The following is a 57532-nucleotide window of genomic DNA, read 5'->3' as shown; positions in this document are numbered from 1 at the left end:
ATTAAAGAGAAAAAAGAGATTATGGTTTTAAAACAAGATTTAAATAAGTTTTATACATTAAAAGAAGAAGAGTACAAAAAAAGAAAACAAGAGCTAGAAGCATTAATGGCTAAAATAAAATCTGAAAAACAAAAAATACAAAATATATATGATAGAAATCAAACAATTTTAAAAGATATACAAGGAGAAGTTGTTAGTAAAACTTCAAAAATATATAATGCAATGAAACCAAAAATTGCCGGTCAAATTTTTAACAAAATGATAGATGATGGAAAAATTGAAGATGTTTTTGATATAATCTTGAAATTAAAAGAGAAAAAAGTAACTCAAATCATGAGATTTTTAAGTATAAGAAATGCCTCTAAGCTTACTGAAAAGCTTAAAAATTTTAGAGTTAAAGATGAAAGCAAGAAAGGATAACAATGGCTGAAGAAGTAGTTGTAGAACAACCTGCAAAGAGTGGGGGAAAAGGTTTAATGATGGTGCTTATTGCACTAATCTTATTTTTATTACTAGCAGTAGTTGGTGGTGGATTTTTTCTCTATTCTCAAGGGGTTTTTAGTCCTCAAGAAAATAGCAATCAAGCAGAAACAGCAAAAAAAGAAGAGAGTAATTCAAGTGATAGATTTAAAGCTGCAGTTAATGATTTAGTATTAAATATTACTAATGCAAAAGGTAGAGAAAAGTTGATGAAGCTATCTTTTACATTAAAAAGTAGTGATCCAGCTATTGAAGCAATTGTAGAAGCTTATAAAGCAGAAATTATTGATGTTGTTATATCTCAAATAAGTGCAAGAAGTTCAGAAGAACTTTTAACTGTAGGTGGGAAAGCCTTATTAAAAGATGAGATGATTGATGAAATTAATAAAGTTTTAAATGATGCAACTACTGGAAACTCTGATATTCAAAAGAGTAGTATTAAAGATATTTTGTTTACAACTTTTGTAATAAAGTAGGATAAATGATAGTTACAGTAAAAAATAGTGGACCTAAAAATTATGTAATGAAAATAATTTCAGTTCTTGCATTAGTTACTATGTTTACTGCATACTATTTTCATATGAGTGATGAGTTTTCTTCAAGCCAAGATAGAGATAAAATATCTCCACAAAATATTGAAGAGATGAAAAGAGAAGACTCTAAAAAAGTAGAGAGACTGATATTCAAAGAAGTTGAAACAGCAGTCGATTTGATTGGTCAAGAGTATATACAAGATGTTAAAATTGTAAAAAACAAGATATTATTAGTATGTGATACAAGTGCAAATCTAGATGCCCTAAAGGTTAGATATGGAACTTTAGCATTAATAAAGAATGATTTAAACAATATTAAAATAGTAATAGATATAAAATATATAATAGAGAGTAAATATAATGAAAACTAAATATTTTGCAGTTGTTTTATTTGCTTTTTTTTTAAACTCTTGTTCAGGCACTACTCCTGAGATTGAATTTGAAAAACCTCCTATACAAGTAGTAAAACCACAGCCTGTTGTTCAATATAATAAAGGTTCTTTATATTCTCGAAAAGGACCTTCTTTATTTGCAGATAAAAAAGACCTACAAGTTGGTGATATAATTCAAGTAGTTATTGATGAAGCTCTATCCTCAAACACTAGTAATAAAAGAGAACTTACAAACACAAGCTCAGAATCTTTAGGTGGAGGACTTATAACTCCTTCAGCAAACAATTTGCTACCTTTAAATGATAGAGTTCAAAAAGTAGCAGACAAAATTAATAGCTATGGCGGTGTTGAATTTAACTCAAGTAGTGATAGCTCTTTCAAAGGAGATGTCAAAGCTGCAGCGGATGAATCTTTTTCTACGACACTTTCTGTTATAATAGAAGAAACATATCAAAATGGAAACTATTACATTAAAGGTTCTAAAGAGATGTTGATTGATGAACAGAAGCAAGAGATAATAATTTCGGGGGTTATTCGGCCTTATGATATAAGTCCAGACAACTCTATAAAATCATCTCAAGTTGCAAATTTGAAAGTTTTGTATAAAAAAGATGGTGAAGAACAGGACGTTATGCATCAACCTTGGGGAACAAAACTACTAAAAATGCTTTGGCCCTTCTAATTTAATCTAACATTAAGAATTGTAATGTAATAATTAGGGATATTATCCCAAAGGAAGGTTCAAATGCTTAATTCGTTAAATGTTGCACAAACTGGTCTATCTGCAGCTAGAATTGCTGTTGAGAATACAATGAATAATGTCTCTAACATGAATACTGAGGGATATAAAAAAAGAGTTGTAGAAACAAGTGAAATGAATATCTCTGATGACCGTCTTTGGGGAAGAGGTGTTTCAGTTGATGATACAATCAGAATCACTAGTCAATACTTATATGACAACATCATTAAACAAAACAGTAAAGAAAACTATCAATCCGAACTATCTTTTATGCTAGAAAATGTTGAATCAATTTTCCAAGAAACAGATGAGGCTGGTTTATCTTTTGATTTAGATAGATATTTTCAGACAATTGAGAGTCTAAGAGCAAACCCTAATAATGAAGTTTATAAAAATGAATTGAAAATTAGTGGACAATTAATTGTTGATGATTTAAATCGTCTTTATGAAGGAATTGAAGATCAAGAAAAAGTTTTTCAACAAGCCTTGGAAACAAATATTGATGATGTAAATCGAATGCTTAATGATATTGGAAAAATCAATAAAAAAATAAATGAGCAAGGATTTGCTTCTAATGACTTATTGGACAAAAGAGATTTACTAGAAAAACAATTATCTGATTATGTTGATGTAAGTGTTGATAGAGGAACTGATTTATATGAGTTGAAAATCGGTGGTGAAATTATCATTTCAAATGCAACTGTTGGTGAACTCTCTTTAGGGCAAGAGTATACGGCTCAAATAGATAGATATGTTACTGAAACTGGAAGTAAAAGTAATATATTAAAAGATACAGATACTTTTGATGAAGAAGATGTAATTACTTTTGAATTAGATAATACAACATCTGTTAGTGTTGAATACGGTGAAACAATGGTATTTGACTTAGATGGCGATGGAGTTGATGAAACTGTAAAAGTAGATAAAGATAACTATGTAAGAGCCTTAATCGAAAAAATAAATAGTAATGCAGATATGGCTACAAAAGTAAAAGCCTATAATGGAAACTATGGAATTGATGAAAAAGGAAATAAATTTACAGTTGATAGTCAGGATATGTTTTTACTTATTGAAGCAAAAGTTCCAGGAACAGATGGGAAATTTGATAGTAGAGTTACATTTACTGAAGAAGCATACTCTATTAACGAAGCTACATACTCAGTAAGCCCTTCAATAAACAGCAATGAAGTAACTATTCAAAGTAAATTTGCAGATGATGGCTTAAGTGTGACACATGCTGTAGATTTAGGAGCTGCAAGTGCAGGTGAGACTTTTGATATAGATTTATCTGATAACTATGGAACTTCAGGAACTGTTACTTTAACCAATGGTGTAACATATAATGCAACAACAAATCAATTAACAGTGCCTTCAGGGGTTGAATCTTTTACTATAACTGTTGATTCAGTTGAACAAGCGACTGGAACTTTACCATATGGAACAGGGACAGCTGAGTCTTCTCTTGCACTATTTGGTAAAACTCAAGAGTATACACTCTCATTGACAGGAACTAGTAATACAATTACTTCGGTTCTAAGTGTTGTAAATGATGGGAAAGATGTAACACAAGATTATGAGATATCTACATCTACTACAAACACAAACAATATAGTAAGTGCAATACCTAGTGTAAATGAGATTACCGGTGATTCACAAGCAAGTGGGACATTGCAAGTTGAGTCAATAAAAAGTTTAGCAGCTGTTGATGGAAGTTCAATTACCCATACAGTTGATTTAAAAGCTTCAGGCAGTACTGAACAAGTAATGAAAATATCATTTACTGATGATACGGGGGATTATTTTGATCAGGCTCCTGTATTTAGTCCTAATAATATAACCTATGATATTGAAACTGGACAAATTACAATTCCAGCAGGAACTAAAAGTTTTAGTTTTACAACTCCTACTAATGAGTTAGCTGATGTAAATACAGACCATACATATAGTTTTTCCATTACAGATAATGCAGCTGCAAGTGGTTCTCAAGCTGTTACTATGACATCAACATTGCTTATAAATAATAAAGAGGGAGTTACATCTCGTTCTATTTATAAAGAAGCAGATAGAAGTTTGGCTTCAAGTAATGCAATTACTATAAATACACGTGATGAGGCTTTAAATATTACAAATGGTAAGTTAAAAGCTATAGTAGAAAATTTAGTCACAGATTCTGGAAATAATATATTTGATGAGTATAAAAAATCTTTAGATGATTTTGCTAAAACATTTGTTGATATGACTTCTAGTTATATTAAAAATGATGATGGGACTTATATTAACGGTGAAATTGCAACAGATAATAACATTGAAATAGCAGATGATATTGATTTGTTTAGTGGTTCAAGCGTGAGAACAATGCAGTTTAATAAAGTAGCTGTTGGAAGATTAGAACAAAAAGATTATGATTACTTGGCAACACACCAATGGAAAGAGGATATTTCATTTTTAGGATTTGGACAAGATTCAAATAATGATATGGTAGCAAACGATAAAGATACAGCATCTCTTTCTCAATTTTTACAAGGTATAAGAACAAATATATCAAGGGATAAAGAGAGTAGTGATTTTATTCTTGAAACACAAACTGCGGTTGTTGAATCATTGAAGAACTCATATGATTTGAAAACAAAAGTTGATAATGATGAAGAGATGATAAATCTAATGAAATTTCAAGCAGCGTATTCTGCAAATGCAAAAATGATAACAACAGTTGATCAAATGTTGCAGACGCTACTTGGACTTAAAAGTTAAGGAGTAAATTATGGCTGAAGGTGTATTAGGATTAGGAACAGGGCAAGCTTCTACTTTAAATCAAGAATTAATTGATAAGTTAAAATCTGCCGAAAGAAAAGGTTCTATTGAACCAATTGAAACAAGTCTTTCAAATTGGGAATTAGAGAGTGTAAAAGTAGCAGAAATAAAACTTCAAACGCAAGATTTACTTAATTCCATAAAACCATTTGACCTATTTGTATCAGGTGGAGTAAATGCTTTTGAAACTAAAAGTGCAACAACAACTGGTGAGTCTGTAAATTTTGATGCAGTTGATGCTGGAGGTTTGAATACAGGTACAACAACTGTAGATGTATCACAATTAGCACAAAGAGATGTATATCAATCTTCTTCATTTGCTGATAAAGATGCTATTGTATCTTCAACTTCAGGATCAATGCTAGTTATCAATGGTGTAGAGTTTTCAACACTTAACAAAACTTATGAAAAGTTAGCAGAAGAGATTAATATAAACTCTAATTTTAATGCATCAGTTGAATCAGTAGGAACAGATTCTTTTAGATTAGTAATAAAAAGTGAGAAGTCAGGAACTGACAATGCTTTAAGTATAACAGAAACTGGAATTGACTTAGGGCTTAATGAATTCTTATCTGATACTACAATTGCTTCTGGAACAGTTCCTGCAGCTGGACTAACATTATCTTTAAATGGTACAGATTTTACAACTGATGGAGTTGATAACTATAGTCAATTCATCGCAAGTATAGATGCAGATCCTGATTTTGATGCCTCTATTGGAGTTGATGGAACTGTATCTATTAGAAGAAGTGATGGAAGCCCACTTGAGGTTACAAATGATGATTTGGGATTAAATTTAACTAATAACAACCATACTTTAACTGCACAAAATTTACAAGCAAAAATTGATGGGGTTGATTATGATGTCTCCTCAAATCTTGTAACAGTAGATGGTGGATTAAAAATTACAGCAGTAAAAATAGGAGAATCTTCAATTTCAATTGAAAAAGATACTACAAGTATTTCAACACTTTTTAAAGATTTTATTGATAAATATAATACTTTAGTTGATTCTATTGATACTGAACTTTACTCAGCTGATTCTAATATAGATGATAGAAGTACTTTAAGAACTATTCTTTCACAAGTTAAAGATCAGATTTTTGGAAATTATGGGGCAGATTCTGATTTAAATTTATTTAACTACGGATTGTCACTTGATAAAACCGGTACCTTGTCATTAAATGATACAGAATTTAATACAGCAATTAGTGATGATTTTGACAATCTAAAGAATCTTTTTATTGGAACAGCAGAAAATGAAGGGTTTGGTACACAATTAAAGACTTTACTTGATGATATGGATGGATTTGATGGGATAATTACTTCTTATGAAAATAATATGGATTCTAGAAAGACAGCCCTTGAAAGTGATTTAGAAAAAGCAACGGAAGATTTAGATTCAAAATATGCACAGTTAGCACAGCAATTTGCAGACTATGGAACAATTATTAGTAGATTTAATTCGCAATTTGCAGGTTTAGAGATGATGATAAATCAATCTGTTTCTAATTAGTTTAAGGTTTAATATAATATACTCTGAGTCAAGAAAAAGATGGAGATGATGGTGGGATTAGATGTTTATAATCAACAAAATGCAGTAAGTAACGACCCATATGTATTAATCCTTAAATTATATGAGGGTTTACTTAGATATCTTTCTTTTGCTGAAGAGGCAATGGAAAATGGCGACGTTGAAGAAAAATTTATATATATAAATAAATCAATTGCAATTTTTGATGAATTAAGAAATGTATTAGACTTTGATGGTGGAGATATTGCACACTATCTTGATGGTTTATACCTATATCAAATAGAGACTCTTTTTACTGCTGGTATTAATGACAATGTTAATTTAATACACCAAGTTAAAAAAGTATCTCAGGGTCTTATAGAAGCATGGAAAGACGAGACTGGTCTTTAGAAGCACTAAAGAGATTAACTTATGTTGATTCTTTAGAAGATGAACTAAGAGCAGAGGGGTTAAAGTCTTGGGCTTTAACTTATTTAGAAACTACAGAAATAACTGACTTTGACCTAACACATGAAGAACTTTTAAAATTAAGAGAACTATTTTTTAAAAATGCAAACTTTTTATTTAATTATAGAGAAGATATTTTAACAGAGTTAAAAACAATCTCTAACGTAAAAAAGTTTTTAGATAAATAGATCTTTTGGCTCAATCTTTATTTCAAAAATATAAGCTCTTATATTTTTTGGAATTTTATTGATTCTACAACTCTCTTTAAAAACCTTATCCATAACATGAGCTGATTTTGGTGCTATATAAATAAATTTATCTGTAATTGAAATATTTATTTTATCTGAGATGCTTATCTCTTTTTGTTTAAGTATTTCATCCCTTTGAGCTTTTGATATTAAAATACCTCTTTTTTTTAAAGATTTATCTATTATTTTAATATTTAAATTTTTATCATTTTGATTAGTAAAGATTTCTAAAGACTCTTTTTTATAAATAGGTTTTCCTTTTAAACTCAGAGATTGGATATCACTTTCTAAATATTTAAAGCTATTTTTAATTCCATTTTTATAAGTTTTTATTAAATCATTACTAAAGTTTTTTCTAAAATAGTTTCGTTTATATTTTTCATCGCTATTGGAACTATCAATAAAGTATTTTAATTTGTTTTTTTCTAAAAAATTTTGAAGTTCATCTTTTGATACTTCAAGAAGAGGTCTATATATAGTATATGTTTCTTTGCTTGTCTTATCTTCTAATCCAATTAATTCAACTAAGCCAGCACCTTTTGTTAGTTGCATTAAAAACCACTCTAGTTTATCATTTAGTTGATGTGCAGTAATGAGTGATTGGTAGTTTTCGTTTTTTATAATATCTTCAAAAAACTCATATCTTATATCCCTTGCGTGCTTTTCAAAATTTGATGTATTTGCAAGTTTTATCTCTTTAGTGAAACATTTTTTATCATATTTAGAAGCTAACTCTTTTGCATATGCAACTTCATCTTTTGATTGTGCTCTTAAATTATAATCAACAATTGCAATATCAAAAGGAATATTTTTTTCAAGAAGTAAAAAAAATAGCGCAGTTGAATCAATACCAGCAGAAAATGCTAAAAGATTTTTTTGAGTATTGATATTAAATTCAATCATTAAAGCTCTTTAATTGCCGTTCCAATGAGTTTATCTCCAACTAATTCAGTGATTCTTACTTGATAAGTCTTTCCAACAGTTAATTCTGTGTTTATCTCTTTATCATTGATATAAATTTCTCCGTCAATCTCAGGTGCCCAAATAGTCTTTCTAGCACTTAGTAAATATTCATGCTCATCACTTTGTCCATCAATATAAACATCTACTATTTTTCCAACTTCATTTTCTAGGGATTCTAAAGTTTTTCTTTGGATTATTTCACCTAAAATATCAGCTCTAGCATCAATTGTCTTTTGCTCTATCTTATTTGTATTATCATAGGCAGTTGTTCCCTCTTCATCAGAATATGAAAATACATTTGCTCTATCAAATCCATACTCTTCAACATAAGAGCATAGTTCGTTAAAGTCATTTTCTGTTTCACCTGGATGTCCTACGATAAATGTAGTTCTTACAAAGGATTTAGGAGTATCTCTCATGGCTCTCATAAGCTCATTGAGTTTTTCTATACCTTTACCTCTTTTCATGATTTTAAGCATGTTAGAGCTTACGTGTTGTAGTGGCATATCAAAATAGTTTTCAAATACTTTTGAGTTTTCGATTTTTTTTATAAGTGACAGAGTTGTAGTTGATGGATAAAGATATAATATTCTAGCACTTTTGATTCCATCTATTTTTTCAACTTCACTAATTAATTGTTCTAATCCATTATTAATATCTAAATCCCTTAAAAATGATGAACTATCTTGTGAAACAAAAGAAAAATCATAAAAACCTTGTGCCACCAAGTTTTTAACTTCTTTTACTAAAGACTCTAAAGTTCTTGAGTGAAGTTTTCCTTTAAAAGATGGAATAGCACAAAAAGAACAAACTTGATTACACCCTTCTGATAGTTTTATATAAGCATGATAATTTGAACCAGTGATTACTCTATCATTTGTCTCATTTAATAAAAATACTTCATCTGAAAAACCACTTCTTTTTTCATTTACAAGTGTATCTATCTTATCATAATCTCCAACTCCTGTAAAAATATCAATCTCAGGTAACTCTTTTTGAAGTTGTTCTTTATATCTTTCACTTAAACACCCAGCCATTACTAAAACTGAATCTTTTTTTCTAAGATCATGCAGGTTTAAAATTGTATTAATACTCTCTTCTTTTGCACTATCAATAAACCCGCAAGTATTTACAATAATTACATCAGAAGTCTCTACCTCATTTGATATTTTATAATCTCTTAATTTCCCAAGCATAATTTCTGAGTCAACAAGGTTTTTTGTACAACCAAGACTAACTAGATGCAATGATTTCTCAGGATTTTGTGTTGAAAATTTCATATATAACCTATTAATTTTTTTGGAATTTTAGCATAATAGTTTGAATTTATCAAAAATAGAATAATTCTATTTTATTTTATATAATTTATTATTATAATTAATTATATAAAATTTGACAAAAATGATTTAAAAATATATAATAACATATAATAAAAACTTATTTTAAATAGGAATAAAAATGAACAAATTTGATAAAATAAAACTTTTTTGTAGAAAGTTTAGAATAGCTATAGGGATTATCTTAATATTGGTTGGGATTTTTACAGGTATTGCGTGGTTTTATTTAGGTGTTATACCTTTGATTGCAGGACTTACTAACTTTTGTCCTTTATGTAAGATTACAAAAAAGTGTACGATATAGACTTCTTTTTAAAGTCTATATCCAAATATTATCTATAAGTCTTGTAGTACCTACTTTACAAGCAATTAGTATAATTGTATTTTTTGCCTCTATTGTTTGAATCTCTTCAAAATTTCTATTTACTACGGCAATATATTCAACATCAAGATTTGACATAACTTCATGCATTTTATCTTTTATGATTTTGCTATCTCTTTGCCCTTTTGTAATTGATACTATTGTTACATTTAAAGATTTTGAAATGGCTAATGCTTCTTTTCTTTCATCTGGTGTTAAATAAACATTTCTAGAGCTCATAGCAAGTCCATCTTGCTCTCTTATAATTTCACATTCAACTATGTTTATAGGTAAAAAAAGATTTTTGACCATTTGAGATATTAGTGAGAGTTGTTGAGCATCTTTTTTACCAAAATAAGCATTTGTTGGTTGAACTAAATTAAACAGTTTTAATACAACTTGTAAAACTCCATCAAAATGTCCAGGTCTCTTTTCACCTTCTAGAATAAAGCTAGGTATTTTTGGAGCTTTTATTAAAACTTCATCATTGCTTTGATACATCATAGCAACTTCTGGCATAAAAAGGTAATCAACTTTGCAAAGCTCACAGATTTTTTTATCAGCAGCATCACGTCTTGGATATTTATCCAAGTCTTCGTTTATAGAAAATTGAGTTGGATTAACAAAAATTGAAACAACAACAATATCATTGTCTGCCCGTGCATTTTTTATTAGGGAGATATGCCCTTCATGTAACGCACCCATAGTTGGAACAAATCCTATTGTTCCATTTAACTCTTTTCTTATAGTTTGTAACTCTTCTATCGTATTAATTATTTGCAATAAAACTCCTTAAAATTAGTTCCTATTTTTAATGACTTCTTTTATGGATGGAAATAAATTCCATCTAAAGAAGCAAACCCTAAAAAGAGTAACGAGTTACTCTTTTTATTTTTCATTGTAATTTGGATTTAGTTTTAATAAAACCAAATCAGCTAATATATTTCCAAGCAGAGTTAAAAATGCACCAATAATTAATATCCCCATAATAACTGGATAATCATGTGCTAGGGCACTATGGAAAAAAAGTAAGCCCATTCCATCTATTGAAAATATAGTTTCAAGTATAACAGATCCTCCAATTATACCTGGAAGTGACAATCCAAGTATGGTTATAACTGGAGGATAGAGATTTGGCAAAATATAGTATTTTAATATTTGATTTTTATTTAGTCCTCTAGCTTTTGCAAAAAAGATATAATCACTTTTTAATATCTCTATTGTAAGTGACCTTATATATAACGTTAAACTTCCAATTCCTCCAAAAACAATTATAAAAATTGGTAAAATCAAATGCCATGCAAAATCCAAATAATAATTTAAACTTCCATCATCTTTTACACTATGTAATCCTGCTATTGGTAAAACTTCTAAATTCATAGCAAATATTAAAACTGCTAGTAGTGCCAAATAAAACGAAGGCATAGAAAAACTTAAAAGAGAGAGTTGCCCTGTAAACTTATCAAAAAAAGATGATTTTTTTAGAGCTGATTTAATCCCTAAATATAATGAAATGATAAATATAAGAACCATAGAAATTATATTTATGGTTAGTGTTATTGGTATTCTATCTAGGATTTCATTTTTTACCATCTCTCCTGAACTAAAGGAAATCCCAAAATCAAGTTGAACTATTGCAAAAATCCATGAAAAGAATTGTACATAAAGAGGTTTGTCCAAACCATAGATAGATTTTAAGTGCTCTATTGATTCTTGGGTAATATTTGGATTTAGTTCTCCACTTGCAAAAAATGAGTTGGGAGCCAGATTAATTGCTAAAAATGATATCAAGCTAATAATAAAAAGCATAATGATAAGGTATAATAATTTTTTAAATAGAATATTCATGGGTGTATTATACATCTACATAGGTTAAAAATGATTGGTATTGATGTCGTAAGTATAAATAGAATTGAAAAGATGTATAAAAAGTTTGGAATAAAAGCTTATCAAAAATATTTAAATGAAGATGAAATAAAGTTAATCAAAAAAATAGAAACAGCAGCAGGCTTTTGGGCAGCAAAAGAGGCAGCAAGTAAAGCTTTGGGTTGTGGCATTGGAGAAGAGTGTGGTTTTCATGATATTTTACTTTCAAAGTCTGCTAAAAATGCACCTCTTATAACTTTCTCACAAGAAGTAATAGAGCACTTTTCTATAAAAAAAGCTCATGTATCAATAACACATGACAATGGCTTTGCAATAGCTGTTGTTGCTTTAGAGAAGTAATTACTTTATATGAAAAAAAAAGTTTATTTAAATATAAAGTTTTTATTATTTTCTTCTCTTCTTTTAGTTTTAGCTGGATGTACTAGCATAATAGGACCAAATGATTCTAATATTGAATCAAATAGCTGTGACTATAAAAAAATAGATGAAAAAATAAAAGATGACAATGATACTATTCTTTGGGCTATAAAAGGTGGCTCAAAAGCTAGGAATTGCCTAGATTATCAAAAAAGTAATGATTTTTTTGATAAAGCAGAAATTTCGTATAAAGAAACGGTTGATAAAGATTCAACAGTAAAAAATATCTTAGAAAGTTCAGTAAGTATTTTAGTAAATAATAATGCCAATGAATATGAAGGTAATACCTATGAAAAGGTTATGCTTAATACCTACAAAGCACTAAATTTTGCAAGTTTAAATGACCCTCAAAATGCAAGGGTAGAATTTAATAGAGCATTAGATAGACAAAGAAGAGCAAAAGAGTATTTTATTGATGAAATAAAAGATAAAAAAGAAGAGTTATCTAGTAAAAATCAAGAAACTGAAGCAAAAGATTTTGTTTATAAAGAGTATGACTCTTTACTAAATGATTTTAAGGCATATCCTAATTTTGTAAATCCTTTTGTTAATTATATTGCAGGCATTTATTTTTTACTAGAAGGTGATGGGATAAAAGCTAGAGACTTATTGAAAGAATCGTATGAGATGAACCCTTTAAATGAGCAGATAAAAAGTGATTTTGAATTAAGTCAAAAATATTTAAGTTCATTTAAAAATTCAAAAGAAAATTATGCTTGGATTATCTATGAAAATGGAGAAGGCATGATAAAAGATGAAATAAGAATCAATATTCCTTTGTTTATATTTACAAATAATGTAATATATACAGGTATTGCTTTACCAAAAATCATTGAAAGAAGTACTTCCTATGCTTATTTAGAAGTTAATAATAAAAAAACCACTGAGATAAGTAATATGGACAGAGTAATTAAAACAGAATTTAAAAAAAAGTTTCCAAAAGTTTTAAGTGAAGCTATAGCTAATACTATTTCAAAAACAGTAGCCCAAAAACAATTAAATGATAAAAGCCCATTAGGTGGATTTTTAAGCTTCTTATATCAAAACCTCACAAATAGGGCTGATATTAGGTCATGGAGTGATTTACCTAAAAACTTTCAAAGTTTAAGATTGAAATTAAATGAAAAAGTAATAGATATTAAAAATAATCAAGGTAAAATTATAAAAGAAATTCTGATTCCTAAAGGGAAAAATGCACTGATATATGTAAAATCCCAAAATGTAGGAAATGAGATAATTCATGAAATTTTATTTTAAGGAGATGAAAGTATGAAAAAAGTTTATTTATTAATTGGTATATTAAGTTTTCTATTTTTTTCAGGTTGTGCTCAAAAAGAGCTTGAAGTAAGTGATTCCCATATAATCATTGAAGACTCATCACTAGAAGAGTGGTTAAAATTAGAAAGAGTAAACCATGTTAAAAGACATGATGGTTTTATACTTCTTGAAGCAAAATTTAAAAATACTTCATCAACAAATAAAAAAGTAGTTTATAAAATAGAGTGGTTAGATAGAAATGGCTTTAGTGAAAGAACAATATTATCACAATGGAAGATTGCTGAAGTTGAAGCAAAAAGAGGATTTATGATTCGTGCCATCTCTCCTTCAATAAGAGCAGAAGGTTTTGAAATTAGACTACAAGAACCAACAGAAGATGATATGAGAAGAAAAGATAGTTACAACTATGAATACCAAAATTAAGGAAAACAATGAAAAGTAAAGAATTAATAATTTCAACACTATTTATAACAACAATACTATTTACGGCTTGTAGCCAAAAACCTGAGTATTTACCAGAAAACTCTCCAAAATCATCAGTTGTAACTATGGGAATTGATAGACAAGATTTTGAAAAAGCAGCTAGTGATATGGTAGCTTCTTTATTAGAAAGTGGGGCTTTAAATAAAAGTGCTGGTGGGAAATATGTAGTTATGATGAGTGATATTGTAAATGATACTACCCAAAGAATTGATGTGAAATTTTTGACTAAAAAAATGAGAATTGCAATACTAAATTCTGGAAAAGCAATAATGACATCAGCTGTGGGAACACAAAGGGATGATTTAGCCCAAGATTCTAGAACACTAAGAGATAATGATGAGTTCAAGAAAAGTACAGTTATTAAAAAAAATACACTCTATGCCCCTGAATTATCACTATCAGGTAATATCTTACAAAGAACAGCAAAAGCAAATAAAGATGACCAAATAGTTGAATACTATTTTCAACTTTCAATGACAGATATAAAAACTGGACTTGTAACTTGGGAAGATGAGGTAGTTATAGGAAAAATTGGCTCAAACGATACTGTGACTTGGTAAATAGTTTAATTATAGGGAAATCCCTATAATTAATTTTTTGCTAAATATCTCTCAAGTATTATTTTAGCTGCTAGTGAATCAACTCTACCATCTCTTTTATATTTTATATCACCCTTCATTAACTCTTCTGCTTCGATTGAACTCATGTTCTCTTCTTGAAAAGCTATTTCACCTTCAAATTTTAGAAGATTGACAAAGTGTTTTACTCTTTTTTGCATATCATCACTAGAACTTGGAAATCCCACAATTAGTTTCTCTATTTCCCACTCTTTTAAAAAGCTATCAACATCATTTGAAGCTTGATTTCTATTCTTTCTTAATATGGCTGTTTGTGGGGTAACTATAGTCTTTGTAAGGCTCAGTGCTACGCCAATTCTTTTTAATCCTATATCAATAGAGGCTAATTTCAATCTATATCCTTATCTTTGCTTTGAAACCGTAAAGTAATCATTTTAGTATAATTTTGGTAATATATATCTTTTTTAAAAATATATACAATGATATATGGGTAGGATAAACGATGAAATTAGCTGTATTTGATTTTGATTCAACTTTGATGGATGGAGAGACTATTGATTTTTTAGCAAAACCATTAGGTCTTGAAGAAAAAGTTGCAAAAATCACAGAAGAAGCGATGGCTGGAAGATTGGACTTTTTTGAGTCACTTATTGAAAGAGTGGCTTTATTAAAAGGTTTAGAAAATAGCTTAGCAGTAGAAATATGTAAAAATCTACCGCTTATGCCAGGTGCCCAAGAGACTATTGCAAAACTAAAAGAACAAGGTTACAAAGTAGTATGTTTTTCTGGTGGATTTAGAATAGGAACAACACCTGCAAAACAGAAACTAGGACTTGATGCTGATTTTTCAAATATTTTACACCATAAAGATGGGATTTTAACAGGTCTAGTTGGTGGAGATATGATGTTTGGGTTTTCCAAAGGTGATATGATACAAAGAGTTCAAGCCATGCTTGGTGTTTCTAAAGAGAACACTTTAGTAGCAGGTGATGGTGCAAATGATGTTTCAATGTTTCCATATGCCGCTAAAAGAGTAGCTTTTTGTGCAAAAGAGATTTTGAAAAAAGAGGCAAATATTATTGTTGATACAAAAGATTTGACACAAATCTTACAACATATCTAGGTAACAGCGTCTTTGGACGCACTTTAGGATTTGTTTCTTTAGATGGAATTTATTTTTATCGTTAAAAGAAATAAAAAAATGAAAGGTCCCTTTTAATAGGGACTATTAAAAGGAGTTAAAATGAGTTTAAAAGAAGATATAAATTTTTCATTGTGGTGTGATTTTATTGAAAGAGATTTTTTAGAGAAACAATTTCAAGATTTAATAAAAGATGAGGTTATTCAAGGTGCTACTTCAAACCCTGCAATTTTTGCTTCATCTATTGCAAACTCTGTTGCATATAAGCAACAACTTGAGATTTTACAAGCAAATAATGCTAAAACAATATATGAAGAATTAGCAATGACAGATATTAAAAGAGCAGCTGAAGTACTAGAGCCAATGCACAAAGATGATTATGATGATGGTTTTATTTCTTTAGAAGTTGACCCTACATTGTGTGATGATGCTAATGGAACTATTGAAGAGGGAATTAGACTTTTTAAAACAATAGGTCATGACAATGTTATGATAAAAGTTCCAGCTACGCAAGCTGGATATCTTGCAATGGAAGAGCTGACTTCACAAGGTATAAATGTAAATGCAACTTTAATATTCTCTCCCCAACAAGCAATTAATTGTTCAAAAGCACTAAATGCTGGAATGGAAAAATCAATTACAGAATGTAAAGCTGTTGTCTCTATTTTTGTTTCAAGATTTGATAGATTATGTGATACTGAATTTAAAGCAAAAGGCATTGAGACTTCTAAACTTGGTATTATAAATGCTGTAAAGTGTTACCATGAAATAAATAAATTTAAAAATAAAAATATAAGAGCACTTTTTGCAAGTACAGGGGTAAAAGGGGATGAGTTAGAATCAACTTATTACGTAGATAACTTACTCTATCCAAATAGTGTAAACACTGCACCTTTAGCTACGATTGAAGATTATATAACAAGTGGTAGTAAAGAACCTAGCGAGATAATTAGTGAAAATGAATGTGATGAATTCTTTAAAATGCTTTCAAGTCATGATATTGATATAAATGAAATATATGATACTTTATTAACAGAAGGTTTAGATGCATTTAAAGTCTCATTTGAAGAGCTTTTAGCAAAAATAAAAGCATAAAATAATTTAAAATAAAAGGTATACTATGAATAATTGGAATCCAAGTTCTTGGAGAAATTTGCCTATAAAACAACAACCAACTTATAATGATATAGAAAAACTTACAAAAGTGGAAAAGGAGTTAGCTTCTTATCCTCCACTAATATTTGCAGGGGAAGCTAGAAACTTAAAAAGTCAATTGGCAGATGTTGTAGAAGGAAAAGCTTTTTTACTTCAAGGTGGAGATTGTGCTGAATCATTTGATGCATTTAATGCAAATAATATAAAAGACTTATTTAAAGTGATGATGCAAATGGCAGTTGTATTGACTTTTTCAGGTGGATGTCCAGTTGTTAAAGTTGGAAGAATCGCAGGTCAATTTGCAAAACCAAGAAGTGATGATTTTGAAAATATAAATGGAATAGCACTACCTTCATATAGAGGTGATATTGTAAACTCTGTTAAGTTTGATGAAAAATCAAGATTGCCAAAACCTAAAAAACTTTTAAAAGCATATAATCAAAGTGCAGCTACGCTAAACCTTTTAAGAGCATTTTCAAGAGGTGGAATGGCAGATTTACATCAAGTTCATGAGTGGAATTTAGGTTTTATTAAAGACCATACTTTGGGTGTAAAATATGATGAGTTAGCAAATAAGATTTCTGAAACTTTAGCTTTTATGAAAGCTTGTGGAATAACTTCAGAAAATACACAACAGCTAAATCAAACTACACTTTATACTTCCCATGAAGCACTTTTACTTAACTATGAAGAAGCACTTACAAGAAGAGATTCACTAACAGGTGATTGGTATGATTGTTCTGCTCATATGTTATGGATAGGTGATAGAACAAGAGAGCTTGATGGTGCACATTTAGAGTACTTTAGAGGTATTAAAAATCCAATAGGATGCAAAGTTGGTCCTTCTATGAAAGAGGATGAATTAATCAAATTAATTGATGCCCTAAATCCTGAAAATGAAGCAGGAAGATTAAATCTTATTGTTAGAATGGGTGCCCAAAAGATTGGGGATATCTATCCAAATTTACTAAAAAGAGTAAAAGCTGAAGGTAAAAATGTATTATGGTCAAGTGACCCTATGCATGGAAATACAATCAAAACTGATAATGGATACAAAACAAGAGATTTTGAATCAGTATTAGGGGAAGTTAAACAATTCTTCCAAATTCACAATGCTGAAGGTACAGTTGCCGGTGGAATTCATCTTGAGATGACAGGACAAAATGTAACTGAGTGTACTGGAAGTGCTAGTTCTGCTATTACGCAAGAGGGACTTGCAAGTAGATACCATACCCAATGTGACCCAAGACTAAATGCTGACCAAGCTTTAGAATTGTCATTTATGATTGCTGATACTTTAAAAGAGGCAAGAAAATAAAATATTTATAAGAGAAGGGTTTTATCTCTTCTCTTTTCCCCAAATTAATCTGCAAAGATAGCTAAGGAAAATATATGTATAAAGAGATTATAAAAAGAACTTTAGACTTACTTTTTGAAAAAAAGTATATTTTGACCAAAGCTTTACTTATTCCTTTTTTTTTATTAATTGTAATTGAGTTTTATAGTACACATGGTATTGGCGAAACTACAAGCTCTTTTTATTTGTATGCTTTAGTAGCCCTATCTTTTCTTATTACAATTGTTATGTCTATCAATGTACATAGAATATTACTTTTAAGTAAAGAAGAAACTCCAACTTGGGGAGTTTACACATTTGGAACAAGAGAACTCACTTTTATTTTAAAAGGAATTGGATTAGGAATCCTTTTAGGACTCACTTTTTTTATATTGTATTTTATTGCTATGTTTTTAGGTAAAGCTATTCAAAGTCTGTTGGGTTCTAGCCTTGCATCTATTTATAGTGTTGGTATTTCTATTGTAATTGTAGTCTTTATTGGAATTGTTTTTTCAAGAATATCTCTAATTTTCCCTGCTATTTCAATAGATAAGCCAATTGATTTTTCTGATGCCTTTGAATTAACAAAAAATCATAAATTTTTAGTTTTTATAACTGTACTTGTAATACCTGTTTTTTTTGCAGTAGTTGTTGGGTTTGTTTATGGTTTGGCAATTGAATTTCTTATGGCTTTAATCTCTGAAAAGTTAAGTATTTTATACTCTTTACTTAATGTTTTTATTACAGTTTTTACCATTGGTTTTTTATCTGTAACTTATGAATATATAATTAGCAAGCAAGAAGTTATTGAAGTAGAAGAAAAATTAAATGAAATAGAGTTTTTTCAAGATGAGAATAATTTTAAAATGGTTATTGATGAGAGATATGATATTAGCTTTGAACAGATTAAAGAGGATTTATTAAATCAGTATGAAGGTTTAGGTTTTAATGAAATTGTAGTTGATAAAGAGACCTCTTTTATGTTGAAAAACAAAGATAATCAAGAAGCATATATTTCAGTAAGTCACATGAATGATGAGTTTAAAGTGGAAACTTTTAATGTAAAAGAGAAACCTATTTTGAGTTTAGATTGATTTGTGTTTTTAATAAAATAAAAACTGAAAGTAAATAAGTACTTTTAAGATTTTCTTTTATTTAAGTTTTAATGGATTAAAATAAAAGAAAAAGGGGTACATTATGGAACTAACTGGCATAACATTAGATTTTTTTGATAAAAGAACTTGTGGATTATTACCTGATTTATGCTTTCAATGGGATATCAGATATGATGAACTTAGTGATAATGAAGAACTTTTAGAATATTGGCAAAAACATGTAGATAATATTTTTAAACAAACTAAAAATGTTGTTTATGTAAGTAATGATAATGGTAGGTCCTTGCTATATTCAGCAGATAAAGATGCCATTGATATAATCTCAAAAGAGTTTAAAGACTTAAATTTACAAAAAATCACTTATGAAGAGATTATCTCTTCAGAACCTGGGGTTTCCCATGATTATTTAGCTTGAGTTCTTAGATATAGAAAGTAAAATAATCTTTTTTTATATAAAGGGGCTTATAAAAAAGTCTCTTTATACATATCTTCATTAAAAGCTACAAGAACTTTATCATCAAACTCAATAACTGGTCTTTTGAAAAGCATTGGCTCTTTACATAGCCATTCAAATTTACCATTTTCATCTAAGTTTAACTCTTTTAATTGGAGGGTTTTATATTTAGTACCTTTTGAATTAAAAAGTATATTTATATCTGATTTTTGGGTCCAAGATTTTACTTTTTGGGCACTTGGAGTATCTTTTTTAAAATCAAAAAAATCTACTTCTATATTATTTTCTTTAAAAAATTTCAGGGCTTTTTGTACACTTCCACAGGTTTTTATTCCATAAACAGTTATCATTAAAAAAGCCTTATTCTATGATTTTTGGAACTATAAAGTATCCATCTTCACTTTTAGGAGCATTTGAAAGTATATGTTTTGACATCTCTAAATCTTGGCTAGAAACATCTTCTCTAAGAGGTGTTCCACCTTCAACTGTTGTAAATGTTGCATCTATGTGGCTAACATCAATTTCATTTAAATTTTCAACGAAATTAATAATATCACCTAGTTCTTTTTTTAGTGATTCTCTTTTACTCTCATCAATTTCCAAGCTAGAAAGTTTTGCTAATTTATCAATTGTACTATCATCAATAGTCATTTTTTTCCTTTAAAAGGTGCCCTTTAAAAGGGACCTGAAATATTTGTCTACTTTTTATTAGGCTTTATTAAAATCCTTAAAAGTAGTTTTGTGCTTGCACTCTCTTTGAGAAAATTCTAAACAGAGCAACGAGTTGCTCTTCAACTTTTTGCATTTTATCTAAAAAGAGTTTTGTCTGTGGTTAAGACACTTAAATCTCAACGCCTCTTTTTCTATAAAACTCTTTTTTAAACTCTACCCAGTTATCGGCTAAAATTGCTTGCCTAGCTTCTCTCATAAGCGTTAAATAGTAGTGAATGTTGTGTAGAGTTGCAAGTCTATAATAGGTAATTTCACCTGCTCTAAAAAGATGATTTAAATATGCCTTTGTAAAGTTTTGGCAAGTGTAACATTCACATGCAGGGTCAATAGGCTCTCCATCATCTTTAAATTTTGCATTTTTAATAGCTATTTTTCCATAAGTTGTAAAAAGTGACCCATTTCTTGCATTTCTTGTGGGCATTACACAGTCAAACATATCAACACCACGTTCAATATTTTCTATCAAATCTTCAGGTGTTCCCACACCCATCAGGTATCTTGGTTTATCTTCGGGCATAAAATCTGTTGTCCACTCTACAGTTTCATACATATCTGCATTTGGTTCACCAACACTTAAACCTCCTATGGCAAAGCCATCATAATCAGTAAGTGCACAAAGTTGTTGGGCACTTAGCTTTCTAAACTCTTTATCTGTTCCACCTTGAATTATGGCAAAGATATTTTGATCTACTCCTATGCCTTTTTCTTGTTGGCTCTTATGATAAGTTATTGCTTTTTGAGCCCATGCAGTTGTTCTCTCAATTGAAGTTTTGATTCTCTCTTTTGTATTTGGCAAGGCTACTAAATCATCTAAAATCATCATAATATCGCTTCCAAGTTCATATTGGGTATCAAGTACACTTTCAGGTGTAAAGTAGTGTTTACTTCCATCAATGTGTGATTTAAACATAATTCCATTTTCATCTGGTTTTGAATTAGTTCCTAGTGAAAAAGCTTGAAAGCCACCAGAATCAGTTAAAAAAGAGTTTGGGAATCTTGAAAAACCATGAAGTCCCCCAAATTTTTTGATTATTTTGCTTCCTGGACGTAAATATAAATGATAAGTATTTCCTAGAATAATTTGTGCACCAAGACTCAGCATATCGTTAGCATCGAGTGCCTTTACTGTAGCTTGAGTTCCCACTGGCATAAATACAGGTGTTTGAATAGTACTGTGAGCTGTTTTAATTGTACAGGCTCTTGTTTTGTGAAAAGATTTTCCATCTATGTTAAATTGCATTAATAATTTTCCTTTAAAAGTGGGGATTATACCATTTAAATTTGTATTAATAAATTAAAAGCAATTTGATAAAACACACTATCAGTAAGAAAAAGATATAATATCTTAATGAAAAAGATATTAATTATATTAGATGGTATTGTTGCTAAAAAATTGCTTCAAAGAATTATTGAGACAAATACTGGTGATAACTCATACGATGTTATTTACATGAATGATGCTATCTTAACTGATAAAAGACCCTCAAATTTTACATTTTTTAAATTTGATCCCACATCAAAATCAAAGCTAGCTATGGTATTAGATAAAGATCTTCATGCCCAAGCTCTTATTGCCCTTAATTCAAAAGATGAGATGTTAAGTGTGATTGAGAATATAAAAGAAGAAAAACCAAAAATGCAAATGAGTATTTTGGACTATTGGGGGATTGACCTTTCTGATCAGTACATAAATATTTATAAAGGAATTGATGTCCTTGCAAATGGTATGGTTGAAAGACTTCCAAATATCCCTGTTGTAGCCCAAAATATAGGTTTAAAACAAGGTGAAATAATGGAAATAAGAATTCCATTTGGTAGCTCTTATGCCTATAGATATATAGGTTCAATAGAACAGCGAGAATGGAAAATTTTTGGACTTTATCGAAAACAACAATTAATAAAAATCAAACCATCACTTATCTTAAAACCAAATGATGTTATTTTGATAATTGGAAAACCTGAAGTTTTGATGCAAGTATATAATGCAGTTGGAAAAACACAAGGGCAGTTTCCTATGCCTTTTGGACACAATTTATATCTATATTTAGATCTCTATTTACAAACTGTTGATACTGTAAAAAAATGTGTTTTAGAAGTAAAGTATCTAAATCAATTAATAAAAAACCAAAAATTAATTGTAAGAGTTACAAGACCAACTACTGTTGGTTTAATGAAATTTATAAATGAAGAATTAAAAGATGAAGATAATCTTATCTTTGAAATTGATTATGGAAATATAGGCTTTGATGCCCTATTAAAAAAAGATTTAAAGAGCTTTGATATAGGCTTAATGATGATTTCTTATGAACTATTTAAAAACAAAGAGGGGATCTCTAAACTAGTAGATTTAAGAATTCCTATTTTTAAATCAGGTTATGGAGATATCACAAAAATAAAAAATAGTGTAATTTTATTAAATGATACAAAATCTTATGAACAAATCTCTCCAATAGTTTTTGATGTTTCAAGTCAGTTAAAACTTAAAACAAAAATATTCGATATGGACCCCACAGGACAAGAAGATAAGTCAAATATTTTGGATCACTTTGAAAACTTAGCAAAAATATTTGGACAAAAAGTAGAGATAGTCTCAAAAGAGAAAAACCCAATAAGAGAGTTGAAAAACCAAAAAAACATATTGCAAATTTTACCACTAAAAAAAGATATGTTTATAAAAAGAAATTTAAGTAGATTTTTTTATACAAACTCTGATTTGTTATCTTTTGATATAAAACAAAACAATCAACTTTTAATCCCTGTAGTAGAAAATTAAATAAAGGTAAGAGATGGTATTTGAAAAATATCCTTTTGAAAAATTAAATGAATTATTGGATGAAATTGTGCCAAATAGTTCATATGAAGCAAGTGCATTAACAATAGGTGAACCACAGTTTGATACGCCACAATTTATTCAAGATAGTTTGGCTGAAAGTGCAAAGTACTTAAGAAACTACCCAAAAACTGCAGGGGAGAATTTCTTAAGTGAATCTATGATTGGTTTTGTAGAAAAAAGATTTAACGTTAAATTAGAACAAAATCAGATTATCCCTTGTTTTGGTACTAGGGAGGTTTTATTTAACTTTCCACAGTTTTATTTGTTTGATAAAGTTAAACCAACAATTGCTTTTACAAACCCTTTTTATCAGATATATGAAGGTGCAGCAATTGCTAGTAGGGCAGAAGTTGTTCATATAAATTTAACTAAAGAAAACGACTATAAAGCACTTTTAGATGATGAAACCCTTAAGAAATGTGATTTAGTAGTATTAAACTATCCAAACAATCCAACCTCTGCAAATATGAGTAAAGAAGAGTTGGCTATTTGGGTTAAAAAGGCTTTAGAATTTGATTTTGTTTTGATAAATGATGAGTGTTATTCAGAAGTTTATTTTGATGAAAAAAATAAACCTTGTTCGCTTTTAGAAGCTAGTATACATGCCGGAAATAGCGAGTTTAAAAATGTATTAGTACTTAACTCTATTTCTAAAAGAAGTTCTGCTCCAGGATTAAGAAGTGGTTTTATAGCTGGTGATGCAGATATTTTAAAAAGTTATATGAAATATAGAACTTATGTTGGTTGTGCTGCTCCAATTCCATTGCAACACGCAGCTGCTACTGCATGGAAAGATGAAAATCATGTGCAAGTTTTTAGAGATACATATAAAAAGAACTTTGAATTGGCACGGGAAATTTTAGGCATAGATATTCCTCAAGCGACTTTTTATATTTGGCTAAAAGTTGATGATGAATTAGAATTTACAAAAAACTTATATAAACAGAAGAATATTAAAGTATTACCTGGAAGCTTTTTAGGAAGAGAAGGTATTGGAAAAGGGTATGTAAGAATTGCATTAGTTGAAAATGCTCAAAAAACAAAAGAGGTATTAAATAGATTGAAGGACTTTATGAATGACTAACGAAGAGCTAAATGAAGCTAGAACAAATCCAGATTTTATAAATTATTTGGAAAAAACAAAAGATGATGCAATAAAGACTAAAAATATCTCTGCACTTTATGAAGTCTTAGACTCTTTATTAATTTTAGATTTGGAACAAGAAAAAATAAATACAGTTTATGAAAATATTTTAAAAATATCTTTTGAAAATGTAGAAAAAATCGTAAATAGCGGTAAAAAAATAGTTTTAGAAAATGATGAACTTTATTACACTAGATCATTTTATGAACATGCCATAGAAAAATGGAGTTATAATGACCTAAAAGGTGCAAAAGAGTTATTTTTTGTCTTAGCAAATGTGATTGATGATGAGATTTTAGGTGATGCTTTACATGTTCATTTAGTTGCTTGTTCAAAAGAGTTTGATTTAGATAAATTTTATGATGAAAAAGTAAATACTAACAATATGCCAGTAGATGAAAAATATGGTTATTTTATTACTTCATTTAATTTTGAAACAAAAGACTTTTTAGAAAAGAATAGTGAACTTCTAAAAACTGAATATACAAATTTAAAATATTTATTGGATTAAGATGAAAGTACACTTTATAGGAATAGGTGGAATAGGTCTTTCTGCACTAGCTAGATTTTTAAAACATAGTGGTCATGAAGTTAGTGGTTCTGATATGAAAGAGACTCCTATAACAAATGAGTTAAAGGCAGAGGGAATAACTGTTTATTCTCCTCAAAGTGCATCAAATATAAAAGACCCAGAAGTTGTAATTTATTCTGCAGCAGTAACAGATGAAAATCCAGAATTAATAGAGTCTAGAATTAGACAAATAAGAACCATATCAAGAAAAGAAGCTTTACCTATAATATTGGGTGATAGAAAGAACTATTGTGTAGCCGGTGCCCATGGCAAATCTACCACAACTTCTATTTTAGCTTCTATTTTAGACTCAACTGCAATTATTGGAGCGATTTCAAAAGATTTTGGCTCAAACTTTAGATATAAAAATGGAATAGTAGCTTTTGAAGCTGATGAGAGTGATGCTAGCTTTATACTTTCAAATCCATATTGTTCTATTGTAACAAATGCAGAACCTGAGCATATGGAGTATTATAACTATGATTATGAAAAGTTTTTTGATACTTACAAAAAGTTTATCAATTTGGGTGTTCATAGAGTTATAAATGCAGAAGATAAGTATATAAAAAAACTTGGAATAGAAGAGGCTACAAAACTTTATCCAAGTGTTGATATAAAAAATATCTCATATATCTTACAAGATGATGAGCCTTTTACAAAGTTTGAGTTAAAAGACTTGGGTTATTTTGAAGTTTGGGGATTTGGTTATCATATTGCAGTTAATACTTCATTGGCAATATTAGCAGCTCTAAATGAGCTTGATGTTGAGGATATAAGAGAAAATCTTAAGAGTTATAAGGGTATTAAAAAAAGATTTGATATCTTACAAAAGTGTGAGAAATTTGTTTTAATAGATGACTATGCACACCATCCAACGGAAATAGAAGCTACAATCAAGTCTGTAGAGTTATATGACAACTTGAAAAACCTCAATAAAAGAGTTATTATTTGGCAACCACACAAATATAGTAGAACTTATGACAATCTAGAAGGTTTTAAAAAATGTTTCAAAGGGTGTGATGAACTAGTTATCTTGCCTATTTGGACAATACCAGGTGAACATGTTTTAGATATAGATTTCAAAAAAGAGTTCAAACAGTATAATCCAATTTTTGCTGATAAATTGCTTGCAAAAAATTGTGAAATAGATATTATAAAAGATAATAAAGTTATAAAAACATATAATGAAGGTATAGTTGTAGGTGTTGGTGCAGGAGATATTACTTATCAATTAAGGGATATCTCAAAATAACCATTTAAAGGATAGGTATGAAGATTTTAGTAAATAATTTTATCAAAAATGAATCATCATCTGGAATTATTCTTATTTTCGTAACTATCTTTGCTTTAATTTTAAGAAACTCTGCTTTATCTGAGTATTATTATGAGTTTTTGCATATCCCTATTCATTTTTCGGCTAATAATCTAGAAATAAGTAAACCGCTTTATTTATGGATAAATGATGGACTAATGACACTATTTTTTCTAGTTGTAGGACTTGAGATAAAAAGAGAGTTAATTGCAGGGCATTTATCTTCCTGGGAAAAGATTTCCCTACCCACATTTGCTGCCATTGGTGGGATGCTTTGCCCAGCTTTAATTTACTATTTTTTTAATCAAGGTGATTCTAATGCCTTAAATGGTTGGGCAATCCCAACAGCAACTGATATTGCTTTTTCACTTGGAATATTGTCTTTGTTAGGTAAAAGAGTACCCGTATCCTTAAAAATATTTTTAATGGCATTAGCAATAATCGATGATATTGGAGCTATATTAATTATTGCTGTATTTTATACTTCAAACCTATCTATTGATGCCTTATATATCTCATTATTTATAATTGGGATCTTATTTTTTATGAATCGTATGGGTGTATCTACTATCTCTTTATATAGTATTGTTGGTATTCTGCTGTGGATTACTGTTTTAAAATCAGGTGTTCATGCTACTTTAGCTGGTATAATTTTGGCCTTTGCAATTCCTCTTAAAACTAAAAAAGATGACAAAGTTAATTCTCCAATAAGACATTTGGAAAATAATTTACATTATTGGGTTTCTTTTTTTATTCTGCCTTTGTTTGCTTTTGCTAATGCTGGAGTTGATTTAAGAGATATTGATTTTACAAAGATGACTGAAGGGGTACCTCTTGGTATTATGTTAGGACTTTTCTTTGGAAAACAGTTTGGAGTATTTATTTTTACTTATTTAGCTGTAAAATTAAAATTAGCAAAAATACCAAAATGTACAAACTGGACACAAATATATGGAATAGCAGCTTTAACAGGTATAGGATTTACAATGAGTCTATTTATTGATTCTCTTGCTTTTATGGATGATACAAGATACTTTTATACTGATAGATTGGCTATTTTAATAGGTTCTCTTTTTTCTGGTATTTTGGGTTATTTAATTTTGAGATTTGCCAAATCACAAAAAGCTTGTAATATTTAAATTAACAAAGATTTATAAAACCATTTTTAATTTGTATTTTTCCATCTAATTCATACTCGTACACTAAAGAGTTGTATTTTAATAAAGCCTCATCAAAAGTTGGATTTGTTTTACAAAATTCTAAAAAATCATCACTATTCTCTTTTTGAATAGGTGTTTTAGTAAACTCATTTATAAACTCTTCAATATCGTATATAACTTTTGCAGAACCTTCTTTTATTAACTCATTTGTTCCTAGACTTTCATTTATCCTATGTGGTAATACATAAATATCTTTTTCCATCTTTTTTGCATACTCTACACTTCGTAAACTTCCACTATTTAAATCAGCTTGAGTTACAATAAGAATATCTCCAAGGGCAACAACTATTTCATTTCTTTGGACAAAGCTATAATAAGTTGCTTTAAAATCTTCATCAAAAGGACTTAAAAGTAAGCCCTCTTGTTCTATTTGAGTAATTAGTTTTTTATTGATTGCAGGATATTTGTAGTTTATTCCACAAGGACTTACTAAAATTGTATTATCAACTCCCGCTGCTTTATGGGAAATTGCATCTACTCCCATAGCCCCACCACTTACAATACAATTTCCAGCAAGGGAGAGTTTTTGTGCTAATTGGTGGGTTAACAATTGTGTATAATTAAAGGGCTTTCTAGTGCCTACGATGGATATTTTAGGCTTTTTTAGTAGTTCTAAATTGCCTTTATAGTATAAGTTTGCTGGTTTGTTTTTTAACGCTTTTAGCTCGTCTATTTCATAATCAACTATAGAATTCATACTACTCCAAAAAAAATAATATAAATAATTATATCTAAGTTTAATTAATAGGTAGTTCGTTTACATAAACTAAATCAACATCTTTTAATAGGTGTTTTGATTTTCTTAACACTTTCATAGTAATAGGATAAGGGTGTCCAATGGCAATTGATGAGCCAGTTTTTTTAGCTATTCTAATTGCTTTTTTTAGTTGATTTTGTATGTAGTTAAAATCTTTTTTATTGTCTAAAAAAATATTTCTAGCAATATATGGCATACCAAACTCTTTTGTTACTTCTTTTACTACACTTTTGGAAGTTGTTCTACTATCTATAAAGGTGAAGTTATATTTTTTAAGAGCTTTTATTAAGTACTCCATAGATGTTTTATCTGCTGTAAAAACACTTCCTGTATGATTGTTTGTATAGTTTAGTTTTGGATACCATTTTCTTATTTGTGCAACTCTTTTTTCGATTTTTTCATATGAGTCTCCTACTTTTAAAGTATAATCCTCTTCAAAGTTACTAACAGTTGCTTGTAGTGGGAAATGAACTAACGCAAAGGGAAGGTTTTGAGCAATTACTGCTGAATCTTTATGTCCATTTGTGGGAGGCATTAGTGAAATATTTACTACATATCCTATCTTTTTTATATGATTGATTTGTGATTGTAAAGTTACATCATCAATTACAATGGCAAGTTTTGGTCTATTTGATTTAATTATAGGTGACTTAATAATAGTTTTTTCATTTTTAATTATTTCTGTTTTTTCATTTTTTTCTAATGGAGGAAGGGGAATATATTCTTCTATCTTTTCTTTTGTTATAAATTTATCTATGTTGGGGAAAACTTTCTTCTCAACACTTTGAATCTTTGTATTTTTCTCTTTTAAAACTTCTTCAACTTTTTCAAAATCTTTTTGATGAATATACTCTTTTTCTAGGTCTTTATTATACTCTTCGTATTTATCTACAACTGTTGTTTTTAGATTTTTTTCATACTCTGCAAGTATTTTATCAAGGTTGCTTTCTTTTGAATATTCAGTATTTTCTTTTTTGGATTTTTCTAAATCATCTATTTTTTCATTGTGATTTTTTAAAAGAATAAAATATGTTGCTAAGGTTATTAGTAAAGAAAATAGCAATAGAGCTAAAAATTTATTTATTGTAGAAATCTTATAATTTTTTTTACTACTTTTTCTTCTTCTTTGAGGCTTTCTTTTCGTCATAAAGTTGGAAAATTAAAGTAAGGTTTTAAACCTTACTTTAAAATTAGTTTTTATTTGTGTCTACGATTTTGCTTGAAGAAATCCAAGGCATCATTTCTCTTAATTTATTACCAGTTTGCTCAATTAAGCTTGCTTTTGCATTAGCTCTTTCAGCGTTCATTCTTGGGTATCCTGATTGACCTTCTAAGATGAAATCTTTTGCAAATCTACCATCTTGAATCTCTTTTAAGATCTCTTTCATTGCTGCTTTAGACTCAGCATTGATAACTCTTTTCCCAGATACATAATCACCATACTCAGCAGTATTTGAAATAGAATATCTCATATCAGAAATTCCACCCTCATACATTAAGTCAACGATTAGTTTTAACTCATGTAAACACTCAAAATATGCCATTTCAGGAGCATATCCAGCTTCAGTTAATGTTTCAAATCCAGCTTGAACTAAAGATACAGCTCCACCACATAATACAGCTTGCTCTCCAAAAAGGTCAGTTTCTGTTTCATCTTTGAAAGTTGTTTCAATAATACCAGTTCTACCACCACCAATAGCAGATGCATAAGCAAGAGCTACTTCTTTTGTGTCTCCACTTGGGTTAGTTTCAACAGCAATAAGGTCAGGAATTCCTCCACCTTTAGTGAACTCATTTCTAACAGTATGGCCTGGAGCTTTAGGAGCAATCATCATTACATTTGTGTTTGCTTCAGGAGTAATTCTTCCATAATGGATATTAAACCCATGTCCAAATGCTAAGTAAGCACCATCTTTTAAGTTTGGTTTGATTTCAGAATAGTAAATCTCAGACTGATTTTCATCAGGTAATAAAATCATAACTACATCAGCACTAACAGTAGCTTCTGCTACAGTTTTTACAGCGAAACCTTTAGCTTCAGCTTTTGCCCATGAAGAACCACCTTTTCTTAATCCAACAACAACTTCAACTCCAGAATCTCTTAAGTTTTCTGCATGTGCGTGACCTTGTGATCCAAAACCAATCATAGCTACTTTTTTTGATTTGATTAAATCGATATTACAATCTTTATCATAGTAAACATTTAATGCCATTCAATAATCCTCTTAATAATTTTTGAGGATTATACCAAAAGTAACCTAAATGTAAATAAAAGAGTTATATAATGAATACTTAAATTAATGAGAGATTAGGATAAGTTTTGATTCAAACTATTTTTAGAAAAGTTATATCTGCACATGAAAATTTTACACAAAATGATAAAGAGTATTTAGAACCATTTATAAAAGATGATATTGTAAGTCTTGAAAATGGTATTTATAAACTGAATTCAAAATATAGAGTAGGAATTATTAAAATAAAAAATAAGAGTGTGACATTAAGTGATTTGGATAATGAGCACAAAACTTTAAAACTTGATATGAATGAATTAAAGGGTGCATATAACAATGATTTGGTTTTAGTAAAAAGAATATTTAATCCAAGGTCTTCTTTTAAAGCAAAAGTTGAAAAGATTTTATATACAAATGCAACTTCACTTTTAGTTTATGTCAATGAGGGTGAATTATTTAGCGTAAAAGAGTCGATTAAGCTAGAGACAAAAAAAGATTTCTCTTCCTCAACAAATGGAAATATCTATGTAGTAAACAGTAAAACTTTTGAGATAGAAAAAGATGTTGGAAATATTCAAGATCCAAAGGTTGATCAATTTATTTCTCTATTTTTATATGATGAACTCATAAGATTAGAAATGTATCTTGAGGTTGAGGCAAAAATGGATGATGTAAATAAAAGAGTTGATTTAACAAATCTTGCTTTTACTACTATTGACCCAGCTAGTGCAAAAGATCATGATGATGCTATCTATTTTGATGTAAAAGAAAATATACTTTATGTGGCAATTGCAGATGTCTCTTATTTTGTAAAAGAAGATAGCCCCTTAGATAAACAAGCTTTATTAAAATCAACTTCTATATATCTTCCAAACAAAGTTTTACCTATGCTTCCTCCAAGTTTGAGTGAAGAGATGTGTTCTTTAAAAGAGAATGTTGATAGATATTCATATGTATTTAAAATATATTTAACAAAAGATTATGAGATAGAAAAATCAGAACTTTTTGAGGCCATAATAAAATCTCATAAAAAATTCTCTTATGGAAGAATTGATAGAGTAATTGAAGGACATTTAGATAAGTATAGTCAAACTGAAAAAGAGATTTTTGATTACCTAATTCCCTTGTATGAAATTACAAAAAAAATTAGGGCAAAAAGATTACAGAAAGGTTATGATTTTATAAGTAAAGAGTATAGACAAAAGTTAAATCATAACTTAGAGTTAGAGGGTATTTCAATAGAAGAGTCAACTGCTTCCCATCAACTTATTGAAGAGTGTATGCTGTTAGCAAATATTGAAGCTAGTAAAAAACTAGGAAATGTAGGTATTTTTAGAATACATGAAGAGCCATCTTTTCAATCACTTTCTAAACTTGTAGATGAGGTAAATTTACTTGGAATAAAAGCAGAGATTAAAGCTTCTGTTCATGAGACAATTACACACATACAAGCAAAAGCGAAAAATAGCCTTTTGGTTGAAGAGATAAATGATTTGATAATAAAATCACAATCTCAAGCAAAATATTCGTCAAAAAACTTAGGTCACTTTGGTTTAGGTTTTGATTCTTATTCACACTTTACAAGCCCAATTAGAAGATACTCTGATTTAGTTCTTCATAGGATGTTAAAAAGTAAAAAAACACCTGCTAGTATTGAAGAAATATGTGAGCATATCTCTGTAAATGAGAGAAAAGTTGATCAACTTGTGTGGGATTATGAAGATAGAAAATATGCAAGATGGGCAAAAGATCAAGTTGGAAAAGAGTTTAAAGCACAAATAGTTGATATTGAAAGAGGTTTTGCAAAGTTTTATAAAGATATGCCAGGACTTAGAGTTCATTTGGATAATTATAGGGGAGAGAAACTCTTTTTAAAAATAAAAGTAATAATCAAATCTGTTGATATGATTAGTAAAAATATAGTTGGGTCAATAAAAAATGTATAAAAAAGAGTTTGACGGATTATTAAGAGCAAAAAAAGAGTTTTGCGCATATATGTTTTTTGGGCAAAGTGATTATTTAATAGAAAAATATGCAAACTTAGTTGCAAACAGTGTAGCTGCTGGAGAAGATATTGAGAAGATATATTTTGATGATTTTGATTTTAAATATGCAAAAGATAAGCTTTTACAATCATCACTTTTTGCAAGTAAAAATGTTTTACTTATAAAACTTGCTAAAAAACTAAATAAAAACGAGACAACACAATTAATTGAAGCTTGTAATACAAACCCAGACTCAACAGTAATATTTGCTTGTATGGGAGATGGGGATTTTAAAACTATGGGCTCATACTTTAGTAATAAAAACAATAGTGTAAGCGTGAGAATGTTTACACCATATCCAAGTGAAGCTATTCAAATATTGGAAAGTGAAGCTAAAAGTTTAGGTTTGAGATATGAAGTTTCGGCATTAAATCATCTATTTTTTATGCATAGAAATGATTTAAACCTGAGTGTAAATGACTTAAAAAAGTTAGCAATATTAAACGAAGAATCAATCTCTTCAAAACTTGTGGAAATACACTGTTTTGGAATAGGAAGTGTATCATTAGAGGACTTTTTATTTAATCTAATGAATGGACAATTAGTAAAAAGAGATTTGCATTTTTTACTTGAAGAGGGGATGAATGAGATAAATTTACTTACCCAAATAGCTGCTTTTGTTCATCAACTTTTTATGATAAGTTCGTATTCAAGGACAATTGGAACTCCAAATGCCAGAGAGATTTTAGGTTATGTACCTCCTCAAAATATTTGGGAGAAAAAAACCCAATTGGCAATAAAAATAAAACCAGAGCTGTTTTTAGAGTTGTTTAATTTTTTAAATGATTTAGAGTTGGATTTAAAAAGTTCAAAAATTCCAGACCATAATGCGTATATACAAGCTAGTCTAAGAAAATTTTCAGATAAACTTAGATAAAATCTCTGACTTTACAAAAACCTTGCTGATATTTTTAAGAATACCGGCGAAAACTAAAAGGAGAATGAATGTCAAGAATAAAACATTATGAAACAATGTTTATTGTAAAGCCTACGATGACTGAAGAAGAAACTGTAGCACAGATTGATTTAGTGAAAGCTAATATCGAAAAAAATGGTGGAGAAATCGTTACTTGTGACGATATGGGAACTAGACAACTAGCATACGAAATTGAAAAGCATAAAAGAGGTCACTACTACGTGATTTATTTTAGAGCACCAACTAAATCTATTTTAGAATTAGAAAGAAATTATAGAATCAATGAAAATATTATTAGATTTATTTTCATTAAATATGAGAGTAAAAAAGAAGTTACTGCTTGGACAAAACTAAGTGATGAAGCAGCTAAAAAGTCTGCTTAAGGCATAATTTTATAAAAGGGGCCTGATATGTATAATAAAGTAATTATGGTTGGAAATTTAACACGGGATATTGAATTGAGATATTTACCAAGTGGTGCAGCAGTTGCTAAAAGTGCAATTGCAACGTCTTATAATTATAAGACTAGTACTGGTGAAAAGAAAGATGAAGTTTGTTTTTTAGATTTCAACATTTTCAATAGAAGTGCTGAGGTTGCTAATCAATATTTGCGTAAAGGCTCTAAAGTATTATTAGAAGGAAGACTTGTTTTTGAACAATGGACTGCTCAAGATGGAACTAACAGAAATAGACACTCATTAAGAGTTGATAATATGAAAATGTTAGATTCAAAAGCTGATTCACAAAATGGAAACACTGGGTATGAAGGTGAGTATTCTCAACCACAAGCTCAAGAACCAAGCAGTAATCAGTACAATAAACCGCAGTCAGGTCAAAACAGCTACGCACAAGGTGGTGTAAAAACTACTACAGAAAATAGTAGTTATAAAATACCAGAAATCGATATAGACGAAGACGAAATACCGTTCTAGAAAGAGGATAAGAAAATGGCTGAAAGAAGAAAATACGGAAAGAAATATTGTAAATATACTGAAATGAAAGTTGATTTCATAGATTACAAAAATACTGATTTATTAAGAATTTCAATGAGTGAAAGAGGTAAAATTATGCCTAGAAGACTTACAGGAAATTCTAAAAGTGCTCAAGAAATGGTTGAAAATGCAATCAAAAGAGCAAGACATATGGCATTGGTTCCATATATTGTAGATACTAAAAACCTTACAGATGCAGCATACGCAAGATAAGTTTTAGTTTTTATAAAAAAAAGGGGGAAGAGTAAAATCTTCCCCCTTTTTTTATGCCAAATTTTCATATACAACTAAAATATTTTTTTAATAGTAAATTAATAGTTTTTACTATACAATTCTTAAATATAGATAAATTAAGGAGTTGCATATGAGAATTGATTCTTCAGAAGTAAATTTACAAGCAAGTAGTAGTTTTATACAAAAGTATGAAAAAAATGTAAGTGCAACTTCTTTTAGCAAAACAGAAAATTTAGATGAACAAAAAGCTCTTGAAACTGACATAAATATAGAGCCAAAAAAGTTAGTATTTAATAGTGAAGCAGATTTATCAGTAGAAGATAAAGTAAAAAAAAGAATAATTGAAGAACTTCTTTCTAGACTTTTACATAGTGACCAAAAAATAAGACTATTTCCAAATGAGAGTCAAAATAGTGCACAATCTTCAAATAATCCCTATGCGCAAAAAAATAGTGAATGGGGGTTTTCATATGAAAGTAAAGAAGAGTACTATGAAAAAACTACTATGGATTTTAGTGCAGAAGCTACAATAAAGACTGCAAATGGAGAGTTTAAAATTAATCTTAGTCTTTCATACTCAAATGAGTTTTATCAACGAAACGAAACTAGTATAAATGCATATGGAAGAGGTGGCGAAAATCCATTTTCAGTTGACATGCAAAATCAAAAAGGTGATTTTGACAATGTTTCTAGAGATATGGGTTTTGAGTTTGATGTAAACAAAGATAAAAATAATAGCGATATCTCATCTTTACAAAATAATGTAAGTTATTTAGCTTTGGATAAAAATGGTAACGACAAAATTGATAATGGAAATGAACTATTTGGAGTTAATTCTGGAGATGGTTTTAAAGAATTAAGTGCTTATGATGAGGATGGAAATAATTGGATTGATGAAAATGATTCAGTTTTCAATGACTTAAGAGTATGGGAGAAAAAAGCAAATGGAGAGAATTCATTAGTATCTTTAGCAGACTCAGGAATAGGGGCAATTTACTTGGCAAATGTAGGCTCTGTAAATGGAGGCCAAAGTTCAATATTTCTTAAAGAAAATGGGGATGCTGGAGTTATTGGAAGTGTAGATTACAAGGTTTAGAAGAAGTTTATAACTTCTCCCAAACTACACCGTTTGGAGTATCCATTACAGATATTCCTAAGGCAGTTAGTTCATCTCTAACCATGTCTGCTGTTTGAAAATCTTTTTGTTTTTTTGCTTGGCTTCTTTTGTTTATTAGCTCTTCTATTTTTTCTTTTGTATCTTCATTTATACCAAAGTGAAAATATTCATAGGCATCATTAAAACAGATTCCTAAAACTTCATTTATAAACTCAAAGTTTGCTATTAGTTCTTTTTTTAGATTCTTATCTTTTGGATTAGTGTCAAGTTTATCGTTTGCACTATTTATCATTTCATCAACAATTGAAATTGCTTTTGAACTATTTATATCATCATTTAGTGCTTCTAAAACTTTTCTTTTAAATTCACTATTTACAGATGATGAAGCACTTCCATAAACTCTTTTTTTCACTCTATAATATTTATCAAGTCTTTTTTTAGAAGAGATTAAATCCTCTTCATTAAAGTTAAAATCTGTTCTGTAATGAGCTGTTAATAAATAAAACCTAACAACTTCTCCACTATAAGATTTTAAAATATCTTTTAGAAAAAAAGAGTTTCCTAATGATTTACTCATCTTTTCACCATCAATAGTTACAAAACCATTGTGCATCCAGTATTTTGCAAGTTCATTATTTGATGAACATCTAGTTTGTGCAGCTTCATTCTCATGGTGAGGAAAAAGTAAATCAGCTCCTCCTCCATGAATATCTATTTGATAAGCTTCATCTTTGTATGCTAAATGTTTTTCTATCATAGCACTACACTCTATATGCCAACCAGGTCGTCCTTTTCCAAAGCTAGCTTCATATGACACATCATTTGCTTTTTCAAATTTCCATAGGGCAAAATCAGAGGAATTTCTTTTTTGAGTGTTTACTTCAACCCTTGCAATTGAGTTTTCATCACTCGCTCTTTTTGAGATATTTCCATAAGACTTATCTTTTGATACATCAAAATAGACTCCATCATCTATTTTGTAAGCTATATCTTTAGAGACTAAATCGTTTATCATCTCTATCATGGCTTCAAGATTTTGTGTAGCTTTTGGTTCTAGGGTGTTATCTAAGATATTAAGCGAGTGCATATCTTTTTTGTATGCTAAGATATATTGAGTTGTTATATCTTCCAAAGATCTTGATGATTCATTCATTTTTTTAATGATTTTATCATCAATATCTGTAAAGTTTTTTGTCATAGTTACATCAAGTCCATTTATTTTAAGGACTCTGTGTAACATATCAAAAGCTATTGCACTTCTAGCATGACCCAAATGTGAGTCATCATAAACTGTTGGACCACATACATATATTTTAGCTTGGTTTTTAACTATTGGTTCAAATAAAACTTTCTCTTTTTTGACAGAGTCATAAATGAATATTTTGTCCATTATTTAAATAAAGCCTCTAACTCTGAAGTATCTTTTGTTTTTTCATCATTTGGAATTGCTGTTGAACCTTCTGTAGCCTGTGTATTATCACCAACTTCTACAAGTTCTATTTCACATCTTGTAAGCATAGATGCTAGTCTGATATTTAAACCAGATTTTCCAATTGCTTTAGATTTTTGGTCACTTGAAATTGTTACAATTGCTTTATCTTTAACTTCTGGATTATTAGATTTTTGTATTTGAACACTTTTAATTATTGCAGGGCTTAAAGCTCGTGCAACAAACATCTCAGGGATTGTTGAGTACTCAACACAATCAATATTTTCTCCATGTAATTGTTGGCTAACAGAGGTAATTCTAACTCCCTTAACACCAACTACTGAACCAATAGGATCAATTTGTGCTTCCATTGTAGATAGGGCGATTTTAGCACGACTACCTGGGATTCTAGCACTGGCTTCTATTGTAATTCTTTCATCTTTTAGTTCAGGAACTTCAAGTGCTAAAAGAGCTTCTAAGAATTTTGGGCTTGTTCTTGATAATTCAATAATTAATCCATTTGTTTTATCAATATTAACAGCCTTTACAACTGCTTTTAAATTATCTCCAACTTTAAAAGTTTCACCTTTTATTCTACTTTTTCTAGTAAGCATACCTTTTACTTCACCAATTTCAACAAAAGTATTTTCAGCTCTATCAACTCTTGTAACAGAACCATTGATGATTTTTCCAATTTTTGATTTATATTTTGATACAAGATTCTCTTCTATATATCTTTGAAGTCTGTACTCAAAATTGTTATGAAGAATTGTTGCAGCATTTCTTCCCATATTTTCGAATTCTAAATCATAATCTAAAAAATCACCAATATCTAAATCAGCATCAATTTCTTTTGCTTCACTTAAAGGAATAAAATTTTCAGGATTTATAATATTGTCATATTGATCAACTTCCTCACCTAGAAGCCTTTTATCATCATCATTAACAACTTCAATCTTTTGAAAAAGTTTTAATCTTTTATTTTTTCTATCAATTTCCGCATCAAAAATTAGAGTATGGTCAACCATTTTTTCACCAGTTTTAATTAGCGCCTCTTTTAGTGCAGTCTCAACATGTTCAGATTTGATTCCTTTTTCATAAGCAATAGAATCTAATATATCAATAATCTTATCCATTTATAACCTTTTTTTAACATTGAACTATGATTTTTTTTTGATTTTCAATGTGAATGTAGAGCAATATTATATCTAAAACTTCTTTTATAAAAATAAAAGTAACTTTAAGATAAAATATATAGTTAAATTTAAACATAAAAGGCTTATAGAGATGGAATTATTGTTCGCAAGAAACGAATTAAATGAAAAACCAAAAAAAGTAAAAATTGAAAAAATAATTGAAGAGTTAAAAGAACTTGGAGAAAAAATATTCTATTTTGATAAAGATAATTCACACAAAGATATGATGGCATTGGTTGATGCCTTAGAAGGTGAAGGTTATAATGTATATTTTAGAGAAGTTAGATATGGATTAGCTGATGATGAATATATGTATGAGGTACATGCACTTTAGTATTAAAGTGAAATAATAATGAGTAAAGAAGAATCTAAAAAACTATTTATACAAACTCTTGGTTGTCAGATGAATGATACTGACAGCCAACACATAATTGCTGAGCTAGAAAAGTATAAAGATTATAAAACAACTGATAATATGGAAGATGCAGATCTAATTATTATCAATACCTGTTCAGTAAGAGAAAAACCCGTGCAAAAACTTTTTTCAGAAATAGGGCAGTTTAATGCTAAGAAAAAAGATGGTGCCAAAATTGGTGTTTGCGGTTGTACTGCCTCACATTTAGGAAAAGATATTATTAAAAGAGCTCCTTATGTTGATTTTGTAGTTGGTGCACGAAATATTTCAAAAATCAAAGATATAATAGATACAAAAGGTGCTGTTGAAATTTCAATTGAGCATGATGATAGTACTTATGAGTTTGCAAGAACTGAGACATCTATGTACAAAACATCTGTTAATATCTCTATTGGTTGTGATAAGGAGTGTACTTATTGTATTGTTCCTGCAACAAGAGGTGATGAGATATCAATTCCTCCTGAAATGATAATTGACCAAATAAAAAAAGATGTAGATAAAGGTGCTGTTGAAGTTATGCTTTTAGGGCAAAATGTAAACTCTTATGGAAGAAGATTTTCAGATAAAAGAGCTAAAACTACATTTACAAAACTTTTACAAGATATTTCTAAAATAGAAGGTCTTAAAAGAATACGATTTACTTCACCACATCCTTTACATATGGATGATGAGTTTATTGAAGAGTTTTCTAAAAATCCAAAAATAAGTAAATGTATTCATATGCCACTACAAAGTGGTTCAACATCTATTTTAAAAGCCATGAAAAGAGGATATACAAAAGAGTGGTTTTTAAATAGAGCAGAGAAAATTAAAAAGCTAGTGCCTGATGTAAGAATCACAACAGATATTATTGTTGCATTTCCTGGTGAAAGCGATGAAGATTTTCAAGATACAATGGATGTAATAGAAAAAGTAAAATTTGACCAAATATTTAATTTTAAATATTCTCCTCGTCCAAATACAGCAGCTTTAGAGTTAAAAGAGCAAGAGGTTTCAGATGAGATTGGAAGTGCTAGATTAATAGAGGTTATTGAACTTCATAAAAAACATCTTGTAGAACATATGAATTCATATGTTGGTAAAACAGTGGAAATTTTAGTTGAAAATCTAAAATCTGATGGTGAAGTTTGTGGATTTACAGATAATTGGTGTCAAGTATTTGTAAAAGGAAGTGATGAACTTCTTGGTAAGTTTGTAAAAGTAAAAGTTACAGCTGCAAGTAGAACAGCCTTAAAAGGTGAAGTAATAAGCGAATGAAGCTTTTTTTAGTAACACGAATTGTGCCATTTTTTTTGCAATTATTTGTAAGATTTGTATATCTAACAAATAAAAAGAATTTTCACCATCCAAAAGAGTTAAAAGATGATATTTATATTGTCTCTTTTTGGCATGGTGAACTTTTAATGCAACCTTTCAATTATCAAAAGCTTAAACCAAAAGGTAAAGTAAGTGCAATGATTAGTGAACACAAAGATGGAGAAGCAATTACTAAAACTGTTGAATATTTAGGAATTCATTCTATTCGTGGGTCAAGTACTAGAGGTGGAACAAAAGCTTTAATTGGTGCTATAAAAGAACTAAAGGGTGGTAATGACATTGCAATTACTCCTGATGGCCCAAAAGGTCCTAGATTTTCAGTTGCGGATGGAATAGTAGCAATTCATAAGAAAACTGATGCTAAAATTTTAGCATTTAATTGTCGTCCTAGTAAATATTGGCAATTTAACTCTTGGGATAAGTTTATTATTCCAAAACCCTTTGGTGTGATAGATTTTTATGTTAGTGAACCTTTTAGTGTATCCCATTTGGATATGGCTGAAGCTAAAGAGTTTATAAAAGAAAAGCTTTTGATAAATGCTATGAAATAAAGAGGTTGTGATGTTTGGTAAAGATTCTCAATTTATAAGTATTTTAAAATATAACACACAGTTAAAGGTTGACTTTAAAAAACTTAAAAATGAAAATCTTGATAAAACTGAAGAATCAACATTTATAATTCATGATGAAATACTTCCTCGTGATATTGCTACAAAAATAAATCAATGGCAAGAATCTATCCCAAAAACTTTTATCTCAACACTTTGTTTATGTGCAGATGAAAAAATAATCAATAAAACAAATAAAAGATTAACAGATTACACAAAAGTTCAATTAAACAATAGTTTTGATGTGGTTGTAAAAAAAGAGAAACTCTTTGAAGTAGAGCACTATTTTGAATTTACAGGTTTAGACTATGTTTTTTCTCCTTTTCAGATTTTAAATCAGCACTTGGAACAAAACCCAACTTCAAATACCTTAGTTGTTTTAACAGTAAGCGATTATATTTATATTGTAATAGTAAATGAGTTAAATAAAATTGTTTTTAATAAAATACATAAAGTACCAGAGTTTAAAGATATAAAAGAGTCAAGATTTTATTCATCTGATGTTTTAGGTCAAAAACTTTATGATGAAGTTTATTCCCTAGAATTACAGAACTTTATTTCAAAAACATTAAAAGAGTATTATAAAAATAAAAGCGATAATTTTGTTGAAAAAGTTGATATTTTATATACTATTAAACAGTTAAGTGATGAACAACTACAAGATATAGAAGATGATTTGATGATAAGTGTACACTATCACTATATTTCATTAAAAGACTCTATTTATGAGCTTTCACGTGGTCCCAATAGACTATTACAAAGTTATGTAAAACCAAGACCTAAAAAAGGAAAGTCCTCAACGAAATGGATTTTACTATTATTGGTATTTTTATTTGGAATTACTGGTTCAGGAATTTATTATAAAGAAAAAGTAATAGACTTCGTTCAAAAAATAAAACAGATGAAAAAAGAAGAACCTAAGAATAGTGTTTTAGAAAAGAGAATTGCTTTACCAAATCATATAAATATAAATAATGAAATAAAAGATGATTTATTGATTTTATTGGAGTCAATACCGTATGATATGGTGATTGATAGCTTAGAAATAAAAAAAGATAACTCAACAATTACTGGTAAAATGCTAGCTCCTGATTCTTATATTAAAGATATTCAGCCTAAGCTTTTACATTTTTATAAATATTCGAATATTCAAATAAAAGATTCAAAAAATATTGCCTTGGATGTGATGATATATAATAGTGACCCTATTTTTAAAGATTCTAAAAGTCTTTATAATAAACCTCTTCCAAAATATTTAGCTGATGGATTTATGCCAGTAAAAAGAGTAAGTGATCAGTTGAAAATTATTTTGCCAAAGAGTGCAGTTTTGGTTTACGAATCTACATTTAATTTGAATATTTCTACATATAATTTTAAAGTTAATATGGTGATAAGTTCACCAATTGAGTTCTTTAGATTATTGGAAAGTTTAAATAAAGAGTTGTACTCAATAAATATATCTTATCCAATAATATTTTTGAAAAATCAAGATTCAAGTATTGAAGTGAGTTTTACACTTCAATTTAATCAAAACTTATAAGTTTCCTCGAAAATCTTTAGATTTCTTCGAAAACTTTTAGGTTTCTTTTAAAATCTCTAGTTTACCAAACTTTTAATTCGTTATAAACTGAATCTCTCTCAACGGGAGTAAATCCAGAGTTTTTAATCAAATCAACAAATGAACCAATAGGAAGACCATTTGCACTTGCTGCTCCCGCTGCACTTTGAATAGACTCTTTTTCTATAGTTCCATCTAAATCATTTGCTCCAAACTCTTGAGCTACAAGAGCTAGTTTTACAGTTGAAGTTACCCAATATGCTTTTATATGAGAAATATTATCAAGCAAAATTCTTGAGATTGCCATTGTTTTTAGTATCTCTTGTCCTGTAAGAAAATCTTTTACTTTTAAAAAGTTATTCTCTTTTTGGTAAACTAATGGAATAAATGCGTTAAATCCACTAGTTTTGTCTTGTAAGTCTCTAAGTCTTAAAATATGGTCTATTCTATTTTCTCTTGACTCCACATGTCCAAATAACATTGTTGCATTACTCTGTTTACCTTTTTTGTGCCAAAGTTCATGGATATCAAGCCATTGTTGTGAAGTAACCTTTCCTCCACAGATTTTCTTTCGAACTTTTTCATCAAAGATTTCAGCTCCACCACCTGGCATAGAATCAACACCATACTCAATCATAAGATCAATAATCTCTTCATAGCTTTTATTATACTCTTCGCTTAAAAAATGAATTTCTGCTGCTGTTAATGCTTTTACATGAATTTGTGGATAGGCAGTTTTAATCTTTTTGAAAATTTCTAAGTACCACTCTAATCCAGTTTGGGGATTATGAGCAGAGACTATATGAACCTCTTTTATACCATTTAATGATGAGTTTTTAACTACGTCTAAAATCTCTTCGTGTTTTAGAGTATAAGGTTTTGGGTTTTTTCTACTTGCACTATATGCACAAAACTGACATACATCTTTACAAATATTTGTGGGATTTATATGTCTATTTATATTAAAGTAGCTTTTTCTACCATGTTTTTCTTCTCTAATTTTATTTGCATATTTACCTAAAACAAATAGGTCTAAATCATATAGACCTATTGCTTCTTCGTAATTTAGTCTTTCATTTCTTTCTAATTTATCTATAATATTCATATTTACTTACACTCTATTTCTTTTTTAAAATTTCCATTATATTCATTTATTAAACCATAACACTCTTGATTAGTCTCATCATTAGTAAAACTTACTTTAAACAACTTACTTCGTAGTTTAGTTTTTTCATCTTCAACTTGTGAAACACTATAAACTTTTATACTGCTAATATTTTTATATCCAAGTGAATTTAAAACTTCTGATATCTTAGCATCCCTTGAAAGTGTTATTAATAAATATCCAATAATACATGAGATTGTTAATATTACTATAATAATTATGGTTTTTTTAGGTAGTTTCCTTACTTCTGGTTGGCTCATTTTAAAAACTCCTTCAATGGTTTAAAATTATCTTGACTTTTATCATAATAATCGATATTTCCAGTCTCTATGTCGTAATACCAACCATGAATCATAAGTTCATTAGTTTCAACTCTTTTTTTAACTTCTGGATATGTTAATAAATTATCAAGTTGATGTCGTATAGAGTTTCTCTCTGTTGCTCTATACATACCTTCTTTGGTTGTAAATTTTTGATTTTTTAGAGTTCGCTCTTTAGCTTTTTCTCCAAGTTTTAGCCATACTTTTACATGAATCATTGTTGGATCATCCACAATATCATCATACAAAGCTTTACATGCTCCACAGTGAGAATGACCACAAACTATAATGTTTTTTACGTGAAGTACAGAAACGGCAAACTCAATTGCTGCAGCAGTTCCATGAAAGTCTTCATCAAGTTTATATGGAGGTACGAAGTTACCAACATTTCTCATAATAAACATATCACCAGGTTGTGAATCTAGCATCAAATCAGGAGTAACTCTACTATCTGAACATCCTATAAAAAGGACTTCTGGCTTTTGCCCTTCTTTAACACTTTTTCTTAACTCTTTTTCAAAATATGGGAAATATTCTTTTCTAAACTTTTCATTTCCCTCAATTAATCTTTTTATAGTATGCATGATATCCTCTTACATTACTTTTTTATAATATTACAAACATTTTGTAAATCATTTGTTGAAACGTCTATTTTCGTAATAAGTCTAATAATAGCACTTTTAACTGTTGGTTGTCTTATTGCACCAACAATATAACCTTTTTCTAAAACCTTTTTTTGTATTTCTAAAACCTTTTTATTATTACCTATTTCATAAGCAACAATTAAAGATTTTAAATCTATATCTAATAAATCTTTTACAATTTTTTGACGATTTATTATTTTTCTTTTTAGTTCATTTGTATTTGATAAAATATATTTTAATGATTCATTTGCTAAAGCAATATCAAATAAAGAAGGGGCTGTTGTATAAATAACAGCTTTTGCTCTATTTATCAAAAAATCAATTATATTACTTGAAGCTAAAATATATGCTCCATAACTTCCATATGCTTTTCCTAGTGTTCCCATTTTTATATGATTTTTTTGTGGTTTAATATTATAATAATCAAATATTCCTAAAAGATTATCTCCAATAACACCAGAACTATGTGCTTCATCAACGATAAGTAAAGCATCATATTTATTAGCTATATCAAAAAATTCTTTATGAGCAATATTTCCACTCATAGAATAAACACCCTCGATGGCAATTATAAATCTATTCGTTGAACTTCTATTTTTTATTTTATTTTCTAAATCATGGTAATCATTATGTGAAAAAAGAACAACTTGCTCTTTTTTTAAAAGCTTAGTTGCAAGTATTCCACTTGCATGATACTCTTCATCTATAAAAAGTGTATCACCTTTTCGTACCAAGGCTTCTATTAAAGAGATATTTGCTAAAAATCCACTACCAACTACTAACGCCTCTTCAAAATTATTTGCTTTTTTTAAGTCATCTTCAAAGTTTTTATGAATAGGGCTATACCCATTGACAAGAATAGAGGCTTTTGGTGATTTATATTTTTGTTTTAGAACTTTTTCATAGGCATTTTTAAAAAGTGTCTCATTTGATGAAAAGCCTAAATAGTCATTTGATGCCAAATCAATTAAATTCTCATCAAATATTTTTCTCTGTCTATATAAATTGGATTTTTTAATAGCATTAAGTTCTTTTTCGTACAAAAGAATCTCCGTAAATTTAGTCATTTATTATATTTAAATGTATATTAAAATATGATTTAATCTAAATAGCTATGGTTTTGCTACACTTTTAAGTTAGCATACAAAACTAATTTTTTATATAATCATTCAGATTAAATTCAACTATCACTGTATTTAATATACATTAATACTTCCTTTGGAAGTATTAAGATAGTTGTAATTATTGCTTATACTCTTTCTTTTTTATTAATTTTACAACAAATTTTGATACTATTAACAAAACACTAAAAGGAAGTGATATGTTTGCTATATATGATAATGGAAGTGTTGGATTTAGAAGTACAGTTGATAACTTATATGATTTAAAAAGGGTAGAAGGTCCTCCTAAGCCTACTTTAGAGCCTGATGATAGTTCATTTCAAGACTATATGAATGAGAAAAATGACAAAAAACATCAAGTTGTAAATGCCTACAAAAAAATAGCAAACATTGATACAAGTGAACGTGTATATCACGTAAGTGAAATTATGACAAGACAATGTATTGAGATAAGTAATGAAGAGACTTTAAAAGATGCTTATTATAAATTACGAGATAATAATATTAATCAAATTCCTGTATTAACAAGAGAGAGAAAAATTTTAGGATTGATTAATAAAAAGATTATATTAAATCACATAATTGAAGATGGACAAGATGCTAATATTGTTTTAATGAAAAAACTTGATGAAATATATTTTAAAGAACTAATTACTACTGATCCAATTACAGATATTAGAAGAGTTGCAAAGGTTATGATAGATTTTAGGCTTGATGCAATTCCTGTAGTGGATGAAATGCATGCTTTAGTTGGTATTGTTTCTAAAGCTGATATTATAAGAGCCGTTGCAACTATTCCAAAACTTCAACTTTGGTCTTAATCTTTTATTTTTAAACTCTCTTTTACAAGTAAATCTGCAACTTCATGATTTGCATATACAAACTTGCTTATATTTAAATCCCTTAAACTCTTCTTTTCTTCAACCGTATCAACTTTTACAATTAAATTTGCATCTTTGTAGTATGCTAATACAGCACTACAAATAAGGCTTATTTTATTTATATTATCTAAAGTAATTATGATACTTGAAGTCTCATCTGCTTTAAGTGATTCTAAAACGGGTAGCTTATCTAAGTGTCCAAAATATGCATTAAAGCCTCTTTTTCTTGCTAGTAATACATGTCTTAAATCATCTGAAATAATTACAAAAGGTATTTTTTTCTCTTCTAAGTTATTTGCAATCATTCTTCCAAGCATTGAGTATCCACAAACTATGGTATGGTTCTTTTGGTTGATGGGAGTAATTTTATCTGATTCATAAAATTCAACTACAAAATATGATGCTAGTTTGTAGATATTATTTATTATAAAAGGAGTTATTATCATAGATAAGACAGTTACTAAAATAAGAAATTTACTTAACTCTTCTGATAATAAATTATTACTAGAAGCTAAGGCAAAAACTGCAAATGAAAACTCTCCAACTTGACAAAGTGCAATGGCAGATTTTATTGAATCACTTTTATTTTCTTTAAATTTTATTATAAAATAAATCACAAACGCTTTTATAGCCATAATAGCAACAAAAATTAATAGAACATAGTGAATATTTGAAAGTAGAAAAGCCACATCTATTTTTGTCCCAACTGAGAAGAAAAAAGTACCTAAAAGCAAATCTTTATAAGAAGAAATATCTGATTCTACTTTTACATGAAATGAACTATCTGCAATAATCATCCCAGCTATAAAAGCCCCTAAAGAGTAAGTAAACCCTAATGAGTGAGCTAAAATTGAAGTACCAATTACTATTGATAAAACTGAGGCTAAAAATAGCTCTTCAAGTTTTGTTTGTGTTGAAAATTTTAAGAGCCACTCTATTAATTTTTTACCAATTATGAACATAAACACAATAATAGCAACAGCTGAGATGGCAGTTTTGATAAGTACTTCTTCTAAACTCAAAGTGTCATTTGATAAAAAACTAATAAGTAAAAGTATAGGAATAACTGCCAAATCTTGAAATATCAATATTGCAGTTGCCCTTTGCCCATAAGGGGTATATATATCTTTTGATTGTTTTAAATATGTTAAAACAATAGCTGTTGAAGATAGAGAAAAAGCAAGTGCAATAATCAAAGATGAATTGGTATCTATAGAAAAAATAAATTTAGAGACAAGAAATATTATAATAGCACTTATAACTACTTGTGCTAATCCATCAAATATTAGAGCATCTTTCATTCTTTTTAGTTTTTCAATAGGCATCTCTAATCCTATACTAAACATTAAGAAAACTATTCCAAACTCTGCAATTAACTCTAAAGCATCTAAATCATTTTCACCATTAAAATTAAATAAAGTACTAATTATGGTTCCAGTTATGATGTAACCTAGTATATGAGATATATTAAATCTTTTAAAGATGATGTTTAAAACGGTTGCAATTGCAAGTGATATAAATAAAATAAATAGTATTGATTCCATAATTTTATATTATCAAAAAAGAAGGCTAAAAAGCTATTTTTTTGTATAAAAAGTAAACAAAAAGTGTTATAATTTTTCCTAAAGGATAAATATGTTGAATAGGATTAAAAAGTTTTTAAGTCATGGGAAAAGTCATATTTTAGAAATTATACTAAAGGGCCTTTTTTGGTTAGCTCCAATTGTTGCAATTACAGCTATTATTCTTTGGTTATATGGAAAAGTAAATGCAGTTACTGGGTACTTGTTTGAGATTATTGGTTTAAATCCTGAAAAATTTCCTTTTCTTTGGACTATAGTTGGGGTTTGTTTACTTATTTTTATTGCTTATGTTGTTGGAATTTTTGTTGAGACTAGTTTGGGGAGTTTTGTTCAAAAATTATACTCTAAAATACCAGGTTATGGGACAATAAAAGAGCTAATAAATATTTTCAATACTTCAAAATCAGGTGAAAAAAAGGTTTTAGTTGTATTTATACATGGATTTTCAAAAGAGGATTATAATATTGGTCTTATGTATTCAACAAAACAAAGTGTGATAAAAGATCACTATACTGTAACTTTATCAATGACTCCAATACCAAATGGTGGCTTTATGTTTGAAGTGCATAAAAGTAAAATCTTCGTAATTGAAGAGGCCACTTTTGATAGTAATTTGCAATATCTTTTATCAATGGGTGTAAAATCTATGGCAGATATATTAAAAACAGAACCAAAAAGTATAGATAAATATAAAACTATTGAAGAGTATCTTAAAACTCAAGAATCCTAAAAATCTTTGATTTTTAGGATTTATACAAACTTTTTATTATTTTTCTTCTGATATAATTGATTTCTTTAACCACCTGTTTTAAAGTAGCTATCATGACAAATAAAAACGTACATAAACATCTCGCTGAGCAAACTGTAATGTTTGCAAGTATCACAAAATGGATTTTAATTTCATCACTAATAGGTGCCGTAATTGGCGTAATCGTATCTTTGTTTTTAAAACTTTTAGAGTATTGTGAAAACTCAAGAGATTTACTTCCCTTTGATTATTATTATACTCTTCCCTTTGCTATGGTTATTACTGTAATAATTGTAAAAAAGTTTGCACCTTCAGCAGAAGGTCATGGAACAGAAAAAGTTATTGAAGCTGTTCACAAAAAATCTGGAGAGATAAATTTAGCAATAATTCCTGTGAAACTTATAGCTACGGTTATAACAATTTTTTCTGGTGGTTCAGTTGGTAAAGAAGGACCTGGTGCTCAAATAGGTGCAGCAGCAGCTTCATATATTGCAACACTATTTAAGTTTTCTAAAAGAGATAAAAAGAAGATGGTAATCTGTGGTATTAGTGCAGGGTTTGCTTCTGTTTTTGGAACACCACTAGCAGGGGCAATTTTTGGTGTTGAGATACTAATTGTTGGCGCTTTAATGTATGATATCTTACTTCCTTCTATTGTGGCTGGATTTTCTGCTTTTTTTGTAGCTAAAATGTTTGGGATAAGTTATACATATTTTGATATTTCATTCTATACTGTTTTTGATTTTAATTATGTTCTAATAGCAAAAATTTTACTTGGTGGAATATTTTTTGGTCTTGTTGCTGATTTTATTATTACAGCTTTAAAAGTAATTCATAGTTTTGCAAGTAATTTAAAAATGAACTATATCTTAAAGGCATTTTTAGGTGGGGTTGTAATTGTAATACTTACATTAATATTTGGAACAGATTATTTAGGACTTGGTTTTGAAACAATCAAAAGTTCCTTATCTTCAAGTTTTGAATACCATGAAAATATACCTTGGTATGCTTTTATATTTAAAACAATTTTCACAGCACTCACCTTAGGTTTTGGAGGAAGTGGGGGAGTTATTACTCCTATATTTTATGTGGGAGCAACTAGTGGAAACTTCTTTGGCTGGCTAGTTGATGGCTATATTCCTCTTTTTGCAGCTTTAGGATTTGTAAGTGTTTTAGCAGGTGCAACAAGTGCTCCAATTGCTGCTATGATTATGGCAGTTGAACTTTTTGGTATGAATGTGGCACATTATGCCTCTTTATCAATAATTATTGCCTTTTTAATGACTGGACATAGAAGTGTTTTCCCTTCTCAACTTTTAGCTATGAAAAAATCAGAAGCTTTAGATGTGAACTTAGGAGAAGAGATACATAATACAAGTGCCACATATACAACTAAGTTTTTTGGGAATATGGCTAAAATAGTCAAGTTAATTTATACAAAATTAAAAGAGCAAAGAGCTAGAAATAAAGATGAGGATTTATAGAGTTATATTTTCTAAAAACTCTAACTCTTCGTCAACAACTATAATTGCGTCTATGCAAAAATCAACATCAAGTTTTTTGGTTTGTAAATAGTAGTCAATACTTCTTTTGATTTTAGATAGTTTTGAAGGAGTTATATTGTTTATAGCAGTTTCATATTCAAGACCTGATTTAACCTCTATAAAATGATATGTTTTATTTTTTGAAGCGATAATATCTATCTCACCTATTTTTTTGGCAAAAAAGTTTTGTTCAATTATTTTAAAGCCCTGTGAGCTTAGATACTCACAAGCTTTTTTTTCTGCATATTTACCTTTATACTGGGTAGACATTTACTTTTACTGATTTAAATCTGGCAGTCATGATTAACTCATCAGCTTCATCACCAAAAATATAATTAACTTTTGAACTTGCATGGTGGAAAGTTGTAAACAAAGTTCCAGGCTTGATCGTTTTTACAAACTTTACTGGCATAATAGCTGTCTCACCATACTCATTTTTCATGATGATTTCTTTTGAACCAATTCTCTCTTCATCCTCTTTTGAAGCTAAAACTATATCTTTATCATATCTTGAATTTAAAGCTTCAGATTGGATTGTTTGAGCACCATTGTTATAGTGAACTATTGTTCTTCCCGTAGTTAAATAAAACTCATTTTTAGGAGTTTTTATTCCTTTTACTAGTTTCTCAACTTGCTCTCTTAATTGGTATTGGTGATATTTAAAATTACCCTTTCCATCTTCAGTTCTAAACTTATCAAGGTGCAAAATAGGTGTGTCATCTTTAGTTATTGGCCACTGCATTCCTCTATTTCTATTTTTTGATAGTTTGTGATATGTTGCACCACTGTATCTAGTTCCAACTGCTTCTTTTGCTTCATTCCACACATCTTCACTTGTTGCATAATCAAAGTCGCCATTGATTTTATTTTCAATATCTCTTAATACTTCCCAATCATCTGGCATGGAAGCTTGAACAAGAGGTTGAGATAAGTGAAGTCTTCTCATGGCATTTACATAAACACCAGTTTTTTCATAGGCAGATTTTACACCAAAAATAATATCTGCAAATTTAGTAATCTCATTTACAAAAAGTTCATTTGAAATAATTAGTTCAAGTTCTGCAATTGCTTTATGAACTTTGTTTTGGTTTGGGTGAATATGAGCAATATCTTCTCCCATAACATACATAGCTTTTACTTTTCCATCAATCATCTCATCCATAAGTTGTGGAGTCATAAGACCTATTTCTTTTGGAGTTTTATAATCTGGGTCAAAGTATGGTAAACATCCTGTATCACAGGCACCTTGAACATTATTTTGACCACGTAGTGGCATAAGTCCAACACCCTCTTTACCAATATTTCCAGTAAGCATTGCAAGATGAACTATAGCCATAACAGCATAAGAACCATCAAGGTGCTCAGTTATTCCTAAGCCCCAGAAAAACATAGATTTTTTTGTAGCATATTGTCTAGCGATAACTGGAATTTGCTCAGCTAAAACTTCATAACCTTTTACTTCTTTCATAAACTCTGGATTTGCAAATTTATCATTTAAAATAGAGTTTTTATACTCTTCAAAACCTTTGCATCTTGAGTCAATAAAGTCATTGTTATAAAGCTTTTCTGAAAGAATTACATATGCCATCATATTTAAAACTAAAAGATTAGCTTCATATGGAATAACTAACTCTTCTCCATACTTTCCAAGTTGGATTTGTCTAACATCAATAATAGACAATGAGGCAGTTTTTGTTTTTGCTGCTTTTAAAATTCTATTGGCAACTATAGGGTGAGCTTCTGTTGTATTTGAACCCATTACAATAATATTTTCAGTTTTATAAATATCATCAAAAGGATTAGTAGCAGCTCCTTCTCCAATGAGCATCTTCATACCCTTAAGACTGGGGCTATGACAAACTCTAGCACAGTTATCCACATGGGGAGAATCCATACCCTCTCTTACAAATTTTTGGAACATATAAGAGCTTTCACATGATGTTCTAGCTCCTCCCATTCCACAAAAGGCATGTCTTCCATACTTCTCTTTTATTTGTAGAAGTTTCCACGCAGCAAGTGAAGTTGTAAACTCATAAGGAGTTTCATAATACTCTTCATCAAACTCTTTTAAAGTCTTAGCTCTAGCTTTTAAATCACGAGGTAGTTTTTCTAAATTATCTTCTAAAAATGACTTTTTAACTCTACAGTTTCTAATTCTATCTGGTGAATCAACAAATCCATATCCCTTAGAACCTTTAATACAAAGTTTACCTTGAGATACATATCCATCATTTTGTGCATATATTTTTAGTATTTTGTTATCTTGAACTTGAGCTGTAATATCACAACCAGTACCACAATATGTACAAACAGAGTTTATATCAGCAACCATACTCATCAACCACCTCCAACAAATTGTAGTAGTTCTAACTTATCGTCATTGGCAGGTCTACAGTTGTTCCAGTCATCTTTTTTAACAATTTCCATATTAATAGCGGCTGCCATTACTTTATCTTCTATTTGAAGTGAAGTGATGATTTCTTGTAGAGAGATTCCCTCTTGAAATGTTTTCTCTTCCCCATTTATTATAAGGTTCATTATAATTATCCCATTAGGTTTATTTAAATAAAGATTTTATCAAAAATATCTTTATGTTAAATCAAATGAAGAAATTAAATTCTTATCTCTTCTGCAATAATTTTTATTCCTTTTGTAATATCATCAAGACTAGAGTTTGTAAAATTAAATCTTATTTCATAGAAGTTTTTATTATTTAAATAAAACTCACAGCCAGGTACAAATACAACTTTCTTTTTCATACACTTATTTAAAAGTTCAAAACTATCTATTCCTTTAAACTCTCCATATACAAACATCCCGCCTTTTGGTTTTATATAGGAAAATTCTGGAAGATAGGTATCTAACTGTTTACAAAAGTATTCTGATTTTTCTTTATAAAATTTTCTCAAAATTTCTAAATGCATTTGATATTTTTTATCATCTTTTAGATACTCATTTAAAAGGTGTTGAGATAAACCACAACTATGCAAATCAATACTCTCTTTTATTACTAAAAGTTCTTGTATCAACTTTTTACTTGCTCTTATCCAGCCAATTCGCAGTGATGGAGAGAGTGTTTTTGAAAATGAGCCCAAATGAAAACTATTGTTTGGAATAAGAGAACTTATACTTCTGTTTTTTTCTTCAAAAAAAAGTTCACTATAAGGACTATCTTCTATTATTAAACCATTATTTTTTTTAACTATTTTTGCTACTTCTTCTCTTTTGCTCTTAGAGTAAGTGGTACCTGTGGGGTTTTGAAAATCTGGAATCAAATAGGCTAATTTAGCTTTTTCAAAAGCTTTTTCAAAAGTTTTTATTTCTATCCCATCTGTTTTTAATAAAGCAATTTTCATTTTTAAATTATTTAGTTTAAAGGTATTGATTGCTCCAAGATAAGATGGAGCCTCTAAAACTATAGATCTTTTTTCAAAATATCTTGCTAAGATATATAAAGCCTGCTGACTTCCTGTTGTGATAAGTATATTATCACTTGTGGTTTCAAAGCCTTCCTTACAGTACTCTTTTGCAATTTTTTTTCTTAAACTTTTTATTCCATTACTTAAACTATATTGCCAAACATCTCTTTTTTTTAAAATATTATTTGCAGATGACTTTAAATCATCAACTGGAAATAATAAGCTGTTTGGTAATCCTCCTGCAAATGATATTGTCTCTTCATCTATTGCTTCTAGTATTTCTCTTATAAATGAACGTTTCATTTAATCCTCTTTTTTTATATAATAATATATGAATTAAAGAATTAGTTCTTTACACTATTTGCTGTAAAAACTATCTATTCTTGCTAAAAATATAATATAATATTTAATGAAAAAAGAGACATTAGAAAAAAGAGTAAAGATAGCAAACAATGTTATGTATTATATTTATCAATATATTGATACTGATATAAACTTAGATACATTGAGTATGGATTTAAATATTAGCAAGTTTCATATGCACCGCATCTTTAAAGAAGAGTTTGGAAAAAATATTTATGAATCAATAAAAGCTATAAGATTGCAAAAAGCTTCTAATTTACTTATAACAAATAGATACTCAACTATAACACAAGTAGCTTCTCTATGTGGGTATAGTTCCCAAACCTCTTTTATAAGAGCTTTTAAACAAAGATTTAATTGTACTCCTAAAAAGTGGAAAAAAGATGGTTATAAAGAGTATTCAAAAGAGATTCTAGGAAAGACAATTGACTCTTTAGATATATATGATTTTAATCTTGAGCCAAAAATTGTAAAAATGCCAAGGTTAAAGGCATATTATATAAGACATGATGGCTATGATAGAAATATAAGAAAGACATGGCAAAAACTTTATGCTTGGACTTTAATAAAAGATATTAAAAACTATAAACAAATAGGGCTACTTCATGACAATCCAGTAATTACACCACTTGACAAATGCCAATATATAGCTTGTGTTGTATTAGAAGAGCAAGATAAAATTTTAGACTCATCCCTTCCTACTTTTTTAATACCAGAAGGAGTTTATGCAAAGTTTCATCTTGAAGGTGTTTATGGAGATATGCTGAAGTTTATGCGTTGGTTATATCACACTTGGCTATTAAATAGTGGATATGAAACTAAAACAACCCCCTCTTATACAATATATGAAAAGAATCATTTTTTAGAAGATGATGAAAAATTTATTTTGGATTATTATTTGCCAATTACACATGTATAAATAGTTGTTAATTTAATATTGGTATAATCCCAAAAATTCATTTATTATAGGATTATTGTGAAAAAAAAATATTTAATAGAATATCTTTATATTTTAATAGGAGCACTTTGTTTATCTTTTGGAGCAGTAACTCTCTTATCTCCCAATGAGATTATTACAGGTGGTGGTATTGGTATAGCTTTACTTTTTCATTTTATTTTTCCTTCACTAACTTTAGGTATGTATATTGCATTGGTAAGTGTTCCATTTATTGCCTTGGGATTTATTTATTATGGCAAGAAATATACTCTAAAAACTTTTATAACAATGATTTTACTCTCCTTTTTTACGGACTTTTTTAAAGAAGTGTTAGAGTTAAAACCTTTAGTTGATGATATTCTTCTTGGAGCTATATTTGGAGGTATTTTTATAGGTTTAGGAGTAGGACTTATTATAAAAGGCAAATCTTCCACAGGTAGTACATCTGTTTTAGGTGAGATTTTAGCTTCAAAAACCAAGTTTAAGGTAGCTGAGGTTTTACTTGCTATAGATGCACTTATTTTAATTAGTTCAATATTTGTATATGGAGATATAAAAAAGTCTCTATATAGTATGTTGGGAGTTTACATAACTTCAAAAGTTATAGATATGGTTTTAACAGGACGCCCTTCTAAAAAAATAGTTAATATTGTATCAAATAAGATTGAAGATTTAATTCCACATATTAGAGAAAAAATTGAAGAACATGGCACAATTGTAAGTGGTGTAGGTTTACATAAAGGTCAAGAAAAAAATGTAATATTTATAACAGTTGAAGCCAATAAAATACAACTATTAAGGGATATTATCTCAAAGCATGACCCAGAAGCATTTTTAGTTATAACTGAAGCTTCTGAGATACTAGGAAGAGGAGTGAAAATATAAATTTAATCTTTTATTTTACGTTTATATATTACTTAAAATAACAATTGTTTCTAAAATATGAAAATAGAAAATATAATCTAAATGTACAGTTGAAAATAGACAAGCCATTGATTAATATCATTGAATACTTTTTTTATTAAGTTATATTATCAAAAAATAAAAGGTATTTTATATATGCAAAATTTAACAAATTATATTGATGAGTTTCCTGATGGACACCCTGTAAAAGTTTATGTTGAAGAAAATAATCTTATAAAAGAGCTCTTTGAAGAACTATTTAAAACTGATATAAAAGTTGATTTCCAAAAATTCTATAATATTTTTAATCAAATAAGTGAAGTTGAAAAACATTTTGCAAGAAAAGAAAATCAGCTTTTTCCTTATTTGGAAAAATATGGTTGGACAAATCCAAGTACAGGTATGTGGGCTTTCCATGATCAAATTAGAGATGAAATAAAGATTGCTAGAAAAAGTATAGAAAACAAAGATTTAGAAAATATCTTAAATGATGTAATCACTATATATAACAGTTTATCTCAACTTATTCTTGTAGAAGAACAACGTCTTTTACCAAATGCTATGAATTTATTAAAAGAGGATGATTGGAAAGAGATGTATGAGGGAGACAAAGAGATAGGTTGGATGCTGTCAAAGACTCCTGTTAGATATGCAGAGCCTGAGCAAGAGGATTATATCCACCCAAGTTTGGATAAGAAAAAAAGAGAATTACCCTTTTCATTAGAAGATAGAACTCACTATGATGAAGGATATTTAACACCAGAACAAGTTAACTTTATATTTAAATTTTTACCTGTTGATATTACTTATGTAGATGAAAATGACAGAGTTGTATTTTATAATAGGGGAGAAGATAGAGTTTTTCCTAGAAGTGCTGGAATTATAGGTAGAGAAGTAAAGTTTTGTCATCCACCAAAGAGTGTTGACCAAGTTTTGAAAATACTTGAAGAGTTCAAAGCAGGTCGTCAAGATACTGCTGAGTTTTGGATTCAATTTAAAGGCAAATTTATACATATTAGATATTTTGCAGTAAGAGATGAAGATAAAGTTTACAAAGGTGTAATTGAAATGTCCCAAGATGTGACAGATATAAGAAAACTAGAAGGTGATAAAAGATTACTAGATTGGGAGTAATATCTATAGAAATTGGTTAATTTGGTCTTTCAATCATATAACCAATTCCTCTAATATTTATAATAAAGTCTTCTTTTAGTACTTTTTTTACTCGATTTACTTCAGCTCTAATAGTAGCATTGTCTATGTAATCATCATTCCAAACATAATCTCTAAACATATCATAATTGCAAACTAAACTTCTATTTGCTGAGAGTAAATCTATGATTTGTATTTGTCTTTTTGGTAGTATTTGTGGCTCATTATCAAATAATAAAACCATATTTTTAGAGTCATAGCTATATGATTTGGATAATCTTTTATGCTCTTGGGGAACTTGTCTTGTTTGTAAGATTTTATTAATTCTAAGAGTCAACTCTTTTAAATGAAAGGGTTTTTTCAAATAATCATGGCATCCTATATCAAAAGCTCTAGTGATATCTTCTATGTCAATAAGTGCAGATATAAATATAGT

At 28.9% G+C, this 57532-nt stretch carries 62 protein-coding genes (2 of these 62 cut by a window edge); 39 read left to right on the top strand and 23 right to left on the bottom strand.

Annotated elements, in window-relative coordinates; all coding sequences use genetic code 11:
* The 8 genes from Q0617_RS05965 to Q0617_RS05930 form a co-directional block, all read left to right on the top strand.
* Positions 1 to 420, top strand: partial view of a hypothetical protein gene (locus tag Q0617_RS05965; protein WP_298751523.1) — the 3' portion only. Its footprint begins 72 nt before the window's first position; 420 of the gene's 492 nt are visible here — the last part of the coding sequence; its start codon lies off the left edge, out of view; it ends in the stop codon at positions 418 to 420.
* 2 nt (positions 421 to 422) lie between these two features.
* Positions 423 to 956 (top strand): flagellar basal body-associated FliL family protein, encoded by a 534-nt coding sequence (locus tag Q0617_RS05960; protein ID WP_298751521.1) that lies wholly within the window; start codon positions 423 to 425, stop codon positions 954 to 956.
* Positions 957 to 961: 5 nt separating this feature from the next.
* Positions 962 to 1384, top strand: coding sequence for a hypothetical protein (locus tag Q0617_RS05955; protein WP_298751519.1), 423 nt, complete (start codon positions 962 to 964; stop codon positions 1382 to 1384).
* Complete coding sequence (locus Q0617_RS05950) at positions 1374 to 2087, top strand: flagellar basal body L-ring protein FlgH (protein WP_298751517.1); 714 nt, start codon at positions 1374 to 1376, stop codon at positions 2085 to 2087. Before Q0617_RS05955 ends, Q0617_RS05950 begins: the two co-directional genes overlap by 11 nt.
* Before the next feature lie 63 nt (positions 2088 to 2150).
* Entirely contained in the window at positions 2151 to 4895 is a 2745-nt protein-coding gene (locus Q0617_RS05945; RefSeq protein ID WP_298751515.1) for a flagellar basal body rod C-terminal domain-containing protein, read from the top strand.
* A gap of 10 nt (positions 4896 to 4905) precedes the next feature.
* The gene (fliD, locus tag Q0617_RS05940) at positions 4906 to 6471 is read left to right on the top strand and encodes a flagellar filament capping protein FliD (RefSeq protein ID WP_298751513.1); all 1566 of its coding nucleotides are present in this window, start codon (positions 4906 to 4908) and stop codon (positions 6469 to 6471) included.
* A 39-nt stretch (positions 6472 to 6510) separates the two neighbouring features.
* Positions 6511 to 6879 carry a flagellar export chaperone FliS gene (fliS, locus tag Q0617_RS05935; RefSeq protein WP_298751511.1) on the top strand — a complete coding sequence of 123 codons (369 nt, stop codon included), beginning with the start codon at positions 6511 to 6513 and terminating at the stop codon, positions 6877 to 6879.
* Positions 6855 to 7124, top strand: coding sequence for a hypothetical protein (locus tag Q0617_RS05930; protein ID WP_298751509.1), 270 nt, complete (start codon positions 6855 to 6857; stop codon positions 7122 to 7124). The genes fliS and Q0617_RS05930 overlap by 25 nt, the downstream gene beginning before the upstream one ends.
* Here Q0617_RS05930 and tilS read toward each other — a convergent pair.
* Both tilS and rimO read right to left on the bottom strand, forming a co-directional pair.
* Positions 7113 to 8087, bottom strand: a complete 975-nt coding sequence (tilS, locus tag Q0617_RS05925; protein ID WP_298751507.1) for a tRNA lysidine(34) synthetase TilS — start codon at positions 8085 to 8087, stop codon at positions 7113 to 7115. The two genes, Q0617_RS05930 and tilS, sit on opposite strands and share 12 nt — an antisense overlap.
* A complete protein-coding gene (gene rimO / locus Q0617_RS05920; RefSeq protein ID WP_298751505.1) occupies positions 8087 to 9427 on the bottom strand; it encodes a 30S ribosomal protein S12 methylthiotransferase RimO in 1341 nt (446 codons plus the stop codon). The genes tilS and rimO overlap by 1 nt, the downstream gene beginning before the upstream one ends.
* Before the next feature lie 178 nt (positions 9428 to 9605).
* Between rimO and Q0617_RS05915 the strand changes: the two genes are divergently transcribed.
* A complete protein-coding gene (locus Q0617_RS05915) occupies positions 9606 to 9788 on the top strand; it encodes a YgaP-like transmembrane domain (protein ID WP_298751503.1) in 183 nt (60 codons plus the stop codon).
* Positions 9789 to 9803: 15 nt separating this feature from the next.
* Here the strand turns inward: Q0617_RS05915 and panC are convergent, their stop codons facing one another.
* Together panC and Q0617_RS05905 are read right to left on the bottom strand one after the other, a co-directional pair.
* A complete protein-coding gene (gene panC, locus Q0617_RS05910; protein WP_298751502.1) occupies positions 9804 to 10628 on the bottom strand; it encodes a pantoate--beta-alanine ligase in 825 nt (274 codons plus the stop codon).
* Positions 10629 to 10733: 105 nt separating this feature from the next.
* Positions 10734 to 11693 carry an ABC transporter permease gene (locus Q0617_RS05905; RefSeq protein WP_298751501.1) on the bottom strand — a complete coding sequence of 320 codons (960 nt, stop codon included), beginning with the start codon at positions 11691 to 11693 and terminating at the stop codon, positions 10734 to 10736.
* 30 nt (positions 11694 to 11723) lie between these two features.
* Between Q0617_RS05905 and acpS the strand changes: the two genes are divergently transcribed.
* The 4 genes from acpS to lpoB are packed head-to-tail and all read left to right on the top strand — an operon-like array spanning position 11724 to position 14470.
* A complete protein-coding gene (acpS, locus tag Q0617_RS05900) occupies positions 11724 to 12071 on the top strand; it encodes a holo-ACP synthase (RefSeq protein WP_298751499.1) in 348 nt (115 codons plus the stop codon).
* 9 nt (positions 12072 to 12080) lie between these two features.
* Positions 12081 to 13406, top strand: a complete 1326-nt coding sequence (locus Q0617_RS05895) for a hypothetical protein (protein WP_298751497.1) — start codon at positions 12081 to 12083, stop codon at positions 13404 to 13406.
* A gap of 12 nt (positions 13407 to 13418) precedes the next feature.
* The gene (locus Q0617_RS05890) at positions 13419 to 13850 is read left to right on the top strand and encodes a DUF1425 domain-containing protein (protein ID WP_298751495.1); all 432 of its coding nucleotides are present in this window, start codon (positions 13419 to 13421) and stop codon (positions 13848 to 13850) included.
* An 8-nt stretch (positions 13851 to 13858) separates the two neighbouring features.
* Complete coding sequence (gene lpoB / locus Q0617_RS05885; RefSeq protein ID WP_298751493.1) at positions 13859 to 14470, top strand: penicillin-binding protein activator LpoB; 612 nt, start codon at positions 13859 to 13861, stop codon at positions 14468 to 14470.
* Positions 14471 to 14499: 29 nt separating this feature from the next.
* Here the strand turns inward: lpoB and ruvX are convergent, their stop codons facing one another.
* The gene (gene ruvX / locus Q0617_RS05880; RefSeq protein ID WP_298751491.1) at positions 14500 to 14880 is read right to left on the bottom strand and encodes a Holliday junction resolvase RuvX; all 381 of its coding nucleotides are present in this window, start codon (positions 14878 to 14880) and stop codon (positions 14500 to 14502) included.
* 110 nt (positions 14881 to 14990) lie between these two features.
* On the opposite strand from ruvX, the gene serB reads away from it, so the two are divergent.
* From serB to Q0617_RS05855, 5 genes are all read left to right on the top strand, one after another.
* Complete coding sequence (gene serB, locus Q0617_RS05875; RefSeq protein WP_298751489.1) at positions 14991 to 15611, top strand: phosphoserine phosphatase SerB; 621 nt, start codon at positions 14991 to 14993, stop codon at positions 15609 to 15611.
* Between the two features lie 120 nt (positions 15612 to 15731).
* Positions 15732 to 16724, top strand: coding sequence for a transaldolase (locus Q0617_RS05870; protein ID WP_298751486.1), 993 nt, complete (start codon positions 15732 to 15734; stop codon positions 16722 to 16724).
* A gap of 25 nt (positions 16725 to 16749) precedes the next feature.
* On the top strand, positions 16750 to 18102 hold the full coding sequence (locus Q0617_RS05865; RefSeq protein ID WP_298751485.1) for a class II 3-deoxy-7-phosphoheptulonate synthase: 1353 nt from the start codon (positions 16750 to 16752) through the stop codon (positions 18100 to 18102).
* A 74-nt stretch (positions 18103 to 18176) separates the two neighbouring features.
* A complete protein-coding gene (locus Q0617_RS05860) occupies positions 18177 to 19214 on the top strand; it encodes a hypothetical protein (RefSeq protein WP_298751484.1) in 1038 nt (345 codons plus the stop codon).
* Between the two features lie 103 nt (positions 19215 to 19317).
* Entirely contained in the window at positions 19318 to 19650 is a 333-nt protein-coding gene (locus Q0617_RS05855) for a hypothetical protein (protein WP_298751483.1), read from the top strand.
* Between the two features lie 47 nt (positions 19651 to 19697).
* On the opposite strand, the gene Q0617_RS05850 is transcribed toward Q0617_RS05855, so the two are convergent.
* The 3 genes from Q0617_RS05850 to tgt form a co-directional block, all read right to left on the bottom strand.
* A complete protein-coding gene (locus Q0617_RS05850; RefSeq protein ID WP_298751482.1) occupies positions 19698 to 20039 on the bottom strand; it encodes an arsenate reductase family protein in 342 nt (113 codons plus the stop codon).
* 10 nt (positions 20040 to 20049) lie between these two features.
* The gene (gene gatC, locus Q0617_RS05845) at positions 20050 to 20340 is read right to left on the bottom strand and encodes an Asp-tRNA(Asn)/Glu-tRNA(Gln) amidotransferase subunit GatC (protein WP_298751481.1); all 291 of its coding nucleotides are present in this window, start codon (positions 20338 to 20340) and stop codon (positions 20050 to 20052) included.
* A 190-nt stretch (positions 20341 to 20530) separates the two neighbouring features.
* The gene (gene tgt / locus Q0617_RS05840; RefSeq protein ID WP_298751480.1) at positions 20531 to 21661 is read right to left on the bottom strand and encodes a tRNA guanosine(34) transglycosylase Tgt; all 1131 of its coding nucleotides are present in this window, start codon (positions 21659 to 21661) and stop codon (positions 20531 to 20533) included.
* A 108-nt stretch (positions 21662 to 21769) separates the two neighbouring features.
* Here tgt and Q0617_RS05835 point away from each other — a divergent pair, with 108 nt between their 5' ends.
* From Q0617_RS05835 to nhaA, 5 genes are read left to right on the top strand one after another with little or no spacing between them, the layout of a single operon-like run.
* On the top strand, positions 21770 to 23194 hold the full coding sequence (locus tag Q0617_RS05835) for a TrkA C-terminal domain-containing protein (protein ID WP_298751478.1): 1425 nt from the start codon (positions 21770 to 21772) through the stop codon (positions 23192 to 23194).
* A gap of 13 nt (positions 23195 to 23207) precedes the next feature.
* Positions 23208 to 24338, top strand: a complete 1131-nt coding sequence (locus Q0617_RS05830) for a succinyldiaminopimelate transaminase (protein WP_298751476.1) — start codon at positions 23208 to 23210, stop codon at positions 24336 to 24338.
* Positions 24331 to 24909, top strand: a complete 579-nt coding sequence (locus Q0617_RS05825) for a hypothetical protein (protein ID WP_298751474.1) — start codon at positions 24331 to 24333, stop codon at positions 24907 to 24909. The genes Q0617_RS05830 and Q0617_RS05825 overlap by 8 nt, the downstream gene beginning before the upstream one ends.
* Position 24910: 1 nt before the next feature.
* A complete protein-coding gene (gene murC / locus Q0617_RS05820; protein WP_298751472.1) occupies positions 24911 to 26221 on the top strand; it encodes a UDP-N-acetylmuramate--L-alanine ligase in 1311 nt (436 codons plus the stop codon).
* A gap of 17 nt (positions 26222 to 26238) precedes the next feature.
* Complete coding sequence (nhaA, locus tag Q0617_RS05815) at positions 26239 to 27420, top strand: Na+/H+ antiporter NhaA (RefSeq protein WP_298751470.1); 1182 nt, start codon at positions 26239 to 26241, stop codon at positions 27418 to 27420.
* A 1-nt stretch (position 27421) separates the two neighbouring features.
* Here the strand turns inward: nhaA and Q0617_RS05810 are convergent, their stop codons facing one another.
* Genes Q0617_RS05810 through ilvC form a run of 3 tightly spaced genes read right to left on the bottom strand, consistent with a single transcriptional unit; the run spans position 27422 to position 30471 of the window.
* Positions 27422 to 28198, bottom strand: coding sequence for a DNA-processing protein DprA (locus Q0617_RS05810; protein WP_298751469.1), 777 nt, complete (start codon positions 28196 to 28198; stop codon positions 27422 to 27424).
* Positions 28199 to 28238: 40 nt separating this feature from the next.
* Positions 28239 to 29405, bottom strand: coding sequence for a divergent polysaccharide deacetylase family protein (locus tag Q0617_RS05805; protein WP_298751467.1), 1167 nt, complete (start codon positions 29403 to 29405; stop codon positions 28239 to 28241).
* Between the two features lie 43 nt (positions 29406 to 29448).
* Entirely contained in the window at positions 29449 to 30471 is a 1023-nt protein-coding gene (gene ilvC, locus Q0617_RS05800) for a ketol-acid reductoisomerase (protein ID WP_298751465.1), read from the bottom strand.
* Between the two features lie 107 nt (positions 30472 to 30578).
* On the opposite strand from ilvC, the gene Q0617_RS05795 reads away from it, so the two are divergent.
* The 6 genes from Q0617_RS05795 (at position 30579) to Q0617_RS05770 (ending at position 35772) form a co-directional block, all read left to right on the top strand.
* Positions 30579 to 32435, top strand: coding sequence for a ribonuclease R family protein (locus Q0617_RS05795; protein WP_298751463.1), 1857 nt, complete (start codon positions 30579 to 30581; stop codon positions 32433 to 32435).
* Positions 32428 to 33411 (top strand): DNA polymerase III subunit delta, encoded by a 984-nt coding sequence (gene holA, locus Q0617_RS05790; RefSeq protein ID WP_298751461.1) that lies wholly within the window; start codon positions 32428 to 32430, stop codon positions 33409 to 33411. Before Q0617_RS05795 ends, holA begins: the two co-directional genes overlap by 8 nt.
* A 68-nt stretch (positions 33412 to 33479) precedes the next feature.
* Positions 33480 to 33833 carry a 30S ribosomal protein S6 gene (gene rpsF, locus Q0617_RS05785; RefSeq protein ID WP_298751460.1) on the top strand — a complete coding sequence of 118 codons (354 nt, stop codon included), beginning with the start codon at positions 33480 to 33482 and terminating at the stop codon, positions 33831 to 33833.
* 27 nt (positions 33834 to 33860) lie between these two features.
* Positions 33861 to 34382 (top strand): single-stranded DNA-binding protein, encoded by a 522-nt coding sequence (locus Q0617_RS05780; RefSeq protein ID WP_298751458.1) that lies wholly within the window; start codon positions 33861 to 33863, stop codon positions 34380 to 34382.
* Between the two features lie 15 nt (positions 34383 to 34397).
* A complete protein-coding gene (gene rpsR, locus Q0617_RS05775) occupies positions 34398 to 34655 on the top strand; it encodes a 30S ribosomal protein S18 (protein ID WP_298751456.1) in 258 nt (85 codons plus the stop codon).
* A 151-nt stretch (positions 34656 to 34806) separates the two neighbouring features.
* Entirely contained in the window at positions 34807 to 35772 is a 966-nt protein-coding gene (locus Q0617_RS05770) for a hypothetical protein (RefSeq protein ID WP_298751454.1), read from the top strand.
* A 7-nt stretch (positions 35773 to 35779) separates the two neighbouring features.
* On the opposite strand, the gene cysS is transcribed toward Q0617_RS05770, so the two are convergent.
* Together cysS and nusA are read right to left on the bottom strand one after the other, a co-directional pair.
* On the bottom strand, positions 35780 to 37183 hold the full coding sequence (cysS, locus tag Q0617_RS05765; protein WP_298751452.1) for a cysteine--tRNA ligase: 1404 nt from the start codon (positions 37181 to 37183) through the stop codon (positions 35780 to 35782).
* Positions 37183 to 38358, bottom strand: a complete 1176-nt coding sequence (gene nusA, locus Q0617_RS05760; protein WP_298751449.1) for a transcription termination factor NusA — start codon at positions 38356 to 38358, stop codon at positions 37183 to 37185. The genes cysS and nusA overlap by 1 nt, the downstream gene beginning before the upstream one ends.
* 151 nt (positions 38359 to 38509) lie before the next feature.
* Here nusA and Q0617_RS05755 point away from each other — a divergent pair, with 151 nt between their 5' ends.
* Genes Q0617_RS05755 through Q0617_RS05740 form a run of 4 tightly spaced genes read left to right on the top strand, consistent with a single transcriptional unit; the run spans position 38510 to position 42298 of the window.
* Positions 38510 to 38752: an HP0268 family nuclease gene (locus Q0617_RS05755; protein ID WP_298751447.1), complete on the top strand. Its 243-nt coding sequence runs from the start codon at positions 38510 to 38512 to the stop codon at positions 38750 to 38752.
* 18 nt (positions 38753 to 38770) lie between these two features.
* The gene (gene miaB, locus Q0617_RS05750; RefSeq protein WP_298751445.1) at positions 38771 to 40090 is read left to right on the top strand and encodes a tRNA (N6-isopentenyl adenosine(37)-C2)-methylthiotransferase MiaB; all 1320 of its coding nucleotides are present in this window, start codon (positions 38771 to 38773) and stop codon (positions 40088 to 40090) included.
* Positions 40087 to 40701: a lysophospholipid acyltransferase family protein gene (locus Q0617_RS05745; RefSeq protein WP_298751443.1), complete on the top strand. Its 615-nt coding sequence runs from the start codon at positions 40087 to 40089 to the stop codon at positions 40699 to 40701. Before miaB ends, Q0617_RS05745 begins: the two co-directional genes overlap by 4 nt.
* 10 nt (positions 40702 to 40711) lie before the next feature.
* Positions 40712 to 42298 (top strand): hypothetical protein, encoded by a 1587-nt coding sequence (locus tag Q0617_RS05740; RefSeq protein ID WP_298751441.1) that lies wholly within the window; start codon positions 40712 to 40714, stop codon positions 42296 to 42298.
* Between the two features lie 61 nt (positions 42299 to 42359).
* On the opposite strand, the gene mqnE is transcribed toward Q0617_RS05740, so the two are convergent.
* Genes mqnE through Q0617_RS05720 form a run of 4 tightly spaced genes read right to left on the bottom strand, consistent with a single transcriptional unit; the run spans position 42360 to position 45512 of the window.
* Positions 42360 to 43421 (bottom strand): aminofutalosine synthase MqnE, encoded by a 1062-nt coding sequence (mqnE, locus tag Q0617_RS05735; RefSeq protein ID WP_298751440.1) that lies wholly within the window; start codon positions 43419 to 43421, stop codon positions 42360 to 42362.
* A 2-nt stretch (positions 43422 to 43423) separates the two neighbouring features.
* The gene (locus Q0617_RS05730; RefSeq protein ID WP_298751438.1) at positions 43424 to 43741 is read right to left on the bottom strand and encodes a hypothetical protein; all 318 of its coding nucleotides are present in this window, start codon (positions 43739 to 43741) and stop codon (positions 43424 to 43426) included.
* Positions 43738 to 44385 (bottom strand): carbonic anhydrase, encoded by a 648-nt coding sequence (locus tag Q0617_RS05725; RefSeq protein ID WP_298751436.1) that lies wholly within the window; start codon positions 44383 to 44385, stop codon positions 43738 to 43740. The genes Q0617_RS05730 and Q0617_RS05725 overlap by 4 nt, the downstream gene beginning before the upstream one ends.
* A 14-nt stretch (positions 44386 to 44399) precedes the next feature.
* Positions 44400 to 45512, bottom strand: a complete 1113-nt coding sequence (locus Q0617_RS05720) for a pyridoxal phosphate-dependent aminotransferase family protein (protein ID WP_298751434.1) — start codon at positions 45510 to 45512, stop codon at positions 44400 to 44402.
* 254 nt (positions 45513 to 45766) lie between these two features.
* Here Q0617_RS05720 and Q0617_RS05715 point away from each other — a divergent pair, with 254 nt between their 5' ends.
* Entirely contained in the window at positions 45767 to 46387 is a 621-nt protein-coding gene (locus Q0617_RS05715) for a CBS domain-containing protein (protein WP_298751432.1), read from the top strand.
* On the opposite strand, the gene Q0617_RS05710 is transcribed toward Q0617_RS05715, so the two are convergent.
* Positions 46384 to 47991 carry a cation:proton antiporter gene (locus tag Q0617_RS05710; RefSeq protein WP_298751431.1) on the bottom strand — a complete coding sequence of 536 codons (1608 nt, stop codon included), beginning with the start codon at positions 47989 to 47991 and terminating at the stop codon, positions 46384 to 46386. The two genes, Q0617_RS05715 and Q0617_RS05710, sit on opposite strands and share 4 nt — an antisense overlap.
* A 91-nt stretch (positions 47992 to 48082) precedes the next feature.
* Between Q0617_RS05710 and Q0617_RS05705 the strand changes: the two genes are divergently transcribed.
* Both Q0617_RS05705 and Q0617_RS05700 read left to right on the top strand, forming a co-directional pair.
* Complete coding sequence (locus Q0617_RS05705; RefSeq protein ID WP_298751429.1) at positions 48083 to 48760, top strand: DUF502 domain-containing protein; 678 nt, start codon at positions 48083 to 48085, stop codon at positions 48758 to 48760.
* 92 nt (positions 48761 to 48852) lie between these two features.
* Complete coding sequence (locus Q0617_RS05700; protein ID WP_298751428.1) at positions 48853 to 50262, top strand: chloride channel protein; 1410 nt, start codon at positions 48853 to 48855, stop codon at positions 50260 to 50262.
* On the opposite strand, the gene Q0617_RS05695 is transcribed toward Q0617_RS05700, so the two are convergent.
* The 4 genes from Q0617_RS05695 to Q0617_RS05680 form a co-directional block, all read right to left on the bottom strand.
* Positions 50257 to 50592, bottom strand: coding sequence for a YraN family protein (locus tag Q0617_RS05695; protein ID WP_298751426.1), 336 nt, complete (start codon positions 50590 to 50592; stop codon positions 50257 to 50259). The two genes, Q0617_RS05700 and Q0617_RS05695, sit on opposite strands and share 6 nt — an antisense overlap.
* A complete protein-coding gene (locus Q0617_RS05690; RefSeq protein ID WP_298751424.1) occupies positions 50576 to 52660 on the bottom strand; it encodes a molybdopterin-dependent oxidoreductase in 2085 nt (694 codons plus the stop codon). Before Q0617_RS05690 ends, Q0617_RS05695 begins: the two co-directional genes overlap by 17 nt.
* The gene (gene thiS, locus Q0617_RS05685) at positions 52660 to 52860 is read right to left on the bottom strand and encodes a sulfur carrier protein ThiS (protein ID WP_298751421.1); all 201 of its coding nucleotides are present in this window, start codon (positions 52858 to 52860) and stop codon (positions 52660 to 52662) included. The genes Q0617_RS05690 and thiS overlap by 1 nt, the downstream gene beginning before the upstream one ends.
* 74 nt (positions 52861 to 52934) lie before the next feature.
* Complete coding sequence (locus Q0617_RS05680) at positions 52935 to 54044, bottom strand: PLP-dependent aminotransferase family protein (protein WP_298751419.1); 1110 nt, start codon at positions 54042 to 54044, stop codon at positions 52935 to 52937.
* A gap of 106 nt (positions 54045 to 54150) precedes the next feature.
* Between Q0617_RS05680 and Q0617_RS05675 the strand changes: the two genes are divergently transcribed.
* The 3 genes from Q0617_RS05675 to Q0617_RS05665 all read left to right on the top strand — a co-directional run bounded on the left by Q0617_RS05675 (position 54151) and on the right by Q0617_RS05665 (position 57078).
* Positions 54151 to 55023, top strand: a complete 873-nt coding sequence (locus Q0617_RS05675; protein ID WP_298751417.1) for a GyrI-like domain-containing protein — start codon at positions 54151 to 54153, stop codon at positions 55021 to 55023.
* A 57-nt stretch (positions 55024 to 55080) separates the two neighbouring features.
* A complete protein-coding gene (locus Q0617_RS05670; protein WP_298751415.1) occupies positions 55081 to 55926 on the top strand; it encodes a YitT family protein in 846 nt (281 codons plus the stop codon).
* A 174-nt stretch (positions 55927 to 56100) separates the two neighbouring features.
* On the top strand, positions 56101 to 57078 hold the full coding sequence (locus tag Q0617_RS05665; protein ID WP_298751413.1) for a PAS domain-containing protein: 978 nt from the start codon (positions 56101 to 56103) through the stop codon (positions 57076 to 57078).
* Between the two features lie 16 nt (positions 57079 to 57094).
* Here Q0617_RS05665 and Q0617_RS05660 read toward each other — a convergent pair whose 3' ends face one another.
* Positions 57095 to 57532 carry the 3' portion of a response regulator transcription factor gene (locus Q0617_RS05660; RefSeq protein ID WP_298751411.1) on the bottom strand. The gene runs 222 nt beyond the window's last position, so the window shows 438 of its 660 coding nt (coding positions 223–660); the start codon falls outside the window, past its right edge; it ends in the stop codon at positions 57095 to 57097.

Origin of the sequence: uncultured Arcobacter sp. (assembly GCF_937982575.1) — a bacterium.
Lineage (GTDB): Bacteria > Campylobacterota > Campylobacteria > Campylobacterales > Arcobacteraceae > Arcobacter.
The sequence above is the reverse complement of the archived record's forward strand: the minus strand, read 5'-3'. Positions and strand labels throughout refer to the sequence as shown.

Bases quoted from the DNA above. Each gene is read 5' to 3' on its own strand.
- Q0617_RS05705 (WP_298751429.1), top strand. From the start codon at position 48,083: ATGTTGAATAGGATTAAAAAGTTTTTAAGTCATGGGAAAAGTCATATT.
- Q0617_RS05810 (WP_298751469.1), bottom strand. From the start codon at position 28,198: ATGAATTCTATAGTTGATTATGAAATAGACGAGCTAAAAGCGTTAAAA.
- cysS (WP_298751452.1), bottom strand. From the start codon at position 37,183: ATGGACAAAATATTCATTTATGACTCTGTCAAAAAAGAGAAAGTTTTA.
- Q0617_RS05770 (WP_298751454.1), top strand. From the start codon at position 34,807: ATGAGAATTGATTCTTCAGAAGTAAATTTACAAGCAAGTAGTAGTTTT.
- Q0617_RS05805 (WP_298751467.1), bottom strand. From the start codon at position 29,405: ATGACGAAAAGAAAGCCTCAAAGAAGAAGAAAAAGTAGTAAAAAAAAT.
- rpsR (WP_298751456.1), top strand. From the start codon at position 34,398: ATGGCTGAAAGAAGAAAATACGGAAAGAAATATTGTAAATATACTGAA.
- fliS (WP_298751511.1), top strand. From the start codon at position 6,511: ATGGAGATGATGGTGGGATTAGATGTTTATAATCAACAAAATGCAGTA.
- nhaA (WP_298751470.1), top strand. From the start codon at position 26,239: ATGAAGATTTTAGTAAATAATTTTATCAAAAATGAATCATCATCTGGA.
- Q0617_RS05895 (WP_298751497.1), top strand. From the start codon at position 12,081: ATGAAAAAAAAAGTTTATTTAAATATAAAGTTTTTATTATTTTCTTCT.
- thiS (WP_298751421.1), bottom strand. From the start codon at position 52,860: ATGAACCTTATAATAAATGGGGAAGAGAAAACATTTCAAGAGGGAATC.
- tilS (WP_298751507.1), bottom strand. From the start codon at position 8,087: ATGATTGAATTTAATATCAATACTCAAAAAAATCTTTTAGCATTTTCT.
- Q0617_RS05680 (WP_298751419.1), bottom strand. From the start codon at position 54,044: ATGAAACGTTCATTTATAAGAGAAATACTAGAAGCAATAGATGAAGAG.
- fliD (WP_298751513.1), top strand. From the start codon at position 4,906: ATGGCTGAAGGTGTATTAGGATTAGGAACAGGGCAAGCTTCTACTTTA.
- gatC (WP_298751481.1), bottom strand. From the start codon at position 20,340: ATGACTATTGATGATAGTACAATTGATAAATTAGCAAAACTTTCTAGC.
- Q0617_RS05955 (WP_298751519.1), top strand. From the start codon at position 962: ATGATAGTTACAGTAAAAAATAGTGGACCTAAAAATTATGTAATGAAA.
- tgt (WP_298751480.1), bottom strand. From the start codon at position 21,661: ATGCAATTTAACATAGATGGAAAATCTTTTCACAAAACAAGAGCCTGT.
- Q0617_RS05850 (WP_298751482.1), bottom strand. From the start codon at position 20,039: ATGATAACTGTTTATGGAATAAAAACCTGTGGAAGTGTACAAAAAGCC.
- Q0617_RS05690 (WP_298751424.1), bottom strand. From the start codon at position 52,660: ATGAGTATGGTTGCTGATATAAACTCTGTTTGTACATATTGTGGTACT.
- Q0617_RS05960 (WP_298751521.1), top strand. From the start codon at position 423: ATGGCTGAAGAAGTAGTTGTAGAACAACCTGCAAAGAGTGGGGGAAAA.
- Q0617_RS05725 (WP_298751436.1), bottom strand. From the start codon at position 44,385: ATGCATACTATAAAAAGATTAATTGAGGGAAATGAAAAGTTTAGAAAA.
- Q0617_RS05825 (WP_298751474.1), top strand. From the start codon at position 24,331: ATGACTAACGAAGAGCTAAATGAAGCTAGAACAAATCCAGATTTTATA.
- Q0617_RS05915 (WP_298751503.1), top strand. From the start codon at position 9,606: ATGAACAAATTTGATAAAATAAAACTTTTTTGTAGAAAGTTTAGAATA.
- Q0617_RS05740 (WP_298751441.1), top strand. From the start codon at position 40,712: ATGTTTGGTAAAGATTCTCAATTTATAAGTATTTTAAAATATAACACA.
- mqnE (WP_298751440.1), bottom strand. From the start codon at position 43,421: ATGAATATTATAGATAAATTAGAAAGAAATGAAAGACTAAATTACGAA.
- Q0617_RS05700 (WP_298751428.1), top strand. From the start codon at position 48,853: ATGACAAATAAAAACGTACATAAACATCTCGCTGAGCAAACTGTAATG.
- Q0617_RS05755 (WP_298751447.1), top strand. From the start codon at position 38,510: ATGGAATTATTGTTCGCAAGAAACGAATTAAATGAAAAACCAAAAAAA.
- rpsF (WP_298751460.1), top strand. From the start codon at position 33,480: ATGTCAAGAATAAAACATTATGAAACAATGTTTATTGTAAAGCCTACG.
- serB (WP_298751489.1), top strand. From the start codon at position 14,991: ATGAAATTAGCTGTATTTGATTTTGATTCAACTTTGATGGATGGAGAG.
- miaB (WP_298751445.1), top strand. From the start codon at position 38,771: ATGAGTAAAGAAGAATCTAAAAAACTATTTATACAAACTCTTGGTTGT.
- Q0617_RS05930 (WP_298751509.1), top strand. From the start codon at position 6,855: ATGGAAAGACGAGACTGGTCTTTAGAAGCACTAAAGAGATTAACTTAT.
- Q0617_RS05675 (WP_298751417.1), top strand. From the start codon at position 54,151: ATGAAAAAAGAGACATTAGAAAAAAGAGTAAAGATAGCAAACAATGTT.
- Q0617_RS05695 (WP_298751426.1), bottom strand. From the start codon at position 50,592: ATGTCTACCCAGTATAAAGGTAAATATGCAGAAAAAAAAGCTTGTGAG.
- Q0617_RS05905 (WP_298751501.1), bottom strand. From the start codon at position 11,693: ATGAATATTCTATTTAAAAAATTATTATACCTTATCATTATGCTTTTT.
- Q0617_RS05855 (WP_298751483.1), top strand. From the start codon at position 19,318: ATGGAACTAACTGGCATAACATTAGATTTTTTTGATAAAAGAACTTGT.
- Q0617_RS05720 (WP_298751434.1), bottom strand. From the start codon at position 45,512: ATGACTAAATTTACGGAGATTCTTTTGTACGAAAAAGAACTTAATGCT.
- murC (WP_298751472.1), top strand. From the start codon at position 24,911: ATGAAAGTACACTTTATAGGAATAGGTGGAATAGGTCTTTCTGCACTA.
- ilvC (WP_298751465.1), bottom strand. From the start codon at position 30,471: ATGGCATTAAATGTTTACTATGATAAAGATTGTAATATCGATTTAATC.
- Q0617_RS05665 (WP_298751413.1), top strand. From the start codon at position 56,101: ATGCAAAATTTAACAAATTATATTGATGAGTTTCCTGATGGACACCCT.
- Q0617_RS05715 (WP_298751432.1), top strand. From the start codon at position 45,767: ATGTTTGCTATATATGATAATGGAAGTGTTGGATTTAGAAGTACAGTT.
- Q0617_RS05860 (WP_298751484.1), top strand. From the start codon at position 18,177: ATGTATAAAGAGATTATAAAAAGAACTTTAGACTTACTTTTTGAAAAA.
- Q0617_RS05870 (WP_298751486.1), top strand. From the start codon at position 15,732: ATGAGTTTAAAAGAAGATATAAATTTTTCATTGTGGTGTGATTTTATT.
- Q0617_RS05865 (WP_298751485.1), top strand. From the start codon at position 16,750: ATGAATAATTGGAATCCAAGTTCTTGGAGAAATTTGCCTATAAAACAA.
- Q0617_RS05890 (WP_298751495.1), top strand. From the start codon at position 13,419: ATGAAAAAAGTTTATTTATTAATTGGTATATTAAGTTTTCTATTTTTT.
- holA (WP_298751461.1), top strand. From the start codon at position 32,428: ATGTATAAAAAAGAGTTTGACGGATTATTAAGAGCAAAAAAAGAGTTT.
- Q0617_RS05745 (WP_298751443.1), top strand. From the start codon at position 40,087: ATGAAGCTTTTTTTAGTAACACGAATTGTGCCATTTTTTTTGCAATTA.
- Q0617_RS05830 (WP_298751476.1), top strand. From the start codon at position 23,208: ATGGTATTTGAAAAATATCCTTTTGAAAAATTAAATGAATTATTGGAT.
- rimO (WP_298751505.1), bottom strand. From the start codon at position 9,427: ATGAAATTTTCAACACAAAATCCTGAGAAATCATTGCATCTAGTTAGT.
- Q0617_RS05710 (WP_298751431.1), bottom strand. From the start codon at position 47,991: ATGGAATCAATACTATTTATTTTATTTATATCACTTGCAATTGCAACC.
- Q0617_RS05945 (WP_298751515.1), top strand. From the start codon at position 2,151: ATGCTTAATTCGTTAAATGTTGCACAAACTGGTCTATCTGCAGCTAGA.
- Q0617_RS05950 (WP_298751517.1), top strand. From the start codon at position 1,374: ATGAAAACTAAATATTTTGCAGTTGTTTTATTTGCTTTTTTTTTAAAC.
- Q0617_RS05835 (WP_298751478.1), top strand. From the start codon at position 21,770: ATGAAAAAGATATTAATTATATTAGATGGTATTGTTGCTAAAAAATTG.
- nusA (WP_298751449.1), bottom strand. From the start codon at position 38,358: ATGGATAAGATTATTGATATATTAGATTCTATTGCTTATGAAAAAGGA.
- lpoB (WP_298751493.1), top strand. From the start codon at position 13,859: ATGAAAAGTAAAGAATTAATAATTTCAACACTATTTATAACAACAATA.
- acpS (WP_298751499.1), top strand. From the start codon at position 11,724: ATGATTGGTATTGATGTCGTAAGTATAAATAGAATTGAAAAGATGTAT.
- Q0617_RS05730 (WP_298751438.1), bottom strand. From the start codon at position 43,741: ATGAGCCAACCAGAAGTAAGGAAACTACCTAAAAAAACCATAATTATT.
- Q0617_RS05780 (WP_298751458.1), top strand. From the start codon at position 33,861: ATGTATAATAAAGTAATTATGGTTGGAAATTTAACACGGGATATTGAA.